A 56,600-nucleotide genomic window follows, 5' to 3' on the forward strand; every position below is an offset into this window, starting at 1 on the left:
CTCCCGCTCGTGGAAACCGAAGCGGTGCACCCGCTCGGGGGCCGGGGCGGACCGCTCGCCCGAGAGCAGGCGGCGCAGTTCCAGCCCGGCCACCCGGGCGACCGGCTGGCGGTCGGACCCGTACAGGGCCAGGTCGAAGAGTCCGTCGGACCGGCGCACGGCGTGCACCCACAGCTCGGTGAGGTCCGAGGGCCGTCCCGGCAGGAGCGAGAGCCGCTCGATGGCGACGGGCACCACGGTGTCCTCGTGCGCGCACAGCGCGAGGGAGAGCTGGAACGCCCCGTCCCACAGGGCCGGGTGCAGGACGAACCGGCGGGCGCCCGGACGGCACCGCTCGGCGAGGACCACCCGGCCGAGGGCCTCCTCGCCGCGCACGCGCAGCTCCCGTACGCCCTGGAAGGCGGGACCGTACCGGAGCCCGCGGTTCGTGCACGCCCGGTAGAACTCGGCGCCGTCGACGGCCGGTTCCCGCAGCAGACCGGCCGGGAAGTCCGGTACGGAGGCCTGTTCGCCGCGGTAGGAGGCGTGCGCGGTCATGTGCCGCGTCCAGCCCTCGGCCCCGTCGGCCAGGGACAGCACCTCCAGGCCGGCGCCCTCGCCGGCGTCCTCCCGCCACACGCCGCCCAATTGCAGCCCGCCGTCCGAGAGCGTCATGTCGCTCAGGAAGGACAGACCGCGCAGCGACTGCGGGACGCCGCCGGTGCGGGCGGCCGCCGTGCCCAGGCACAGTTCGATGGAGGCCGCCGCCGGCACCACGACGGCGTCGTGCACCTGGTGGTCGGCGAGCCACGGGTGGGAGCCGGTGCCGATCTCGACGGTGCCGTGCCAGGTCCCGGCCTCGGTCGGCAGCGGGACCAGCGGGAAGGCGAAGGCCGCCGAACGGCCCGTACCGCGCTGCGCCGCGCCGACCCAGTAGCTCTCGCGCTGCCACGGGTACGCGGGCACTCCCGCGTCGCGCGTCGTCGGGCGCGGGCCGTAGGGGGTCAGGCCCGCCACGTGGCCCTGCGCGAAGCTCTCCGCGAGGTCCTCGGGGGCGCCGCGGTCGCGGTGCAGGGTGCCCAGCACGGCCGGCGGCTCCTTGCGCAGCGCGCCGATCTGCTCCAGCGCCGGCACCAGGACGGGGTGGGCGCTGACCTCGACGACATGGGTGACGCCCTGGTCCAGGAGCGCGTCGACGGCCTCCGCGAACAGCACCGGGCGGCACAGGTTCTCCACCCAGTACGCGCCGTCCATCTCCGGACCCTCCAGTACGGCCGCGCGCACCGTGGACATCAGCGGGATCCCGCCCCGGCCCGGCCGCACCGGGGCCAGTACCTCGTGCAGCTCGTCGGTCAGGTCGAGCATGAGCGGGCTGTGCGACCCGTAGTCCACGTTGATCAGCCGGCAGTACGTGCCGTCCGCCTCCAGGAGCTCCTTCAGCAGCAGCACCGAGTCGCCGTCGCCGGAGAGCACGCAGGAGCTCGGGCCGTTGTGCACGGCGAGCGCCACGCAGTCCTCGAAGCCCTCCAGGGCGGCCCTGGCCGCGTCGACGTCGAGGTCCACGGCGAGCATGCGGCCGGTGCCCGCGGCGGTGCGCAGCAGCACGGCGCTGCGCCGGGCCACGACCAGGGCGGCGTCCTCCAGCGAGAGGACCCCCGCCACGGTGGCGGCGGCGATCTCGCCCTGGCTGTGGCCGACGACCACGTCCGGCTCGACGCCGGCGGCGCGCCAGGCGCCGGCCAGGGCCACGGAGACCGCCCACAGCACCGGCTGGACGATGTCGACGCGTCCCATCCAGGCGTCACCGTCCCGGCCGGTGAGCACATCCGTGAGGGACCACTCGGTGTGCGGGGCGAGCGCCGCGGCGCACCGGTCGATCACGGCGGCGAAGGCGGGGTCCTCGGCGTACAGGCGCGTGCCCATCGCGGCCCACTGCGAGCCCTGGCCGGGGAAGACGAAGGCGGTGCGGCCGCGCTGGCGGGCCCGGCCGGTGACCGTGGTCGAGGAGAGGGCCTCCGGCTCGGCCGCGTACCCCTCGAGCGCCGCGCGCAGCCCGTCGCCGTCCGTGGCGACGAGGCCCGCCCGGAAGGGGAACTGGTCGCGCTGCCAGCCCAGCGTCGCCGCGATCTCGCGCGGTTCGGCGCCGGGCCGGTCCAGGGCCTCGCGCACATCGCGGGCGCGCTGCACCAGCGCCGCCTGGCTGTGGGCGCTCAGCGGCAGGACGAAGGGCGCGTCGCGGCGCCCGGACGCGGTGTCTGGGGCGGCTGTGGTGCCTGTGGTGCATGTGGTGCCTGTGGTGTCCGCGGCGCCGGCAGTGTCCGTGGTGTCGTCGGCGACCGGCGGGGCGGCGGTGATCACGGCGTGCGCGTTGGTGCCGCCCCAGCCGAAGGAGCTGACGCCCAGGTAGACCGGTCCGCCGTCCGTGGGCAGCGGCAGCGGTTCCCGTACGACTTCGAGGCCCAGCTCGTCGAAGGGGATGTCCGGGTTCAGCTCGGCGGAGTGCAGGCTGGGCGGCACGACGCCGTGCTTCAGCGACAGCACCGCCTTGAAGAGGCCGGCCAGCGCGGCCACGGGCTCCAGGTGCCCGATGTTCGTCTTCACCGACCCGATGCCGAGCGGCCGGCCCGCCCGCTCGGGGGCCCGTCCCAGCACCCTGCCGAGGGCCGTCGCCTCGACGGGGTCGCCGGCCCGGGTGCCGGTGCCGTGCGCCTCCACGTACGCGACCCGGTCGACCGGGATGCCGGAGTCCTCGTAGACGTGGCGCAGCAGGTCCTCCTGCCCGGCCTGACTGGGCGTCACCAGGCTGGTGCCGCCGCCGTCGTTGTTCGAGGCGGTGCGCACGATCACGGCGTGCACCCGGTCGCCGTCCCGGCGGGCCTGCGCCAGCGTCTTCAGGTAGACGGCGGCGACGCCCTCGCCGCGTACGAACCCGTCTGCGCCGGCTCCGAAGGCACTGCACCGGCCCTTCGGCGAGAGACCGCCGAAGTGCGTGAGTCCGATGGTCACGTCCGGGGTCAGCATCAGATTGGCCGCGCCGACCAGCGCGCCGTCCACGTCGCCCGAGCGGATCGCCTGGCAGGCCAGGTGCAGGGCGACCAGGGAGGAGGAGCAGCCGGTCTCCAGCGTCAGGCTGGGACCCGTCAGGCCGAGGAAGTACGAGATCCGGGCGGACAGCATGTCGAGCGCGTTGCCGGAGATCGAGTGCTGGGTCGGGCGGGCGCCGCGGTCCTCGCGCAGCCGCTCGTAGTCCTGCCACAGACCGCCGAAGTACACGCCGGTCCGGGTGCCGCTCAGGCTCGCGGTGGGCACGCCCGCGTCCTCCAGCGCCAGCCAGCTGGTCTCCAGCATCAGCCGCTGCTGGGGGTCGAGGACCTCCGCCTCGCGCGGCGAGACCCCGAAGAACGCGGCGTCGAACTCGTCGACGCCCTCCAGGAATCCGCCGTGGCCCTGGATCTCCTTCTCCGGGTCCAGTGGCTGCTCGGTGCTCCAGCGGGCCGCCGGGACGGGGCGGATCGCATCGCCGCGGTTCATGAGCAGTTCCCAGAACCGGTCCGTGTCGGGAGCGTCAGGGAATCGCCCTGCCATCCCCACGATGGCGATCAGCTCAGCCGGGTCGTGATCCACTTCCTACCTCCGTACGGCAGGGGTCCGGGGGTCCGGTTCTCCCTGGTTCGTTCATGGCTTCTGGTACGCGGGCCGGGCGGCCCTCGGGTCTGGTGAGTCCAACGGTGAGCCCTATGGGGAGCCCTACGGCGAGCCCTGGGCGGTGCGGACGACCACGGCTGCGGCCTGCCCGTTCTCGTCGGTCGTCAGGACCAGCGCGGGTCCGCTCCCCAGGTCCCGCCCGGTGCCGGTGGCGGCGAGCTCGGGCAGCTCCGGGTCCCAGCCGTCGAGCCCGGCCGTGGGCGGGGTGCGGCCGTCGGCCAGGGCCCGCGCGGTCAGCGCGACCTGGAGCAGGGTGCCGGCGCCCGCGCAGTCCCCGAGGGCGCCGAAGGGGCTGTAGACGGCGGCGCCCGGCCCGACGCGCTCGTGCACGGCGAAGGCCTCCGACCGGTCCGTCCCCGGGGCGCCGGCGGCGGAGGAGCAGACGAGGGAGAGCTCCCCGGCCCGCACGCCGGCCGCGGCCAGGGCCGCGGCGATCGCGGGACCGGCGGCGCTCCCGCCGCCCGTGCCGCCGCGCAGGGTGCTCAGCCCCGCGATCTCCGCGTGCACCCGGGCGCCGCGGGCCCGGGCCCGCGCGCCGTCCTCGACGACGAGCACCACCGCGGCCTCACCGGGCGGCGCGCCGGCCCGGCCCGCGGCGAACGGCCGGGGCGGCCGCGCGGGGCGGGCGTCGGCGAGCCGCAGCGGATCCAGGACGTCCACGGCCGCCACGAGCACGGCCTCGGCCTGCCCCGTACGGACGTAGTCGGCCGCGACGGTCAGGGCGTGGGCCCCCGAGCAGCGGCCGGCGGTGACCGTGACGATGCTGCCCTGGGCCCCGGCGGCGATGGACAGGTCCGAGGCCGCGGCGTTCAGGCTGCCCTGCGGGCCGGCGTACGGGCTGACCAGTTCGGGGCCGATGGTCAGACCGTCCCGCATCACCCGCAGGTACCCCGACAGGCCGCCGGCGGCGGTGCCGAGGACGACGGCCGTCTCCTCCGGGTCCGGCGTGCCGGCCGGCTCGAATCCGGCGTCCTGCCAGGCGAGCATCCCGACCCGGGAGACGAGCAGGGACTCGCGGCTCAGCGCGCGCAGCCTGCGGCGGCCGAAGGCCGGTACGTCGGGGAGGTCGTCGGCCAGCGCGCCGGCCAGGGCCTCCACCGTGCCCGGGTACAGGCCGTCGGTGGCGGCCGTCCGCGTGAAGCCGGTCCGGCCGGCCAGCAGCGCCTCCCAGGTCGCGTCGAGGCTGCCGCCGAGCGGACTGGCCAGGGCGATGCCGGTGACGGCGGCCGTGGTGCTCGCTGTGGTGCCCGCCGTGGTGCTCATCGTGCGCTCCCTGCTGTGCTCATGCGGGTGAAGACTGTGCACGCGGTGTTGCCCCCGAAGCCGAAGGCGTTGTTGACCGCCACGCGCACCGGGGTCTCGCGCGCCGCCCCGCGTACGACGTCCACGTCGCACTCCGGGTCGAGGTCGACCAGGTTGGCGGTCGGCGGGACCACGCCGTCGCGCAGCGCCAGCACGCACGCCACGGCCTCGATCGCGCTCGCCGCGCCCTGGGTGTGCCCGAGGGCCCCCTTCAGCGAGGTCACGGCGGGCGTCCGCGGGCCGAAGACCTCCCGCAGGGCCTGCGCCTCGACCCGGTCGTTGGAGGGGGTGCCGGTGCCGTGCGCGCTGACGTGGTCGACGCGGTCGGGGGAGATCCCGGCCCGCTTCAGCGCCCGCAGCATCGAACGGCGGGCGCCGCTGCCCTGCGGGTGCGGAGCCGTCATGTGGTGGGCGTCGGACGCCGAGGCCCAGCCCGCCAGTTCGGCGTAGACGTGCGCGCCGCGGCGGCGGGCGTGCTCGTACGACTCCAGGACCAGGGCCGCGGCGCCCTCGGAGACCACGAGTCCGGCGCGGTCGCGGTCGAAGGGCCGCAGGACGTCGGGGGCCAGCGAGCGGAGGCTGGAGAACATCATCATGATGCCGCTGGACAGCTCGTCGACACCGCCGGCGATCATCACGTCGGCCCGGCCGGCCCGGATGGTGTCCGCCGCGTGGGCCAGCGCGCTGTTGCCCGAGGCGCAGGCCGTGGCGACGGCCAGGCCCGGTCCCAGGAAGCCGCGTTCGCGGGCCACCGCGTCCGCGAGGTCCACCACCGGCCGTTCCGCGAAGGGCTCCGCGAAGGGCTCCGCGAAGGGCTCCGCGAGGGACTCCGTACCGCGGTGGAAGCCGGTGACGGCCGGTTCCAGCCCGGCGCGGCTGCCCAGGAGCGTGCCCAGGCAGACGCCGGCCCGGTACGGGTCGCCGGTCCACCGCGGGATCCCGGCGTCGGCCGCCGCCGCCGCGGCCGCCGCGGTGGCGAGCCGCAGGCTGCGCTCGCCGCCGGCGCGCGGCGCGTCGAAGCCGGCGACCTCGCCGGCCCGCGCGGCCGGGAAGTCGGCCGCGTCGGGGCGGCGCAGCGGCCCCGTGCCGACCACGCCGCGGACCGCCGCGTCCCAGAAGCCCTCCACGGTCGTGCCGATCGGCGTGAGCACACCGAGCCCGGTCACGACGACCGATGTGGACCTGTCCATCAACCCGCTCCCTCAGTTGCTGATGCCGCCATCGACCCGGATCACCTGTCCCGTGATGTAGGCGGCGCGCTCCGACGCGAGGAACGCCACGGTGTCGGCCACCTCCCGCGCGGTGCCGATCCGGCGGAGCGGGATCTGGGCGAGGACGCCCTTGCGGGCCTTCTCCGTCATCCCGTCGGTCATGTCCGTCGCGATCAGCCCGGGCGCCACGACGTTGGCGCGGATGCCGAACCGGGCCACCTCCTTGGCCAGCGACTTGGTGAAGCCGATGATCCCGGCCTTGGACGCGGCGTAGTTGGCCTGCGTCGCGCTGCCGTGCACCCCCGCCACGGACGACACGGTGACGATGCTGCCCCGGCCCTGCTTCATGAGGGCGAAGACCGCGGCCCGGCACACGTGGTAGGTGCCGGTCAGGTTGGTGTCGATGACGCTGTCCCAGTCCTCCTGGCCCATCGTCACCAGCGGGCCGTCGCGGACGATGCCCGCACTGGTGACGAGCGCGTCGATCTCCCCGAGCCGCTCCTGCGTCCGCTCCAGGAAGCCGCGTACGGCCGACGCGTCCGTCACGTCCACGGACGCGTCGAGGACCCGGCCGCCGTGCTCGGCGGCGAGGCGCTCGATCGCGTCGGCGTCGTCGGGCCGGGAGCGGTAGCAGTAGGCCACGTCGTGGCCGTCGGTGAGGAAGCGCTCCACGACGGCCCGGCCGATGCCGCGCGATCCGCCGGTGACCACCGCGACCCTGCGGCTTTCGTGCGGCATCACGCGGTCTCGAGCTTTTCGGCGAGCAGGTCGTGCACGACCTTGAGGGAGCGCATGAGCTGGAGGTTCGACTCCTCCATCTTCACGTGGTACTTGCGCTCCAGGGTGACGAGGATCTCCAGCGCCAGCAGGGAGTCGACGTCGAGGTCCTCCTTGAAGTCGGCGGTGTCGGTCACCTCGGAGGCTTCGACGTCCAGGATCTCCGCGATGGTGGAGCGCAGGTCCTCGATGTCCAGGGGGGTGGTGGTCTGCTCGGGCATGATCGTTCTCTCCTGATGTCGGGTGCGGGTGCGGGTGCGGGTGCGGTGCGTGTGCGGTGCCGTGCGGTGCCGTGCGGTGCCGTGCGGAACGAGAGCTCAGACGAGGCCTTCGCCGCCGTCGACGTCGATGACGTTGCCGGTCATCCACGAGGAGTCGGTGGCCGAGAGCATGACGACGGCCTCGGCGACGTCCTCGGGGAGGGTGAGGCGGCCGTGCGGGTTCGACTGCGAGGCGTGCCGGGCCAGTGCGTCGCTCCCGGGGATGCGCAGCAGCGCCGGCGTGAGGGTCAGGCCGGCGCGCAGCGCGTTCACCGAGACACCGGAGGGGGCCAGTTCGACGGCCAGCTGGCGCACGTGCGAGGCCAGGGCGGACTTGGCGGCCGACACCGCGCCGTAGCTCGGCATCACCCGGCCGTCGCCGCGGCTGGTGAGCGCGAACACCTTGGCGCCGCGCGGCAGCAGCCCGGCCACGTACAGGTCGCGCACCCAGTACACGAGGCTGTGGCCCATGACGTCGACGGTCATGTCCATCTGCCGCGGAGTGATGACGTCGTCCTGGCCCTCTTGGCCCTCCTGGCCCTCCTGCGGGAGGAAGGGCAGCAGGCTGCCGAACGCGAGGGAGTGCAGCAGCACCCGTACGCCGGCGGGCCCGGCCAGCTCGGCGAGGACCGGCACCAGCTCGGCGCGGGTCTGCTTGGCGGCGGCGTTGCGGTTGTGGAAGGACACCTGTACGCCCGTGGCGCGCAGCTCCTCCACCAGCTCGTCGACTTCCTCCTGCTGGGCCGCCGTGCCGAAGTGGACGCCGAAGATGTTCGCGCCCTCCTTGGCCATGGCCAGGGCGGTGGCCCGGCCCATGCCGCTGGAGGCGCCCAGGATCAGGCACCAGGAGCCCTTGACGGAAGTCAGCATGTGAACCTCTCAGTTGGTGTGTTCGGGGGAGTGGGTCGAGGCGAGCGCCACGTTGCCGGCGCGGGAGGCGACGACGACCAGCCGTGTGCCACCGCCTGCCGGGAGGGGGCGTGCGGCCAGCCGGACCACCGGCGCGAGTGCGCCGGCCCGGGCCCCGGACCGCGCGGTGGACACCGGTACGCGGCCGGCGCACCAGGCGCGCACGGCGCGGGCGACCGCGTCGCCGACGGGCGAGGGATCGGTCAGCAGCTCGATCTCGTACGGGGCGGGACCGGCCGCGCAGAGCACGTCCAGCGCTTCCCGTACGGACTCCCGCGCCAGAGCGCGGCCCGCCGCGTCGGCCAGCGCCGGCGGCGGCAGGAAGCGCAGTACGGTCCGCAGCACCGCGCCGCCCACCGGTACGGGTCCGCCGCCCGGGCGCAGCACCAGCAGCGCGGCGCCCGACTCGGGTAGGGCGTCGCCGGCCCGGGGGTCGGGTGCCTCGGCGGCTCCGGCCAGCACCACGGAGGTGCGGCCCGCGGCCAGTTCGAGGGCGGCCAGGTGCAGGGCCTCGACGCCGGCCACCCGCGGTGAGGTCACCGTCAGGTTGAAGCCCTTGAGCACGTGCTCGGTCGACAGGCGCGCGGCGACGAGGTTGACGGAGAAGTAGGGCACGCTCATGGGGCTCAGCGCGCCGGCCCCCTCGCGCCGGACCGTCTCCTCGATGCCGTCGTGCAGGGCCGCGACGGCGCTGTTGGTCCCCACGACGGCGCCGCGGCGCTCCGGGGCGTGCGGCTCCGTCTCCTGACCGGATGCGGCCAGTGCCGTCCTGGCTGCCGCGAGCAGGTACTGGCAGGCGGGCGGTAGGTACTTGTAGCCCCGGCCCAGCCGCGTGCGGTGGTCGAACCAGGGCGCGTCCGGAGCGGTCCCGTCCGGCGGTACGACCAGCGCCGCCCCGTGGACGACGGACTCGGCCGCCATGGCCCTCACGGTCACCGTCGCCGTAGCCGTCACCGTGCCTCGCCCCCGAACACCATCGTGAAGTTGCTCCCGCCGAACGCGTACGCGTTGACCAGCACGTTCGGCTGGGCGAGCGCGGTCGGACCGCCGTGCGGCAGCCGGACCGGGCACTCGGGGTCCGGGCGCTCCAGCGGGATGTTCCCCGGGATCTCGCCGTGCCGGGCCATCAGCGCGGCGGACACGGCGGCGAACGCCGCCGCGGCGCCGGCGGTGTGCCCGATGAAGGCCTTCAGGCTGAACAGCGGCGTGTGCGGGGCGTGGCCGCCGAGCACCTCCCGCAGGACCTGGTACTCGATCACGTCGTTCTGCCGGGTGCCGGTGCCGTGCGGGATGACGCAGCCGATGTCGCCGGGCCCGAGCGCCGCCTCGTCTAGGGCCGCGCGGGCCACCCGTACGAGTTGTTCGCCGCCCGGATCCGGCGCGGTGGGGTGGTGGGCGTCGCAGCTCCACGCGGTCCCCAGCACGCGGCCGTACGTCCGGCGGCCGGCCGCGGCCCGCGCCGACTGCAGGACCAGCATGGCGGCCCCTTCGCCGAAGACGGTTCCGCTGCGTTCGGCGTCGAAGGGACGGCAGGTCTCGGGATCCGCCGCGCCGAGCCGGCTGAAACTGGCCAGCGGCACCCAGGCGATGCCCTCCGCGCCTCCCAGCAGCACGGTGTCGGCCTCGCCGCGGCGGATCAGGTCCACGGCGACGGACAGCGCGTAACCGCTCGCGGCGCAGGCGTTGCTCACGCTGATGTTCGAGCCGAACGCGCCGAGTTCGCCGCCCACCGCGGCGGCGACGGAGAACATCGGCTCCCACGCACCGGCCGGCGGCCGGTCCTCGCCCTCGCGCCTGCCGCCCTCGCGCCCGCCGCTCTCGCCGACGGCCGTACCGATCACCACGGCCGCCTCCGCGATCTCGCGCGGCCCCAGGCCCGCGTCCGCCACCGCCTCGCGGGCGGCGCCGAGCGCGAACCGCGCGGCGCGGCCCAGCGCTCCCCGCGGAGCGGCGGCCGCGGGGGCCTCGTCGGGCACCTGATAGGCGAGGACGTCCGGCACGCGCTCGGTGAGGCCCGGTACGGCGGTGGGGCGGCCGGCGGCCGCCTTCAGCCCGGTCCAGAACGCGTCCGCGCTGCCGCCGAGGCAGCTGACCGCGCCGATGCCGGTCACGAAGACGTCGGGGGTGGCAGAGGGGTCCAAGGGTTCAACTCACTCTCGTGGCGGCTGCGGACGGCTCCACGACGCGCTCGGCGAGCAGCCGCTCGACCGCGTCCGCGAACCGCTGGGGCTGCTCGGTCATCGGGAAGTGCCCGCAGTCCCGCAGCAGTTCCAGGCGCCCCTGCGGCAGGGCGGCCGCCAGCAGGGCGGCGTCCTGCGGTGCGGCGAAGCGGTCGTTCTCGCCCGCCACGACGAGCACCGGGAAGTCGAGGCCGCCGGTGTCGACGAAGGGGCTGCGCAGGTAGCTTTCCCAGAAGCGCAGCCAGCCGTACGGACCGACGCGGTCGCGCACGAGCACGGCCATGTCCCGGCGTGTTTCGGCGGCCAGTTCCCGTACCGAGCTGATCCGCAGCGCCTCCTCGAACACCTCCTGGAAGATGCCGAGGTAGTGCCCGGCGGTGTCCCAGTGGAAGTCGGCCGGGTCCCTGCGGTGGAAGGGCGAGACGACGACCAGGGCGCGCGGCTGCTCGACCCGCGGGGCGCCGGCGAGGTACTCCACGGCGAGGACGGCGGAGAAGGAGTGCGCGATGACGGCATCGGCTCCGCCGGGGACCGAGCCCAGTGCGGCGCCGATCCACTCGGCGGGGTCCCCGCGGTGGCTCCACGCGGACTCGCCGGCCGTTCCCCAGGGCAGCTCCGCGGTCCACAATTCGGTGCGGGGCGACGCCACTTCACCGAAGGCCCGCCACGTGTTCCCGCTCGCGGCCAGCCCGTGCAGGGCCAGTACGCGCACCGGGTCGGCGTCGCTGCGGGCGGCCCGGTCCAGGCGGACCGCGACGCGACTCCCGTTCATCCGCACCCCACGTTCCCAGGTAGTTCGAAAGAGCGACGACCTGGAAATTGCGATTTCGATCGACGCGGCCGGTGTTCTCTTCCCACGTGATCTGCGGGATTCTGCCAAGCCGACGGCGAGCGTACCCGGGGGACGCTAAAACGACACTAAAAAAATTCTGTCGAACTGCGCGTTATCGAAAGGAAGGCGGCAGTTAAGGCGGGCTTTAGCGGGCCTTTTAGGGAGGGTGTTTAGGCTCTTGCGGAAGTCGAAACAAGGAGAGAGCGATGCTCGATAAGGTCATAGACCGGCTGCACGATCCAGCGGTCTACGCCCTACCCGCCATGGCGTTGCTGATCGTGATCGAGATGCTCGCGATCAAGTTCGGCGACGACCACGACGAGCGCCCCGGCTACGACCTTCGGGACCACCGGGCGAGCATCCTCACGGGCTTCGGCGCGCTGCTCTCGTCCACCCTGCTGCGGACCGTGGCGCTCGCGCTCTACCTGCTCGTCTACGAGTACGTCGCGCCCTGGCACCTGTCGTCCACGTCGTGGACCACGTGGGTCGTCCTCTTCTTCGGCGTGGAGTTCCTCCTCTACTGGTACCACCGCGCCGCGCACGGCATCCGGCTCATCTGGGCCGGCCACCAGGTGCACCACTCCAGCCAGTACTTCAACCTCTCCACCGCCCTGCGCCGCAAGTGGGCCCAGTGGTTCGAGAAGATGATCTGGCTCCCGCTGCCGCTCCTGGGCGTCCACCCCGCCCTGGTCTTCACCATGCACTCGGCGCACCTGGTGTACGGGCTGTTCGCGCACACCGAGAAGATCGGCAAGCTGCCGCGCCCCATCGAGTACATCTTCGTGACGCCCTCGCACCACCGCGTCCACCACGGCAACGACCCGGAGTACCTGGACAAGAACTTCGGCAGCATCCTCATCGTCTGGGACCGGATCTTCGGCACCTTCCAGCCGGAGGTGCAGCGCCCCACGTACGGCCTGACCAAGCAGATCGAGACCTTCTCCATCTGGAAGATCCAGGTGCACGAGTTCGCCAACATGTTCCGCGACGTACGCCAGGCGCGCACGCTGCGCCACAAGCTCGGCTACGTCTTCGGGCCGCCCGGCTGGAAGCCCGCCGAGGACGGCGACGGCAAGCGCGACGACCAGCGCGGCGCCAAGCGCGGCGGCGCCGGCGAGGCGCCCGGCCTGACGGCCGCGGGACAGCCGGGTGAGCTCCTTACATGAGCAAGGCGACCGGACACGCCGCGGCCGCGCAGGGGCAGGGCGGCCCGCCCTCCCCGCCGCGCCGCGGGGTACGGGGCCACCCCTGGCTGACGCTGCTCACCCTGTCGGTCGGGGCCATGATGGTCTCGCTCGACGGGACCATCGTCACCGTCGCCCAGCCGGCCATGCAGGCCGACCTCGGCGCGAGCCTGACCGGCATCCAGTGGGTGACGAACGGCTACCTGCTCGCGGTCGCCGCCCTGCTCATCGCCGCGGGCAGGCTCGGTGACCGCTACGGTCACCGCACCGTCTTCCTCATCGGCGCCGCCGGCTTCACGGCCACCTCGGTGGCCATCGGCGCGTCCGACAGCCTCGGCTGGGTCATCGGCCTGCGCGTCCTGCAAGGGGTGTTCGGCGCGCTGATGCAGCCGGCCACCCTCGGACTGCTGCGCACCGCCTTCCCGGCCGACCGGCTCAACATGCCGATCGCCGTGCGCAGCGCGGTCATCGCGGCGTCCACCGCGGCCGGCCCCGTCGTGGGCGGCCTGCTGGTCGAACACGCCGCGTGGAGCTGGGTGTTCTTCCTCAACGTGCCCCTGGGGGCGGTGGCCCTGGTGCTGGGCGTCGTCGTCCTGCGCGACACGCGGGGCGAGGCGGCGTCGCCCGGCCGGCTGGATCTACTGGGCATGGCAGTCCTGGGCGGTGCGCTGTGCCTGTTCGTCGGCGGCCTCGCCACGGTCGCAGACCAGGGCCGGCCCGACGCCCGCAGCCTGGCCCTGCTGACGGCGGCGCTGCTGCTCGGCGCCTTCTTCGCCTGGTGGGAGCGGCGCGCCGGCGATCCGCTGGTGCCGCCGCGCCTCTTCCGCTCGGTCCGGTTCACCGTCGGCGTCCTGACCATGCTCGCCATGTCCTTCGTGATGTTCGGCGCCCCCTTCGTCCTGATCTTCTACCTGCAGAACGTGCTCGGGCTGACCCCGGCCGAATCGGGCATCCGGGTCCTGGGCCTGACCCTGCTGATGATCGTGGGCGCACCGCCCGCGGCCGTGTGGATCAGCAGGTCCGGACCCCGGGCCCCGGTGGTCGCGGGACTGCTCGTCACGGCCACCGCCATGTGCGCCCTCTCCCGCCTCGACGCGCAGTCCGGGACGCTGCAGACGACCCTGTGCTTCTTCCTGCTCGGGCTCGGCTTCAGCCCCGTGATGGTCGGCGCCACCAAGCTCGTCATCAGCAGCGCACCGGTGGAGCTGTCCGGCGTGGCCGGCGGAATGCAGCAGACGGCCATGCAGGTGGGCGGCAGCCTGGGCACCGCCACGGCGGGCGCCCTGGTCGCGGCGCACACCGCTGCCGCCCTGCCCGGACGCCTGGCCGCCGAGGGCATCGAGGTCGCGCCCGGCGTCCTGGACCAGGCGGTCCGTACGGTGGCGGTCGGCCTCACCCCGGACCTGGGCCCGGTGGACGCGGCGCGGGCCACCCTGACCCGGATCGGCCAGTCGGTGTTCCTGGAGGGCATGCAGCACGCCCTCCTGGCCACCGCCGCCGTGGCGGCCCTGGGCGCGGTCGCCGGCCTCTTCGCGGGGCGCGGGCGCGCGACCGGAGGGCACGGCACGTGATCGAGCGGATCCTGCCCGCCGGGGTGGCCAGTTCGGCGGAGTACGCGGACGTCCTCCCCTGTCCCCTCTACCCGGAGGAACGGGCGGCGGTGGCGGCGGCCTCCGAGCGGCGCAGGCGGACCTTCGCCACCGGACGGCACTGCGCGCGCCGCGCGCTGGACCGCCTGGGCGTGCCCGCCGGGCCGCTGCTCGTGGGCGGCTCGGGGGAACCGCTGTGGCCCGCGGGGGTGGCCGGCGCCATCACCCACTGCGAGGGCTACCGGGCGGCGGCCGCCGCCCTGTCCACGGAAGTGACCGGACTCGGCATCGACGCCGAACCGCACGTCCCGCTGCCCGCGGGAGTCCTGGAGGCGGTGGCGCTCCCGCACGAGCGCGTCCGGCTGCGGGCACTGGCCCGGTCCCGGCCGGGGCTGCACTGGGACAAGGTCCTGTTCAGCGCCAAGGAGTCGGTGTACAAGGCGTGGTTCCCGCTCACCGGGCGCTGGCTCGATTTCACCCAGGCCGATATCCGGTTCCATCCGGAACCGGGCCCGGCCACCAGCGAAGGCGAGTTCCATGCCCGCCTGCTGGTCGAGGGCCCGGTGGCGGCGGGCCGCACCATAAGACATTTCACCGGCCGCTGGCTGGTGGCCGACGGCCTGGTGATCACGGCCGTCACGGTATGAGCCCCGACCCCGACCATTTGAAATTCCGGCAATTGCATGATGTGGGCCGCCCCCCATTGATGCTGCGCCCCCCTCACGCACGAATGCGGACAACAGGAGAATCGGCATGACCACTGGGACGACAGAGGCACGCGGGGACCACAGGACGTCCGGAGCCCGGCAGCTCCGGGACCTGTTCGCCCGCCCCGGCACGGTACGCATCATCGGCGCGCACAACCCGCTCGGTGCGCGCCTCGCCGAGCGCGCCGGCTTCGACGGCGTCTGGTCGAGCGGCCTGGAGGTCTCGGCCTCCCAGGGCGTGCCCGACACCGACATCCTGACCATGAGCGAACTGCTCGCCACGGCCACCTCGTTGGCGGCCGCCGTCGACGTCCCCGTCGTGGCCGACTGCGACGCCGGCTACGGCAACGCCCACAACGTCATGAACATGATCCGCCGGTACGAGGCGGCCGGGATCGCCGGCGTCTCCATCGAGGACAAGCGCTTCCCGAAGGTCAACAGTTTCATCCCGGGCCGTCAGGAACTGGCGCCCATCGCCGAGTTCTGCGGAAAGCTGCGCGCCGCCAAGGCCGCCCAGAGCACCCCCGACCTCATGGTCATCGCCCGGATCGAGGCCCTCATCGCGGGCTGGGGCATGGAGGAGGCGCTGCGCCGCGGCGAGGCCTACGCCGCGGCCGGCGCGGACGCGGTACTGATCCACGCCAAGGGCAGCTCCCCGGAGCCGGTGCTGCGCTTCCTGGAGCGCTGGACCCTGCCGACCCCGGTCGTCGTGGTCCCCACGACCTACCACACCATCACGGCCACCGAACTGTCCGAGGCCGGCGCCAAGATGGTGATCTACGCCAACCACGGCCTGCGCGCGGGCATCGCCGCCGTCACCGAGACCTTCGCGTCGATCCTCCGCGACGACCGCACGACCGGCATCGAGGACCGGATCGCCCCCCTGGCCACCGTGTTCGACCTCCAGGGCATGCCCCTGCAGAAGCAGCACGAGGCCGAGTACATCACCCCGTACGCGAGCCGGGCCCGCGCCGTCATCGTCCCCGGCCTGCCCACCGCACCCGCCGGCGGCCTGCTGGAGGAGCAGAGCACCGCGCTGCGCCGGGCGGACATCGAATCGGTGTCGGTCGCCGCGGCCGAGGACCTCGCGCGGGCCCCGCAGGACGTGACGCTGCTGCCCGCGCAGCCGGACGCCGCCGGCGCCGTGCTGGCGCTGGACGAGGGCTACCTGAACAGCACCGTGCTGCTCAGCGGCGACGTCCTCGTCGAGGGCGAGCCGCTGCGCCGGCTCGTCGCCGCGGGCGGCGACATCGCCGTCCTCGTCGACGTGTCCGCCGGGCCCGGCGCCGAGCGCCGCGCCGACGCGCTGCCGCTCGCCCTCGACTCCGTCGCCCGGGACGGCCGCCGGATCGGCGGGGCCTCGGGCAGCGTGGTCCTGGCGGCCGCCGGCGCCGGCGCGGACGGCGAGTTCGCCGGCGCCGCCGCCTTCTCCGCCGACGGCTTCACCGCACTGCGCCAGGTCGCGGAGAAGCGCCGCGCCAACGGCGCCCGGGCCACCCTGGCCGACCTGCTCACCGACCTGCTCGCCGCCGGACACCGGATCCACGCGGTCGAGATCGCCTCAGGCTGGCTGGAACTGCGAACCCCGCAGGACGTCACCCGCGCCACCGAACTGCTCGCCACCCGGGAGACCGCCCAGTGACCGCGGCCACCACAGCGACCCCGGCCGACACGACGAAGCCGGCGAGCCCGTCCGACACGTCGAGTACGGCGGCGCGTACGCCGGGAGTGCTGCAGGCGGGCACCCTGGTCGACGTACTCCAAGAGCACGGGCACGGGCCGTTCACCGGTGTGCCCTGTTCCTTCCTCGGCCCCGTCATCTCCTGCCTGGAGGCCGAGCACCCGCAGGAGTACGTCATCGCGGCCAACGAGGGCGAAGCCGTCGCCCTGGCCGCCGGCGCCCACCTCGCCGGCCGCCGGCCCGTGGTCATCCTCCAGAACTCCGGACTGGGCAACGCGGTCAACCCGCTGACCTCCCTCTGCCACACCCTGCGCCTTCCGGTCCTGCTCCTCGTCACCTGGCGCGGCCGCCCCGGCCGCCCCGACGAGCCGCAGCACGAGCTGATGGGCCGGATCACCCCCGACATGCTGACGTCCATGGGCGTCCGCCACGAGGTGCTCCCCGACGACCCCGCGCTGCTCGCGCAGCGGCTCGACGCGGCCGCCGCGCACATGGCCGCCACGGGACTGCCCTTCGCCTTCATCGTGCCCAAGGGCGCCATCGCCCCGTACGAGGCGCCCGGCGCGGCCGCCGCCCCGACCGCCCCCGCCGCCCCGGCCGCCCCGCGGCTGATGCAGCGGGCCGAGGCGATCGGCCACATCGTCTCCGCCATGGACCCGCGCACCCTGCTCGTCGCCACCACGGGCAAGACCGCGCGGGAACTGGAGCGGGACTTCGACCGCCCCGAGAACCTCTACGTCGTGGGCTCCATGGGCTGCGCCTCCAGCGTGGCCCTCGGCGTGGCCATGCACGCCCCGGACCGCAGGGTCGCCGTCCTCGACGGCGACGGCGCCGCGCTGATGCGGCTCGAGGCGATGGCGACCATCGGCCGCCGGACGGACACGGACCTGTGCCACGTCCTGCTGGACAACGAGTCCTACGAGTCCACCGGCGGCCAGCCCACGGCCTCCGCCGGGGTGGACTTCGGGGCGATCGCCGCGGCCTGCGGCTACCGCGCCACCCACGACGTCTCGGACGCGGACGCCCTGCGCGCCGCGGTACTGCGCACGCAGGCGGACGGGGGGCCCCAGCTCGTCCGCGTACGCATCGCCCCGGGATCGGACCCGAACCTCGGCCGCCCGGCCCTCGCCCCGCCCGCCTCGGCCGCCCGATTCAAGGAAGCGATCGCCCGATGAACGACAGCACGCCGGCCCGCCCGCAGCGGCTGGTCCTCATGAACCCCGGCCCCGTCATCACGGACGACCGGGTGCGCGCGGCACTCGCCGGACCCGACATGTGCCACCGCGAGCCGGAGTTCTCCGACCTGCTCACCCGCGTACGGCACAAGACCACCCTGGTCGCCGGGGGCGACGAGAGGCACACCTCCGTCGTCCTCACCGGCTCCGGCACCGCCGCCGTCGAGGCCGCCGTCAGCTCGGCGGTGCCCCGCGACGGCGCCCTGCTGGTCATCGACAACGGCCACTACGGCGAACGCTTCCGGCACATCGCGGACGCCCACGGCATCCGCGGCCACCGGCTCGAACTGGGCTGGGCCACCCCCGTGGACCTCACGGCCGTGGACCGGGCGCTGGCCGCCGACCCCGGCCTGACCCACGTCGGCGTCGTCCACCACGAGACCAGCAGCGGCATGCTCAACGACGTGGCGGCGGTGACCCGGATCGCGCACGCCCACGGCCGCGAGGTCATCGTGGACGCCGTCAGCAGCATCGGCGCGGAGCGCCTCGCACTGGCCGCGGACGGCATCGACTGGCTGGCGGGCTCCGCCAACAAGTGCCTGGAGGGCGCACCCGGCCTCGGGTTCGTCAGCGCGGCGCGCACGGCCTTCGAAGGGCTCGCCGGCGCCCCGCGCCGCAGCTACTACCTCGACCTGCACCGGCACTACACGGCTCAGGAGAAGGCCCAGGCCCCGGCGTTCACCCCCGGCATCCCCGCGTTCTACGCCTTCGACGCCGCCCTCGACCTCGCCCTGGCCGAGGGCTGGGAGGCCCGCCACGCGCGCTACTCGGCCCTGGCGCGGCGACTGCGCGACGGCCTGGAGGCGCTCGGCCTGGAGATCCTGCTCCCGCCGCAGCAGCGGGCCGTCGCGCTCACGGCCGTCCGCATCCCGGCCGGCTGCGGCTACCCCGAACTGCACCGCGGCCTGCGGGCGGAGGGGTTCGTCATCTACAGCGCCCAGGAACAGCTGGCGGCGGACTTCTTCCGGCTCTCGACGATGGGCCGGATGACGGAGCGGGACATCGACCGCTTCCTCGCCACGCTCGCCCGCACCCTGCCGGACCGCGGCTGACCCGCGCCCCGGCCGATCCGTTCCGACCATTGAACGACCGTTGAACGACCATTGATTGAGGTGCCCGTGACCACGCCCCGAGCTGACGCATCCGGCCGACCCGCGGCGACGGCAGAGCCCTACCGGCTCGCCGTGGTGGGGGGCGGACCCAGGGCCACGTACGCCCTGGAGAGGCTCTCGGCGACGATCGACCGGCTCGGGCAGGGGCGCCGCCTGGAGGTCCACCTCTTCGAGCGCACCGGGGCGTTCGGCGCGGGCCAGGCGCACAGCCCCGACCAGGCGCGGACGAGCTACCTCAACCGCATCGGCGCCCAGGTGGGCTTCGCCGCCGACGAGACGGTGACCGGCGCCGGCCCGCTGCGCCCGCCGGCCGAGCGGCCCACCCTGCACGAGTGGTGCCGGCGCCGCTTCGAGGAGACCGGGGACCCGGACCTCGACCTGAGCCCGGAGGACTGGCCCAAGCGCTACGTCCACGGACTGGCCCTGCGCGACATGTTCCAGGCCTTCGCCGCGGACCTGCGCCGCCACCCGGGGGCCGCTCTGCACCTGCACCACGCGGAGGTCGTGGACATCGTCCCCGCCGCGGAACACCGGCTGGAGGTCGTCACCGCCGACGGCGAACGCCGCGTCGCGGACGAGGTCCTGCTGCTGACGGGCCACTCGTACCACGATCCGCAGCGCTCCGCCGCGGGCCGCCGGACGGCCGGCCTCGCCGCCGGCGGCGGGACCCGCCACGTACCGCACCCGTACCCGCTGGAGGACCGGCTCGACGCCGACGGCTGCGGACCGGACGCGGTCGTCGGCTGCGCCGGCATGGGGCTCACCGCCATCGACACGATCCTGCACCTGACCGAGGGGCGCGGCGGCTCCTTCCACGAGGACGGGTCCGGCCTGGTCTACCGGCCCGGCGGCCGGGAGCCGGCGGCCATCGTCGCGTTCAGCGGCTCCGGCCTCTTCACCTTCGCCCGGCCCGACAACCACAAGCCCAGCGACGGCTCCGGTGACCACCCCGGCACCTTCCTGACGCGCGAGGCGGTGGACCAGCTGCGGGCCCACGTCGGCCGGCCCCCGGCCGCCGGGTCCGGGCGGGCGCAGCTGGACTTCGAGCGCGACCTCCTGCCGCTGGTCGTCCTGGAGATGGCCCACCTGCACTACGTCACCCTCTTCGGCCCCTCCGCCGCCCTGCTGCTGACCCAGCGCGCGCTACCCGGCTACCTGGCGTTCGTGACCGGCGCCCCCGCCGACGGCCCCGGCCACCTCCTCGCACCGCTGGAGCGCGCGGTGGACGAGATCGCCGACGTGCTGGAGGCCGTACTGCGCGGCAAATGCGCGCTGTTCACGGCTCAGAACACGGTCTCCTGGCAGGTCCGGGAGGTCCTGCTGCACTGGACCCGGACCGTGTACGGCCCCTCGGCCGAGGCCGGGGTCCGCCGCTGCGTGGACCGGGCCCTGCCGCCCAGCTCGGTGACCGACGCCCTCGACTCGGCGTGGGGGCTGGAGACGTACCTCCACGGCAACCGCTTCGACTGGCACCGCGCCGTCTCCCCGGTCCCGCCCGCCGGCTCCCCGGAGGAGTTCCGCAGGTCCGTCCGCGCGTTCATGGCGCAGGACCAGCTGTGGGCCCGTCAGGGCAACCTCTGGAACCCGCACAAGGCGGCCTCGGACGGCGTCTGGCGCGACCTGCGCCAGGTCATCTCGTACGCGGTGGACCACGCGGGACTGACCGCCGCCTCCCAGCGCCACTTCCTCCAGCGCTACGTGCGCCACCACAACCGGCTGGCCAACGGCGCCGCCCCCGAGATCATGGCGAAGATGGCCGCCCTGATCGACCGCGGGCTGCTCGACGTCGGCGCCGGACCGGACGCCCGGGTCCGGCTCGACGAGGCCACCGGCAAGGCCGTGGTGGAGGGCCCGCACACCGGCTTCTCGCGCCCCGTGGACGTCCTGGTCGAGGCCCGGATGCACGGCTTCGACCCGCGGCTCGACGCCCTGCCGCTCTACCGCAACCTGCTGGACCGGGGCCTGGTGCGGCTGTGGCGCAACGAGTCGGCGGACGGGGAGGTCTTCCAGCCGGGCGGGCTCGACCTGACCCCCGAGTTCCACCCCGTCGGCTCCGACGGTGCGGCGGACCCGCGGATCACCGTGCTGGGCGTGCCCTCCGAGGGCGCCCGCTCCTTCCTGCTGTCCGCGCTGCGCCCGAACGCCGACCACTACGTCATGCGGGACACGCTGGTGTGGCTGGACCGCTTCTGGCCCAGGGCCACGGGCCGCTGACCCCTCCCCCGGGGCGGGCCGCTACGGCCGGACGATCCGGACCTGGTAGCTGCCGTTGCGCAGTTCGCCCACCACCGAGACGGTGATGCCCGACTTATCGTCGGTGAAGGTCTCGCCCGGCCGGAACGGGGCGTCCGACAGCTCCGCGTGCACATTGGGCCGCCGGGTGCAGCCGCCGCTCGCGTCCGCGCTGTCCGACACCGTGATCGGGCCGTGCCCGGTGTCCACGTCGGAGTCCACCTTGTAGATGAGGACGCCGGGTTCGCAGACGGCCTCGTCGTTGCCGGCCAGGGTCCGCACCTCCACCGCGTATCCGGCGCTCTCCGAGAGCGGGACGAAGGCCAGCTTCGTGCCGCCCCGCACCGCCAGCGGGGACAGGACGTGGTCGCTGATGCCCGGCTTCGACGCGCAGCTGATCTGGGTGCTGTCCAGCCAGCCCAGCTTCCACTTGTGCCAGCCCAGCAGGTCGTTGTTGGCGCCCCAGTCCTCGCTCATGATGTCCCAGTGCCCGACCGTGCTCCCGCCGTCGGAGGTGTAGAGGTCGGGCAGCCCGAAGACGTGCCCGTTCTCGTGCGGGAGCACCCGGTAGCCGGTCTCCCGGTAGGTGCCGGAGCCGTCGTCCTGCCGGCTGTAGACGAAGGACGCGTTGGCCAGCGGCACCCCGTCGGCGATCGGCGCCTCGCCGTTGCCCGAGAAGGTCACCGACAGGACGGTGTCCAGGGCGGACGGGCCGGCGTTCGGGGTGACCAGGATGTTGATCAGGTCGTACCGGCTGAAGTCCACCTCGGGGTCGGCGGCCTTCGCGATGTGCTCGACGAGCTGGCGGTAGCCGGGCTCGTACGGGGACCCGCGCTCTATCCCGTACGCCGCGAAGGGCATCGGCATCCGCAGCCAGTTCCTTATCGGTGCCTCGGCCCGGTAGGTGAGCCGGCCATAGGAGCTGGTGCGGAACCACTCGGAGGTCTGGGGGAAGAACTCCGCCAGCCGGTCCGCGGCCGTGCCCTCGCCCTTGGCGTCGGGGAAGTCGATCATCAGGTTCAGGGCCCGGACCTCGCCGGTGGAGCGGGAGTACCCGGGCGGCGTCGGCAGGCCCTCGGACATCTGCACGCCCATCGTGCCGGCGATCCGGCAGGGCGCGAGGGCCGATTCGACGCTCGTGGCCACGGGCCCGGCCGCCGAGTTGCCGCGGCTGGATATGCCGGCGCTCGCGGTGGCCGTGACGCCGAGGGCCAACGCGGTGAGGCCGATGTACACGCTCGTGCGGCGTGGACTGCGTATCCGGTGGCGGGTCTGCGGCATGGAGATCGCCTTCGGGTCCGCGGCAGCCGGCCCTGCCCGGTCTGCGCTCTGTCCGCTCACCCTCCGACGGGTGCGGCGCGGCCGCGCGCCGGAAGAGGCCGAACGTGGACAGAGGCTCGGCGGTGGTGTGACTCGGCTCACTCGGGAGGGTGAAATAACCGGGGACTGGTTCCCCGTTTGTACGGGAGTCCCGCCAAGCGGGGACCGGTTCCCCGTTTCGGCGGGGATTCGGGTTGTCCGTCCGCCGTGCTGTCCGTACTGCGTGTCACCGTGCCAGGGAGGCCCCGGAATGAAGCGCCCCACCGCCACCGCCCCGGCGGCCCCGACCGCCCTCGGGGCGGCCGTGCGCCGGGCGCCGGCCTCGGCGCCCGCGGGTGCGGGCGCGACCGGGTCCGAGCCCGCGAGCCCGGCGCCGCCGGGGGGCGCCCGCCCGTCCGGCGCGCCCCGCGCGAGCGGCGTCCCGCGCCCGCGCGCCGACGCCGTCCGCAACCGCGAGCGGATCTTGACGGCGGCCCGCGAGGTCTTCGTCGAATTCGGCTCCGCGGCCCCCTTCGACGAGGTGGCCCGCCGGGCCGGCATCGGCAACGCCACCCTCTACCGGCACTTCCCCGACCGCCCCACCCTCGTCCGCCACGTCGTGCTCTTCGTGATGGACCGGGTCACGGCCTCGGCCGAGGCCTCCCTCGCCGAGGAGCCCGACGCCTTCGCCGCACTGTGCCGTTTCACGCACACCGCGGCCGACGAGCGGATCGGCGCCCTGTGCCCCATGCTCGCCGACGACTTCGACCGCGACCACCCCGAACTCCTCGCCGCCAGCACCGCGTTGGAAGCGGCCGTCGAGACCCTGCTGGCCGCCGGCCAGCACGCCGGAGTGATCCGTACGGACATCGGCATCGGCGACCTGATGGTCGCCCTGTCCCAGCTCAGCCGCCCCCTCCCCGGCACCGCCTGCCTCGACGTCCAGGGCTTCGCCCACCGTCACCTCCAGCTCTTCCTCGACGGGCTGCGGGCCCCGGCCCGCTCCCAACTGCCGGGCTCCGCAGCCACGTTGGAAGACCTCAGGCAGAAAACCATGTGACACACCCAAAGCTTCCGAACTAGCCTCTTTCAGTCATTCCGCACAGTGAAGTGGGTACCCCCATGTCAAAAACAGCCGCGACACCGCCGCTGGCTGCCGACCCCAGCCGCTGGAAGGCACTCGTCTTCATAGCCCTGGCCCAGCTGATGGTCGTGCTCGACGCGACCATCGTGAACATCGCCCTGCCCTCCGCCCAGACCGACCTCGACATCTCGGACGGCAACCGCCAGTGGGTCATCACCGCGTACGCGCTGGCCTTCGGCGGACTGCTCCTCTTCGGCGGCCGCATCGCCGACAAGTGGGGCCGTAAGAACGCCTTCGTCATCGGCCTCATCGGCTTCGCCCTGGCCTCCGCGCTCGGCGGCGCCGCGAACGGCGAGGCCATGATGCTCGGCGCGCGCGCCCTCCAGGGTGCCTTCGGCGCACTGCTCGCACCGGCGGCCCTCTCGCTGCTCGCGGTCATGTTCACCGACGCCAAGGAGCGCGCCAAGGCCTTCGGCATCTACGGCGCGATCGCCGGCGGTGGCGGCGCCGTCGGCCTGATCCTCGGCGGCTTCCTCACCGAGTACCTCAACTGGCGCTGGACCTTCTTCGTCAACATCCCCTTCGCGATCGTCGCGGCCGTGGGTGCCTGGCTGGTCATCCGCGAGCCCGCCGGCTCCCGCAACCGCGCCCCGCTGGACATCCCCGGCGTGGTCCTGTCCACCCTGGGCCTCGTCGCCCTGGTGTACGGCTTCACCCGCGCCGAGTCGGCGGGCTGGTCGGACGGCCTGACCGTGGGCATGTTCATCGCCTCGGCGGTGCTGCTGGCGGCCTTCGTCGGCGTCGAGTCCGTGGTGAAGTCCCCGCTGCTGCCGCTGCGCGTCCTGGTGGAGCGCAACCGCGGCGGTGTCTACCTCTCGCTCGGCCTGGCCGTCATCTCCATGTTCGGCCTCTTCCTCTTCCTCACCTACTACCTCCAGATCGTGAAGGGCTTCTCGCCCGTCAAGACCGGCTTCGCCTTCCTGCCGATGATCGCGGGAATGATCCTGGGCTCCACGCAGATCGGTGCCCGCCTGATGACCCGCGTCGCGCCGCGCCTGCTGATGGGCCCGGGCTTCCTGGTCGCGGCGGTCGGCATGCTGATGCTGACCCAGCTGGAGGTCGGGTCCTCGTACCCGGCGCTGATCCTGCCGGCGCAGCTGCTGCTCGGTCTCGGCATGGGCACGGCGTTCATGCCGGCCATGTCCCTGTCCACGCACGGGGTGAACCCGGCCGACGCCGGTGTCGCCTCCGCCATGGTCAACACCTCGCAGCAGGTCGGCGGCGCCATCGGCACCGCGCTGCTGAACACCATCGCGGCCTCGGCGACCACGGCGTACCTGACGGACCACGCGGCCGAGGCCGCGGCGGGCGGCCCGGCCGGCCGGCTGGTCCAGGCGCAGGCCATGGTCGAGGGCTACGCCTCCGCCATCTGGTGGGCGGTCGGCATCCTGGTCGCCAGCGCGGTCATCGCCGTCACGCTGATCAACACCGGCCGACCGGGTGCGGGCGGCCCGACGGCATCCGGTTCCCGTTCCGGTTCCGGTTCCGGTTCCGGTTCCGCCGAGGACGCGGACCTCAAGGTCCCGGTGATCGCCCACTGACGAGGTGCCCGCCCGGGAATGACTGACCACCCCGCTTGGTTCAAATTTGAACCAAGCGGGGTTAGTCTTTTCGGGTGACCCCGCATCGACGACGGAGGAGCGCCCCATGACCCTCGACTCGGCGGGTGCGACCCCGCACGGGACCCGTATGCCCGCGCTGTACCTCAGCCACGGGGCGCCGCCCCTCGCGGACGACCCGGTCTGGCCGGGCGAACTGGCCGCCTGGTCCGCCGCCCTGCCCCGCCCCACGGCGATCCTGATGGTCTCCGCCCACTGGGAGGAGGCCCCGCTCGCCCTCGGCGCCACGGACCCGGTCCCGCTCGTACACGACTTCTGGGGCTTCCCCGAGCACTACTACCGGGTCCGCTACGACGCCCCGGGCGCCCCGCGGCTCGCCGCCTCGGTCCGCGCCCTCCTCCGGGCCCCCGGCGCCCCGGTCCAGGACGTACCGGACCGCGGCCTGGACCACGGGGCGTACGTCCCGCTGGTGGAGATGTTCCCGGAGGCCGACATCCCGGTGCTCCAGATCTCCATGCCCACGCTGGACCCCCGCCGCCTGATGGACATCGGCCGCAAGCTGGCGCCCCTGCGCGACGAAGGGGTCCTGATCGTCGGCAGCGGCTTCTTCACGCACAACCTGGCCGCGCTGCGGCACACGGGACCGGGCGTCCCCTCCTGGTCCGCCGAATTCGACGCCTGGGGCCACGAGGCGCTGGCCTCGGGCGACCTGGACGCGCTGCTCGACTTCGAGGCCAAGTCCCCGTCGGGCCGCCTGGCCCACCCCCGTACGGAACACTTCGCCCCGCTCTTCGTCACCCTGGGCGCGGCGGACGCGGCCGGTGACCTCACCGCCCGCCGCGACACGGTGGACGGCTTCTGGATGGGCCTCTCGAAGCGCTCCCTCCAGTTCGGCTAGGCAACCAGAAGCCGGCGGGCACCGTCTTCAGGGGTGGGAGTGCGGCTGTGCCGCATGTGACGGCTGGCGGTCGTCTCGCGGGCGGCGCAGGGTACTGCAAGATCTCGAAAAAGACCGACCGGTGTGGGAATTCTGTCCTGATTCCAGTCGTTGTTTCCTTCGGATGCGGGCACTCGGGAGAGTGTCCGGGGACGCACCACCGCACCACGGGTGGCCGTCCGGCAGCCGCACCGCGACCGAACTCATCGCAAGGGAGCACGCATGGCAACCCGCGCCGTCGCCCGTCGTCAGTCCGCGAGCAGCGCTCGCGCTGTGGGCGGGGAGATCGCAGACCGCGACCTGGTCGGCATGTACCTGGACGAGATCGCGCGTACCCCGCTCCTCGACGCGGCCAAGGAAGTGGAGCTGTCCCAGATCATCGAAGCGGGCGTCTACGCCCAGCAGATCCTCGACGGCGCGATAGAGCGCGACGGGGACAACCTGGCGCGTGAGGAGCTGGAGGCACTGGCCGCCGAGGGCGAGCGCGCCAAGGAAGTCTTCATCCGTTCCAACCTGCGCCTCGTCGTGGCCGTCGCCCGCCGCTACCCGCGCAGCGGCCTCCCCCTCCTCGACCTGATCCAGGAGGGAAACGCCGGCCTGGTCCGCGCGGTCGAGAAGTTCGACTACGCCAAGGGATTCAAGTTCTCCACGTACGCCACGTGGTGGATCCGCCAGGCGATCACGCGCTCCATCGCGGACCAGTCCCGCACGATCCGCCTCCCCGTCCACCTGGTCGAGGAGCTCGGCCGGATCCGCCGCGTCCAGCGCGAGTTCAACCGCGAGAACGGCCGCGAGCCGGAGCACGCCGAGATCGCCGCCGAGCTGGATTCGACGGAGAAGCGCGTGGGCGACGTACTGGACTGGGCGCGCGACCCGGTCAGCCTCAACATGTCGGTGGACGACGAGGGGGACACGCAGTTCGGTGACCTCCTGGAGGACACCTCGGCGATCTCGCCCGAGCAGTCCGTGCTCTCGCTGCTGCGCAGTGAGGAGCTGGAGGACCTGCTCGGCAAGCTCGACCAGCGCACCGCGTCGATCATCAAGATGCGGTACGGCATCGACGACGGCCGCGAGCGGACCCTGACGGAGGTCGGCAAGCAGCACGGCCTGACCCGCGAGCGGATCCGCCAGATCGAGAAGTACGCCCTGCTGGAACTGAAGCGCATGGCGCGCGACACCGGCTTCGACGCCGTGGCCTAGCGCGGCCGGCAGCCAAGCCCCCAGACGAGCCCCGGTACCTACCCCCCCCAGGTGCCGGGGCTCCCCCTCTTTCAGCCCCGCCGGCGTTTGAGGCGCGGCGTCCGGGGCGGAGCCCCGGCTAGCTCGGTCCCGCCGCGGCCGCCAGACGCGCGGCCAGTGCCCGCGCACTGTCCGCGAGGAACCCCGGCCCTCGCACGGTGAACGGCACACCCGTCAACGCCAGCCGCGCCACCAGCCACTCCGGCGCGTCCCCGCTCTCGAACCGGACCGAGGTCTCCGTCCCCCCACCCGGCAGGGCCGCGCTCCGCAACCACTCCGGCAGCTCCGCCGCCCCCACCGCGAAGGTGACCTCCACCGCGTACGTCTCCCCGCCGCGCAGCCCCCTGCGTACGAACTCCTGCGCCCCCATCGCCAGCTCCCGCGGCTCGAACCGGGCCCCCGTCGCGTACGGCTCGTCCACCCGGTCCACCCGGAAGGTCCGCCAGTCCTCCCGCTCCAGGTCATAGGCGACCAGGTACCACCGGCTCCCCGTGCTCACCAGCCGGTACGGCTCCACCAGCCGCCGCGACCGCGCCCCGTCCCGGGCCCGGTACGCGAACCGCAGCCGCTCCGGCCCCGCCACCGCCGCCGCCATCGTGGTCAGCGTCCGGGGGTCCACGCTCGCCCCGTCCCCCCGGGTCAGCGCGATCGTGGCCGACTGCAGCGCGCTCACCCGCCGCCGCAGCCGCGAGGGCAGCACCTGTTCCAGCTTCGCCAGGGCCCGTACGGAGGCCTCCTCCACCCCCTCGATCGCATGCCCGGCCCCCGCCCGCAGCCCCACCGCGATCGCCACGGCCTCCTCGTCGTCGAGGACCAGCGGCGGCATCGCCGCCCCCGCCACCAGCCGGTAGCCGCCCTCCGCACCCAGCGTGGCCTCCACGGGGTAGCCGAGGTCCCGCAGCCGTTCGATGTCACGCCGGATGGTCCGCGCGCTCACCCGCAGCCGCTGCGCCAGCTCGCTGCCGGGCCATTCGCGCGGGGTCTGGAGCAGGGACAGCAGGGAGAGCAGCCGTGCCGGGGTGTCGGTCATGCCTTCAGGTTGCCAGCGAAATAGGACACCGCCTGACCTACATGCCGTCTAGGTTTCTCTCCATGACCACCGAGACGTCCAAGACATCGCCCGAAAGAAAGAACGGGCCCGCACGAGAAGAGCGGATCTCACTCGCAGAAACACGCGGCGACGCCGGCACGTCGCACGAAGCCCCCGACCGGCGCCGCTGGCTGGCGCTCGCCATCGTGATGACCGCGGCCTTCATGGACCTGGTCGACGTCACGATCGTCAACATCGCGATACCCAGCATGCGCGAGAACCTGGGCGCGTCCACCAGCGCGATCCAGTGGATCACCGCCGGCTACGCCCTCGCCTTCGCCGCGGGCCTGATCACCGGCGGCCGTCTCGGTGACATCTACGGCCGCAAGCGCCTCTTCCTCCTCGGCATAGCCGGCTTCACCGCCGCCTCGCTGCTCTGCGGCATCGCCGCCAACCCGGGCATGCTCGTCGCCTCCCGCCTCCTCCAGGGAGCCATGGCCGCCCTGATGGTCCCGCAGGTCCTGGCGATCATCCACGTCACGTTCCCGCCCCAGGAGCGCGGCAAGGTCTTCGGCATGTTCGGCGCGATCGTGGGCCTCGGTGCCGTCTCGGGCCCGATGCTCGGCGCGCTGCTCACCGAGTGGAACCTCTTCGGTCTCGAATGGCGCCCGATCTTCCTGATCAACCTGCCCGTCGGCATCGCGGGCGTGATCCTGGGCCGCAAGTTCATCACCGAGTCCAAGGCCCCGCAGGCCCTGCGCCTGGACCTGATCGGTGTCGTCCTCGCCACCCTCGCCCTGGTCATGCTGATCTTCCCGCTGACCCAGGGCCGCGAGAACGACTGGCCACTGTGGGGCTTCATCTGCATGATCGCGGCGCCGTTCGTCTTCGCCGGCTTCATCGCCTACGAGAAGTACAAGATCAAGAAGGACGGCTCCCCGCTCGTCGAGCTCTCCCTCTTCAAGGTCAAGAGCTTCGCCGGCGGCATCGCCGTTCAGCTGACCTTCGGCATCGCGACCGGCATCTTCTTCCTGGTCTGGACGATGTACATGCAGATGGGCCTCGGCTGGACCCCGCTGCGCGCCGGCACCACCGGCATCCCGTTCTCGATCGCCGTCTCGGTCGCCGCGGGCATCTCGGTCCAGAAGCTCGTCCCGCGCTTCGGCCGCAAGGTGCTCCAGGCCGGCGCGCTGGTCATGGCCGCGGGCCTGCTCCTCTACATCTGGGAGTCGCACCACTACGGCATGGGGATCGCCTCCTGGCAGATGGCCGCCCCGCTGATCGTCATGGGCATCGGCATGGGCCTGATCGTGGCCCCGCTCACCGACACCGTGCTGTCCGAGGTGCCGCGCGAGCACGCCGGCTCCGCCTCCGGCCTGATCAACACCACCGGCCAGATGGGCAACGCGCTGGGCCTCGGCCTGACCTCCGTGGTCTTCTTCGGTCTGATCGACGACGACCTGGCCTTCGGCCCGCCGTACGTCGAGGCCTTCCGCGGCGCGCTGTGGTGGGTCGTGGCCGTACTGGTCGTGATCTTCGCGGTGATGTTCATGCTGCCGCGCAAGGCGATCCCGACGCAGGAGCGCGAGGGCGCCGCCGACCACACCGGCCCCGCCGCCGAGCAGACCGGCCAGGCCGAAAAGGTCCCGGTCGCCTAGACCTCCCGGCTCCGCCACCCGGACATGCCCGCCCCTCAGGGGCGGGCATGTCCGTTTCGTCACCCACCCGGACGTCGCCATGGAGCGCAGCGGCCGGATGTTCGCCCCGGCCGTGTCCTCCCCCGCCGCGGCGGTGTCACCGCACGCGGGCGCGGACCTCCATCGCCCCGCGCGCGGCGGCCTCGCTCTCGTACACCTCGCACATGTGCCGCCCGTCGGGTGTCGACGTGTGCTCGACCTCCCACAGGCTGACCTCGGTCCCGTCCAGCAGCACGAAGGCGTGCTCGTACAGGCTGAAGCCGGCGTCCCGGCCGTCCGACAGGCACTGCCGCGCACCGAACGCCTGCGTGATCTGGTGTGCGTACGCCGACCGCAGCAGCGCCGCCACCGGCTCGCCGGGCCGGTCCGCGTTCTCCGCGCGCCGCAACACCCGCCGGGCGTGGTCGGCCGACTGCTCCACCGCGTAGTCCCGGTGCCGCCGCACCGGCGGCGAGGCCGCGAACAGCGCGCTCAGCGCCGCCACGTCGTTCTCAGGCTCCTCGTCGCCCGGCAGCAGCACCGGATCGGGGGACGCGCCGGGGGAGGTCTCTCCGAACAGCCGGGTCACGGCCAGGCAGGTCTCCGCCGTGCTCGCGAAGATCTCGTGCCGGACCGTGCGGTCGCCCTCCAGCCGGTACGCCAGCTCCCACAGCGAGACCGAACCGCCGTCGGACAGCAGATAGGTGTGCCGGTGGGTCTCCCGCCAGATCCCCGTCGCCGGACTGTGGTGGGTGGTGTAGAGCGAAGAGCTGTGGGCGAGCGCCGTGCCGAGGCGCTCGACCAACCTGTCCGGCAGGTCGAAGGAGTTGAGGGCGCGGCCGAGGAGTCGGTCGAGGTGCGCCTCGGTTGTCTCGTACGGATCGCTCAAGGTGGGTCTCCAGGCCGTCGCAGCTTGTCACTTCGCGGAAGCTCAACGTAACCCCTGGTTCTGACATCACGTCCGGGGTTCGGTAAAACGTCCGGGAAGCATCGGAGGTTCCCGCCACCCCTTCAGGTCAACTTCCGTACGAATGGGCATGGTTAGGCCCGCTCTGTGGGGGAGCAGGGGACTATGGGCCACATGGCAACGAACACCATGGGCGTCCCCCGCCAACAGGGACGGCCCCGCAGTGGACACGAGGGCGAACGGGAAGCGGCGCCAAGGGGGTTGGCCTGGTTGCTGGCCCTCACCGGGGCGGCCGGGCTGCTGGCCTCCTGGGTGATCACCCTCGACAAGTTCCTCCTGCTGGAGGACCCGGACTTCAAACCCGCCTGCAGCCTCAACCCGGTCGTCTCCTGCGGCAGCGTGATGCAGAGCGACCAGGCGGCGGCCTTCGGCTTCCCCAACCCCATGCTGGGGCTGGTCGCGTACGCCGTCGTGGTCTGCGTCGGCGCGGGCCTGCTGGCCGGCGCCCGCTACAGCGGCTGGTTCTGGCTCGGACTGAACGCCGGCACGGTCTTCGGCGTCGGCTTCTGCAGCTGGCTGATGGTCCAGTCGCTGTACGAGATCAACGCGCTCTGCCTGTGGTGCTGCCTGGCCTGGGTGGCGACCCTGCTGATGTTCTGGGCGGTCACGGCGCACAACGTCCGTACGGGCGTCCTGCCCGCCCCCGGCCCGCTGCGCACCTTCTTCACCGAGTTCGGCTGGGCACCGCCCGCCCTGCACGTCGGAGTGATCGGCATGCTGATCCTCACCCGGTGGTGGGACTTCTGGACCGGCTGACCCCGACGGCGGAACGCGTACGAGGGCCCCGGAGGCTGGACGCCGCCGGGGCCCTCGTCAGCTCGCTCCCCGCGGGGGAGCGGACATCAGCTGCCGGCGGAGAGGTTGCCCGACAGGACCGGGATGTTGCTGAGGATGTGCGAGAGCGTCTCGTCACCCTTGGCCTGGGTGGAGTTCTCGGTGCACTGCTGGGTCTGCGGGTTGGACGCGATGGGGATGTCCTGGACGCCGACGTTGACCAGGGCAAGGATCGACTGGACGTTGACCTTCGCCGGCAGGCCGATGCAGGGCTTGTTCAGGGTGCCCTGGACCAGGCTGAGCTGCGGGCTCAGGTCGCCGTTGGTCTTCTGGTTGCCGTAGATCTGGTAGGCGCCATTGCCGTTGACGGTGTTGACCCCGTTGTCATTGCCGATGGCCATGGCCGGGGCCGCGGCGGCAGCGCCCGCGCCGATCGCAACGGCGGAGACCGCGGCGGCGGTCATGAACTTCTTGAACATCTTGATCCTTCTGTCGCACGAGTGCCCGCTGATGGAGCGCCCTGGTCAACTGCCCCGCCAGGGGGTTGGTTCCGGTGCTTCACTCAAACGGCCCGTGTGGCGCGAGGTTTTCCCCGCCCCGGGTGAGAGGCCTCCGGACGCTTGCGCGAAGCCCGTACGAAGCGTGCGGCCCCCGCCTCTCCGGTTGCGCTCCGTGAAAGGTGTTCGCACGGTGGGTGAGGGAGCGGATCGCTCAGGTCCGTATCCGGCAGGTCCGTATCCGCGCGACCACGAGAAGGAACATCCATGCACCCCACGAAGCCGTCCCGCGCCCGCCGCGCCCGTCTCCTCGTCCCGTCGGCCCTCGCCGTCGTCATACTGTCCGTCGCGGCGGCCCCCGCGGGCGCCGCGGAAGGCGACCGGGCAGCCGCGCCCGCGCAGCGAGCGGCGGCCGGCCCCATCGACGACCTGGTGAACGGCCTCCTCGAATCCATCAAGGCCCTCCTGCCGCCGGGTATCAGCCTGCCGGACATCAAGATCCCGGAGATCAAGCTCCCCGAGATCAAGCTGCCGGAGATCCCGGGGGTGGTGCTCCCCGAGATCCCGGGTGTCGAGCTCCCGGAGCTGCCGCCGCTCACCCCGCCGACGCTGCCGGATCCGGCGGCGCCCGTGGAGATCGTGCCGGAGATCCCCGACGTCGAGATCCCGGAGATCCCGGAGATCCCGGAGGTCGCCGACCCGCTGGGCGGCCTTCCGTAACCGTCCCGACCGACCCACGGTTACGGCGATTGAGCCGAACAGGTCTGATCGTGCGCGTAGCCGTGTCGCCATGGGAGGCTGGACCGTTTCGCTCGGTGTGAGCCCCTGATCGGGGCAGAACATCGAACAGAAGGTGCACCTCCCATGAACTCTGCCAAGAAGGCCGCCCTGGTCCTGGCCACCGCCGGTCTCGCTGCGGCCGGTGCCGCCGGCTCCGCCGCCGCCGACTCGCACTCCGAGGGCGCGGCCGTGGGTTCCCCCGGCGTCCTCTCCGGCAACCTGCTCCAGGTCCCGGTCCACGTCCCGGTCAACGTCTGCGGTAACTCCGTGAACATCATCGGCCTGCTGAACCCGGCTTTCGGCAACCCCTGCGTCAACGACTGACGTCGGCTGCACATCCGACTGTGGGCGCCCCGGCCTCGCCGGTGGCGCCCACAGTCGTGTTCGGCGTGCGGTCAGCCGGGGCGGTTCAGCCCTGGCCGCCGTTGAGCTTCACGCCGCCGAGCAGGGGGGACGCCTGGGTGGCGCCGTTCGCGAGACCGAGCACCGAGCCGGGCACGTCGTTGCGGACCTTGTTGACCTTCTGGGCCGTGCGCACGACCTTGTCGACGGTCTCACCCTGCTCGGCCAGCCCGTTGCCCACGGTCTGCGGCAGCGACTCGGAGAAGGGTCCGACGGCGTTCAGCGTCTCCGTCACCCCACCGGTCAGGCTCATGGGAGGCATCGCGGCCGGGGGCTCGGCGGCGAAGGCGGGGGCGGAGGCGCCGAGGGCGGCGACGGAGCCGGCGACGACAGCGGCGACCTTCGTGAGCTTCATTATCGAAATCCTCTTCTTTTCGTGGGCAGAGGCGTCAGCGGCGACCGTCGCGCCGCTTTCGCCCTGGCTAACGATTCCCCGCCGCTGCGGAAACGCGGAGGCAGGCGCGGTTACCGGCGGGGTCATGACAGCGGCCGGAGAATCCGATTGGGGATTCTCCGGCCGATATTTCTTCTGATTACCGGTATTGCGGCTCAGGCGATGCGCGAGCGCCGGTACAGAATGGCGCCGCCCAGGATCAGGGCGGTGGCGAGGGCCGCCGCGGCCGCGGGCTGACCCGCGCCGGTCTCGGCCAGCATGGGCGCGGTCACGTGCGCGGGAGCCGGCGCCTGGGCGGGGGCGGGGGCGGGCGCCGCGGGGGAAGCCGGAGCCGGCGCCGGGGGCAGGTGGACGGGGGTGTCACCGGCGGGGGCCGCCGGCGGCTGGTCCGCCGGGCGTACGGGCGCGGGAGCCGGGCGCTCCACGGGCTGGCTCCCGCGCGGCGGCTGGGGCGCGGGGGCCTCCTCCGCGACGGGCGCCGGGCCGGGCGCGGGAGCCGGCAGCGTGTGCGGCGCCTCCTCGACCGGGGCCTGCGGGGCGGGTGCCGGGGCGGGGAGCGTGTGCGGCGCCTCCTCGACCGGGGCCTGCGGGGCGGGTGCCGGGGCGGGGAGCGTGTGCGGCGCCTCCTCGACCGGGGGCAGCGGAGCGGGCAGCGGGGCCGGGTGCTCCTCCACGGGCTCCGGCATTGGGTGCGGCCGGTCGGGCGACGGGGGCACGTGGTGCACCGGCGGGCGCGGCGCGGACTCGGGGTGATCGTCGCACTCCTCCTCCTTGCCCTCCTTGCCCCGCTCCCCGGCCGGACCGTCGTAGCCGTCCCCGTGGCGCGGCTCCTCGTGGCGCGGCTGCCCGTGGCGCGGCTCCTCATGGCGCGGCTTCGCGTGCCGCGGCCCGTCGTGCCGTGGCTCCTCGTGCCGGGCCTTCTCCTCGTGGCCCGCCTCCTGACGCTGCGCCGGCACCGCGTGCCGGCCCTGGCGCTCGTCGAGGTAGCGCTCGAGGGCCTCGGCGTTCTCGGGGCTGAGGTAGCGCCGGTACGCGTCGTCGGCGTGGCCGTCCCGGGCGTGCGAGCCGGTCGTGGTGGCGCACGTGTTCCCCATCGCGGGGTTGAGCGCCGCACCGCCGTCCACGCTGTTGCCGCACACGTTCGGTGTGAAGGTGATCGGTACCGAGACGCTGTTCCCGGCCAGCACGCCCGGCGAATGCGAGGCCTCGGCCGTCGCTCCGGTGTGCGCGTAGGCCGCACCGGTCGCGATCGACAGCAGACTCGACGCGGCCGCCGCCGTGAGCATCCCCTTGCCCAGTACCTGTCGGCTCAGTACCTGTCGCATGGGTCCTTCCCTGTCTACCGGCGCTGGGGCCGGTGCTGAATCGAAGGTGGCCTCGGAGTGCACCGCCGTGCACTCCGAGGCCACCCCGAGGAGGTTTGCCCTTGCGGGCACGAGCTTCGTCAGGCGTTGACGCAGGTGTTGCCGAACGCCGGGTTGAGCAGCGCGATGATGTTCACGGTGTTGCCGCAGACGTTGACCGGGACGTGCACCGGGACCTGGAGCAGGTTGCCGGAGAGGACGCCGGGGGAGCCCACGGCCGCACCCTCGGAGTGCGAGTCGGCCATGGCGGGGGAGGCTGCACCGGCTGCCATCAGAGCGCCGGCGGCCAGCACCACTGCCTTCTTGTACGTCATTTTGTTTTCGATCCTTCCCGCAGAGGCGTATCCACTGCAGAATTAACAACGAGTGGCCGGGGAAAAAGAAACCGCACATTTTCTGCGACCCTTCGGCAATTCACCCCGATGCCCGGCTTGAATTCGGGTTGCCGACGGATTCGCGCGGCTATTCGTGGGGCCGGGGAGCCGGCCCCACGCGCCGCGAGGCCGCCGCGACCCGAAGGTGCGACGGCCTCGCTGGCGCGGGCCTTGATCAGCTGCCGGCGGAGACGTTGCCGGAGAGGATCGGGATGTTGTCGAGGATGTGCGAGAGCGCCTCGTCGCCCTTGGCCTGGGTGGAGTTCTCGGTGCACTGCTGGGTCTGCGGGTTGGACAGGATGGGGATGTCCTGGACCCCGACGTTGACCAGAGCCAGGATGGACTGCACGTTGGCCTTCGCGGGCAGGGCGATGCAGGGCTTGTTGAAGGAGCCCTGGATCAGCGCCATCTGGGGGCTCATGTTGCCGTAGGTGGCCTGGTTGCCGTAGATCTGCGCGGCGCCGTTGCCGTTGACGGTGTTGATGCCGTTGTCGTTCCCGATGGCCATCGCCTGCGGTGCCATGGAGGCACCAATGCCCACGACCGAGGCGGCAACCGCGGCCGAGGCCATCATCTTCTTGATCATTGTCGTCCCTTTTTTGCAGGATTGCCCGGTACTGGAGCACCCGGATCAACGCCCCGGCCCCGCTCCGGGTTGCGTGGCTTCACTCGGATGCAGGCGTTTCGCCCGCCGCGGTTGACGCTCGGACGCTATTCGGTTCGAACAATGGTGCAACCCATAACGACTCGCCCGTTCCAGGGGTGCGTGCTATCGCCCAAAAGGCCGTACGGGCGAGTCCGACGTGATTTCTAGCCCGATTTCTGACAAAGTTCACTCCTGTTTTGTTCCGTTGATCGAAAATGGAGACAGGGTCATGGGTTCCTCCCGCAGAATCCTCGGCACGCTCGGTCTGCTGTCCTGCCTCACCCTTTCCGTGAACGCCCCCGCGGCGGGGGCGGCGGCCCCCGCTCCCAAGGAGTCGCCCCGGGTCCCGTTCACCCAGCGTTACCAGGCCGTCCAGCACGGCGGGCTGGTACGGGCCTCCAACTCCGGCATCAGCTGCCGCAAGGAGGAGTCCCCGCAGGCCGAGCCCTGCGCCGAGGTCAAGCGGGGCGCTGCCGGGGTCAACAGCGACTTCGAGATGTTCTACAGCGAGGTCGACCAGGACCCGGACACCTACAACTCCACCCGGGCCGAGCTCAAGGTCCCGAAGGGCGCGAAGGTTTCGTACGCCCGCCTCTACTGGGGCGGGAACCTGCGGGTGGGCGAGCAGAAGCCGCCGGAGGACAACGGCCGGGTGCTGGTCGCCGAGCCGGGCGGCGCGTACAGGGAGGTCCTCGCCGACACGGTGATGGGCCACCGCACGGACGCGGGGAGCGATGCCTACCAGGCCTCGGCCGATGTGACCCCGCTGGTCCGCAAGGGCGGCGCCGGGATGTGGACGGTCGCCCAGCTCAACATCGCCATGGGTCACTCCGAGGTGGGTGCCTGGGGCGGCTGGACGCTGGTCGTCGCCTACGAGCACCCGCAGGAGCCGGTACGCCGGATCTCGCTGTGGGACGGCTTCGAGGGGCTCGCCGCCCGCGGCGGCGACGGAACGGTCGAGATCACCGGGCTGGACGCGCCGGCCGGGTCCGCGGGCCGGGCGGGGGTGGTCGCGTACGACGGGGACCGGGGCTCCCTCGGGGATTCACTCACCGTGACGGCCGACAGCGGGCGCCGCGTGAGCCTCAACGATGGAGAAAATCCTTTTAATGATGTTATGAATTCTACGATCACAGAATTCGGTGATCAGTCGTTCGTGCGACAGCCCGAACATGTGAACAATCTCGGATATGACGCGGACGTGTTCGATCTGAGCCCCGCCCTGTCCGGGGGCGCCCGCAGCCTGAGCTTCAAGTTCACGGGCGAAAATCAGGGTCATTTCCTCGGTGTGCTCTTCGTTCAGACAGACGCGCGCCGCTGAACGTAGGAGACCACTCCACGTGCCCACACAGTCTCGGGCGGCACAGCCCACGACCGTCCTCCATCTCGTACAGCCCGTCGACGGCGGTGTGGCGAGGGTCGTCACCGACCTCGTCCGCGCACAGACCGCCGTAGGCCTGCGCACCGTCGTCGGCTGCCCGCCCGGCGGCACGCTCGGCGACACCGCCCGGGCAGCCGGGGCCGAGGTCCTGACCTGGCGTGCCGGGCGGGCCCCCGGACCCGGGCTGCCCGCCGAGCTCATCGGCGCCCGGCGGCTGCTCCGCCGCGTCCGGCCCGACCTCCTGCACGCCCACAGCGCCAAGGCCGGGCTGGCCGGGCGGCTCGCCGCACGCGGGACGGTACCCACCGTCTTCCAGCCCCACGCCTGGTCCTTCGACGCGGTCGGCGGGGCCACCGCCGCGCTCGCCCTGCGCTGGGAGCGGTACGGGGCCCGCTGGGCCGACCGGGTCCTCTGCGTCAGCGAGGCCGAACGCCGCGCGGGCCAGAGCGAGGGGATCGCCGCCCGCTGGTCGGTGATCCGCAACGGCGTGGACCTGGAGCACTTCCGCCCCGGCGGACCGGACCCCGACCAGGACAAGGCCCGCGCCCGCGCCGAACTGCCGCTGCCCGCCACCTTCCTGGGCAGCCTGGCAGACGGGGGACCGCTCGCCGTCTGCGTGGGCCGGATCTGCCACCAGAAGGGACAGGACATCCTGCTGCGGGCCTGGCCGGAGCTGCTGGGAACGGTCCCCGGAGCCCGCCTCGCCCTCGTCGGCGACGGCCCCGACACCGAACGGCTGCGCCGCACGGCAGCGCAGTCCGGCGGCACGAGCGTGCTCTTCGCCGGGACCGCCGCCGACATCCGACCGTGGCTTCGGGCCGCCGATCTCGTTGTACTGCCGTCGCGGTGGGAAGGCATGGCGCTCGCCCCGCTCGAAGCCATGGCCTGTGGCCGCCCGGTCCTGGTCTCCGACGTCAGCGGCGCCCGGGAGAGCCTGCCGCCCGGCCAGGGACGCCTGTGCCTGGTGCCGCCGGAGGACCCGACGGCGCTGGCCAAGGCCCTGGGACGGCTGCTCGCCGAGCCGCGGCTCCTCGCCGAACTCGGGGAGCAGGCCCGGCAGCACGCCCGGACCGACTTCGACGTGCGGCGGACCACGGACGCGGTCACCGGCCTGTACCACGAACTGCTGGGCAGGCCCCGGCCCTTGAACCAGGAGCGCATCAGCCGATGACGATGGACAGCGCACCCGCCCGGCACACCGGGCAGGGCGGCACGGGGCCCGCCGGCGGCAACGCCTTCGCGCCTGCGCCACACGCAGCAGCGCGCCGTTCCGCGACCGCCATCCACCCCCCGCGCGGGCCCCGGACGGACCAGGCCAGGGCCGCCGTGCGCCCGCAGCGGATCCGTCGCCGCGGCCGGGTGTTCCCGCTGCTCACCGCCGACGCGCTGGCCGCCGTACTCACCGTGATGTCCCTGCCCGGACCGGCGCTGCCCGCCCTCGCGGCCGTGCCGGTCGTCGCCGTGCTCCCCGTCCTGCTCGCCGGGCTGCACGCGCAGGCGGGGCTGTACCGGCCGAGGCTCGCACCCTCCGCGCTCCTCGAACTGCCCGCGCTGGCCGGCCGGTCCGCCGTCCTGTGGTGCGGGGCGGCAGCCGTCGTGGCCGCCGTGGACCCGGTCCGGGCCCTCGGCTGGAGCACGCTGTTCACCGCCGTCTGCCTCCAGGCCGTACTGGCCTGCGCGGGACGCGGCCTCGTCAACCAGCTCCGGCGCCGCGCGGCCGTGCGCCGGCCCGCCTCCAGCCTGGTCGTCGGCCCCGGCGCCGGGGCGAGCGCGGTGGCCGCCGCCCTGCACGGCCACCCCGAATTCGGCCTGCGCCCCGTCGGACTCGCCGACACCGCGGCCGCGGCCGAGGGCGACAGCGGCGCCCTGCCGTTGCTCGCCACCCACGAGGACATCCGGCGCGCGGTCATCCAGAACTCCGTCCGGCACGCGGTCTTCACCCGCCCGCCGGAGGCCGACGAGCGCACCGCCTCCCTGGTCCGGCTCCTCCACGACCACGGCTGCCGGCTGTGGCTCGCCGACCCGGCCGGCACCGCCAAGATCACCGGCATGCGGGTGGCGTACCCCACCGACCAGCTGTGGGGATACGCCGTCCAGCCGCTGCTGCCGCGCCCGGCCCGGCCGCTGGAGCGCTGGGCCAAGCGGGTCATCGACTCCGTGATCGCGCTGATCGCGCTGATCGCCGCCGCGCCCGTGATGGCGCTCTGCGCGCTGGCCGTACGGCTCTGGGACGGACCGGGGGTGATCTTCCGCCAGGAGCGGGTCGGCCTGTACGGGCGCCCCTTCACCCTGCTGAAGTTCCGTACGCTGCGGGCCGACGAGCACGAGGCCGCCACCCGCTGGACGGTCGCGGGGGACTGCGGGATGAGCCCGGTGGGCTCCTTCCTGCGCAAGTCCTCGCTCGACGAGCTGCCGCAGCTGTGGAACGTCGTGCGGGGTGACATGAGCCTGGTCGGTCCGCGCCCCGAACGGCCCTTCTTCGTCGCCAAGTTCTCCACCGTCCACCCCGGCTACGAGGCCCGCCACCGAATGCCCGTCGGCATCACCGGCCTCGCCCAGATCAACGGCCTGCGCGGGGACACCTCCATCGAGGACCGGGCCCGCTTCGACAACCACTACATCGACACCTGGTCGCTGTGGCAGGACCTGTGGATCCTCGCCCGCACCGCGGCCTCCTTCTTCCGCTTCCGGCTGGGGGGCAGCTGATGAGCCTCGTCGTCTCCGGTCACCGGGTCCTCCCCGCTCACCGCCCCGGCGGTCCGGGCCTGCTGCGCCGGCACTGGCCGCTGCTGCCGCTCGCCGCGACCGTGCTGTTCCTTCTCGCCCCGCTCCCGGCGGGGGACGCGACCGCCTCCGGGAAGGTCGGCCCGGCCGACGCCGCCTCGCTGCTGCTGGTGTTCGTCTGCGCGGTGCAGGCGCTGCGCGGCCGGGTGCGGGCGCTGACCCCGCTGGGTGTGCTCGTCCTCGGCGCGCCGGCCGTCGGGCTCGCGGTCGCGACGATGACCGCGGGGGACCCGTACGCGGCCCTGCCGGGCTTCGTGCGCTATCTCCAGGTCTTCGTGCTGGTCCCGGCGGCCGTGGTGCTGCTGGTGCGCGACGCGAGGGAGTTCCGGCTGGCCGCCGGGTGCTTCGTGGTCCTGGCGCTGGTGCAGGGCGCGGTGGGGGTCGTGCAGTACGCGACCCACACCGGCGCCTCCTACCAGGGCGAGGACATCCGGGCCGTGGGCACCTTCGGCCCCGGTGACGTCATGGGCATGGCCACGGTCGTGTCGTACGGCCTGGTCGTGGCGACCGCCGCCGCGCTGGCCCCGGGGCTGCCGCGGCGGGTCCGGCGGATCGCGGGGGCCGCCGCGCTGCTGCTGGTGCTGCCGCTGATGCTGTCGTTCAGCCGTGGCGCCTGGATCGCCACCTTCGGGGCGGCGGTGCTGGTGATGGGGCTGGCCGGGATCCGGCGGGCGCTGAAGGTGCTCGCCGCGCTGGCCGCCGCCGGGGTGGTCCTGGTGGGCGGGCTCGGGGTCGGCTCCGAGATGGTCGCCGAACGGCTCACCTCGATCACCCAGGTCTCCAGCGCCCCCGACCAGTCGGTGACCGACCGCTACACGATGTGGGCCGCGGCCGGGTCGATGTGGCGCGAGCGGCCGGCGTTGGGAGTGGGGCTGAAGGGCTTCCCCGCCCACCGTGACGGGCACGCCTCGCTGGGGCTCTCCTCCGGCAGCGACACCGCCGGCGCCGGGCAGGCGTACCTCCGCCAGCCGCTGCTCTCCCCGCACAACATGTACCTGCTGATCCTGAGCGAGCAGGGCCTGATCGGGCTGACCGCGCTGGCGGGCGGCTGGGCGGCCCTGCTGGTCGCGGGGGCGCGGCGGCTCGCCTCCGGCGGGGGGACGCGGGATTGCGGGCGGCTCGCCTCCGGCGCGGGGATTCGGGACTGCGGGTTGATCGCGATCGGACTGTTCGTGTGGCAGCTGACCGACTTCCTCTACGCGGACATCGGCGGGCCGTCCACCGTCCTGACCGGAGTGATCATCGGCCTGGCGGCCTGGTGGGCCCTGCCGGTTCCGGGTGACCCCGTCGACCCGTCGGCATTGACCGCATCCGGCTCGGGTGCGCGCGGTAGTGCCCGCGGGGTCGGCGGGGCCGCCTCCGGCGCGGGCGTGCGGGGCCGTTTCGCCTCCGGTGCGGATATGCGGGGCGCAGGCCCCGAGGGTGCCGTCGCCTCCGGGGCGGCTTCGCGGGGTAGGGCCCCCGGGGTTGCGGCTCGCCGGTGACGGACACCACGCCTTGGCGACCCACCCCCGGCCCTCCGGCGGGGGCGGGTCCCGCCCGTGTGCCGGGCGCCCCGGACCCCGGTGTCCCGCGTTCGCCCGCAGGGACGGACCCCGGCGCCGCCGGGTATCCCTGGAGTGTGCCCGTGGCAGCGCGCCGCGGCGGCGGGCCGGATCCGGCCGGTGGTCCTGCGGGTCCGGGTGCGGCGGGTGTTCCCGCCTCCGGTTCCCTGGCGGGGACGGGTCCCGACCGTGTGCCGCGTGGCCCGGGCCCCGGCGCCGCAGGGCGTCCGCGGGGTGGCGGTGTGGCCGCGCGCCGCGGGGGCGGGGCGGGGTCGGCCGCAGGCCCTGCGGGCGCGGGGGCCGGGGCGGTGGATCCTGGGTTCGTCGCCGGGGCGTTGCCGCGCGGCGGTTCCGCGGCGGGGGGCCGGCCGGCCGCCGTGCGGGAGCCCGTGTTCGGCTCCGCCGGGTATCCGGGCGGGGCGTCGGGGCAGCGCAGTGTGCGGGTGCCCGCACGGGCCGGGAGCGACCGCGCCGAGTACCGGCTGCCGGAGCCCGGCGCCCCGGTCGCGACCGCCTGCGATCCGGCGGGCGAGCGGCCGCAGGGCGACGGCTCCGGCCCCGCACCGCTGGGGCGGTTCCTGGCCAAGGCCGCCGCCGTCACCGCCGGACTGACCGCAGCCGGGGCGGTGTTCGGGCTGGTGCGTGACCAGACCATCGCGCACCTCTTCGGGGCCGGGCACGACAGCGACGCCTTCCTGATCGCCTGGACCGTCCCCGAGATGGCCTCGACGCTGCTCATCGAGGACGCCATGGCGCTGCTGATGGTGCCCGCCTTCAGCCACGCCCTGGCCCGGCGGGCCGCCAGCCGGGCCGGCCTCACCCGCAGGGAGGCCCGCGCGCAGGATCCCGTACGGCTGCTGGTGGGGGCGACCCTGCCGCGGCTCACGGTGTTCCTGGCCGCCGTCGCCTCCGTGCTGATCGTGGCCGCGCCGGCCGTCGTCGCGGGGCTCGCGCCCGGTCTGCCCGACCCCGAACTGGCCGTCGAGTGCACCCGGCTGACGGCCCTGACCATGCTTTCCTTCGGGGTCGCCGGCTACTTCAGCGCGGCGCTGCGGGCACACCGGTCCTTCCTTCCGCCCGCCGCGATCTACGTCTCGTACAACATCGGCATCATCGGGACGATGGTGGCCCTCCACGCCCTGTGGGGCGTGCGGGCCGCCGCCGCCGGCGTCGCCGTCGGCGGACTGCTGATGGTGCTCGTCCAACTGCCCGCCTTCATCCGCAACGTGGGCTTCGGCCCGCCCCGCGCCAAGCGCGCCCCGCGCAGCCAGCGCGATCGCGACCGCCCCACCCTCATCGCCTTCGGGCTCATCGCCCCGGTGATCTTCTTCGCCGTGTTCCGGCAGTCGCAGGTGCTCGTCGAGAGGTTCCTGGCGGCCTCGCTTCCGCCCGGGGCGATCTCCCATCTCAACTACGCGCAGAAGGTCGCGCAGATGCCGATGGTGCTCTCCCTGATGATCTGCACCGTCACCTTCCCCGTCGTCGCCCAGGCCATGGCCGGCGGGGAACGGGAGAAGGCCCGGCGGCGCGTGGAGCGGGACCTCGCGCTGGCCTCGCTGGCCGTCCTGATGGGCTCCGCGCTCGTCATCGGCTACGCGCCCCAGATCATCCAGGTCCTCTTCGAGCGCGGCGCCTTCACCCACGGGGACACCCTCGCCACCGCCTCCGCCATGCGGGTCTACGGAATCGGCCTCCTCGGCCACTGCCTCGTCGGGGCACTGTCCCGGCCCTTCTTCTCGACCGCCCGGCCCATCTGGTTCCCGGCGTTCGCGATGGGCGCCGGACTGCTCGTCAACATCGTGGCCGGAGCCTTCGCCGTCGGCTGGTGGGGCACCTACGGGATCGCCGCCGCCAACGCCGCCGGCATCTCCACCACCGCCGCCCTGCTGCTCACCGGCCTCGGCTCCCGGATCGTCGCCATCCACGTCCGCCGGGTCGCCGTCAGCATCGGACGGCTCACCGTCGCCGCCGTCGCCGCCTGCGGCACCGGCTGGATCGCCGGGCCCATGATCCCCGACCCGATGCTCAGCGCCGCCCTCGGCTGCCTGCTGGTCCCCGCCATGTTCGCAGCCACCGGCATGGCCATATGCGCGCTCGAAGTCACCGCCCTGCCCGGTCAGATCTCCCAGTTCACGCAGAGGTTCCGCAATGTCCGCTGACACCGACACGGCCCCCGCCGCCGTGGGGGTCCCCACCCGCCGGACCGCTTTGCCGTGGGTCCTGATGTACCACTCGGTCGCCGAGTTCACCGACCCCGCCGAGGACCCGTACGGGATCACCGTCACCCCGCGCGTCCTGGAGGCCCAGCTGCTGTGGCTGCGCTCCCGCGGCCTGCGCGGGGTGTCGGTCGGCGAACTGCTCCGGGCCCGCGCGGCCGGGCGCGGCGCCGGGCTCGTCGGGCTCACCTTCGACGACGGCTACACCGACTTCCTCACCCATGTGCTGCCGCTGCTGGCCCGCCACGACTGCACCTCCACCCTCTTCGTCCTGCCCGGGCGGCTCGGCGTGGACAACGTGTGGGACCCGCTGGGGCCGCGCAAGTCCCTGCTCACCGCCGAGGGCATCCGTGAGGTCGCCGACGCCGGACAGGAGATCGGCTCGCACGGGCTGCTCCACCAGGACCTGACCGTGGCCGCCGACGACGTGCTCCAGCAGGAACTGCGGGGCAGCCGCGACCTGCTGCGCGAGCTGACCGGCACCCTGCCCGAGGGGTTCTGCTACCCGTACGGCCACCTCGACGCCCGGGTCGTCGACGCCACGCGGGCCGCCGGTTACGGCTACGCCTGCGCCATCGACCCCGGGCGGCTCGCGGGCCCGCACGCCCTGCCCCGTACGCACGTCAGCCAGGCCGACGGCGGGGCCCGGCTGCGGATCAAGCAGCTGCGCCACCAGGCGCGGCAGCTGCGGCGGGCGGTGTACCGGTGAAGAAGATCCAGCCGTTCAAGGCACTGCACGTCATCACCGGGCTCGGGGTCGGCGGCGCCGAACAGCAACTGCGGCTGCTGCTGCGGCACATGCCGATGCGGTGCGACGTGCTGACGCTGACCAACCCCGGGCCGGTGGCCGACGGGCTGCGCGCCGACGGGGTCCGGGTCGTGCACCTGGGGATGCGGGGCAACCGGGACCTGGGGGCCCTGCCGCGGCTGGTGAAGTTCATCCGGCGCGGCAAGTACGACCTCGTGCACACGCACCTGTACCGGGCCTGCGTGTACGGGCGCCTCGCGGCCCGGCTCGCGGGCACCGGGGCGACCGTGGCCACCGAACACTCGCTCGGCGAGGGCGAGATCGAGGGCCGCCCGCTGTCGGGCGGGGTGCGGGCGCTGTACCTGGCCAGTGAACGTCTGGGTGCGGCGACGGTGGCCGTGTCGGACACCGTGGCCGCCCGGCTGGAGGGGTGGGGGGTGCCGGCCGCGCGGGTGCACGTCGTACCGAACGGGATCGAGGCCGTCCGCTTCCGCTTCGAGGAGGGCGTCCGGCGGGCCACCCGGGCCCGGACCGGGCTGCCCGAGCGGGCCTTCGTGGTCGGCGGCGTCGGGCGGCTGGTCCCGGGCAAGCGGTTCGACGTCCTGGTGCGGGCCGTGGCCGCGCTGCCGGGGGCGCACCTGCTGCTGGTCGGGGACGGGCCGGAGCGGGCCGGGCTGCGCCGGCTGGCCGGTGAACTCGGTGCGCAGAGCCGGATCCACCTGCTGGGGGAGCGGGACCCGCTGGGCGATAGTACGGACGGCCGCACGCCCGGGATCCCGGCGCTGCTGGCTGCCATGGACGTCTTCGTCTCCCCGTCGCGGGAGGAGGCCTTCGGGCTGGCGGTCGTGGAGGCCCTGGCCGCCGGACTTCCCGTCCTGCACGTGACCTGCCCCGCCATCGACGACCTGCCCGCCGCGCAGGCTCCCGGGGCCCGCCGCATCGGCACCGGCACGGAGGAGCTGGTCGCGGCGCTGCGCGGGCACATGGAGGCGGGCGCCCGTCGGCTGCCGCCGCCGCCGGTGGTGCGCCGCTACGACATCGCCCGCAGCGCGCGGCAGCTGCTGGACGTGTACGACCTCGCCTTGGCCGGGTCCGCCCCCCGGGTCTCCGCCCCGCGCCCCGCGCCAGGAACGCCGGCGGGGCTCAAAGACCGGGGCTCCGCCCCAGACCCCGCGCCTCAAACGCCGGCGGGGCTGGGGGGTGCGGCGGGGCCGCCGGGTGCCGGTGGCTGATCCGTACCCCTCGAAGGAATCCCCCTCCACCCAGGAAGCGAGCACAGTCATGGCCGATGAAGCCGACCAGAAGAAGTCCGACAACAAGGTTGAGAAGAAGGCCGAGCACAGGGCCGAGAAGAGGCCCCGGCGGCGGTTGATGCCGCTGCCCGCGTGGTGGCCCCTGCCCGCCTGCGCCCTGCTGGGGCTGGCCGCGGGCGGGGCGTACGGGGTGCTCAAGGCCCCCGAGTACGCCGCCACCAGCTATGTCGTCGCCGTGCCCGACGACACCACCGAGCCGGCCACCGCGCTCGGCTTCGCGCAGGCGTACGCCCGTATCGCCACCAGCAGTTCGACCCTCGCCTACGCCCAGCCCCGTGCGGGCATCGGCGCCCGGCAGCTGCGGACCCAGGTACGGGCCGAGACCTCGCCCGAGTCACCGATGATCGCCATCACGGGCACGTCCAAGAGCCCTGCCGAGGCCGCCGACATCGCGAACGCCGTCGCCGACGCCCTCTCGCTGAGCAGCAATCAGGCCGCCAAGAACACCGGCGTCCAGCTGCTCCTCTTCAACCAGGCCGTGGCCCCGTCCGACCCCGCCTCCGCGTCCGCGTCCCTGACCGGAGCCGTCGGGACGTGCGCCGGCGGGCTGGTGGGCGGCCTGTGGCTGCTCGTGCGGCCGGGCCGCGCCCGGCGCCCGGAGGAGGGCGCGGCCGAGCCCGCCGGGTCCGAGCCCGCCGGGTCCGAGCCCGCCGGGTCCGAGCCCGCCGGGTCCGAGCCCGCCGGGTCCGAGCCCGCCGGGTCCGAGCCCGCCGGGTCCGTGGCCGCGCCCGAGGCCGAGTCGGTGGCCGGGTCCGCAGTCGAGCCCGTGGTCGAGGAGTACGCCTCACTCCCGGCCCAGGGTGAGCACTCCGAGACCAAGGAGAAGGAGTCCGTGCGATGAGTTCGGGCGACGCCGGGGCCCTGTCCGTCACGCTGTGCCGCGACCCCCGGCAGTTCGCCGCGATGGAGGAGCCGTGGAACCGGCTCGTCCGCGGCTGTCCCACCGCCACCCCCTTCCAGAGCCACGCCTGGCTGCACTCCTGGTGGCTGTCGTACGGGAAGGACGGCCGACTCCGGCTCGTCCTGGTCCGGCGCGGCGAGGAGCTGGTCGGCGCGGCCGCGCTGATGCTCGTACACCGGCCGATGCCGCTGCTGGTGCCGCTTGGCGGTCCCATCACCGACTACTTCGACGTGCTCGTGGCCGCGGAGCACGCCCATCAGGTCGTCCCGGCGCTGGCCCGCGGGCTGCACCGGGCCGCCCGCGGCGCGGTCGTCGACCTGCGGGAGGTACGTCCCGGAGCCGCCGCCGAGGAGCTGTACCGGCAGTGGCCTGGGGCCCGCAGCAGGCTCGCCGACTCCACGTGCATGGAGCTGCCCACGCTGCCGTTCGACGAGCTGGTCAAGCGGATGCCGGCCTCCGGCGCCCAGCGCGTGCGGGCCAAGCTGCGCAAGACCGACGCGGCCGGCATCGAGGAGCACGAGGTCACCGAGCAGGAGGTGCCGCGTGCCGTACGGACCCTGCTGCGGCTGCACGAGAAGCAGTGGCGCGGCCGCGGGGTGACCCCCGAGCACCTGAGGCCCCGCTTCGCCGAGCACCTGACCCGGGCCACCCGGCGGATGGTGCGGGCCGGGGAGGGCCGGCTGACGGAGTTCCGGCTGGACGGGAAGGTGGTGGCGGCCAACGTCACGCTGCTGTCGGCCGGACTCAGCGGCGGCTACCTGTACGGGGCCGACCCGGGCCTGCGGACGCTGAAGGTGGACGTGGCGACGCTGCTGCTGCGCTACGAGGCCGGGCGGGCGCTCGCCGAGGGCCGGCCGGTCGTGAGCTTCCTGCGCGGCAACGAGCCGTACAAGAACCACTGGCGGCCCCGGACGGTCGTCAACCAGCGGTTCCTGCTGGCCACGACGGCGCTCGCGCCCCTGCTGCGGCTGCACGAGTCGCAGGTGACGGGGCGCGAGCGGGCGGTGGACGCCTTGCGGGAGGCACTGCCGGCCGCCCGGGACTGGCGGGCGCGGCTCAACGAACTGCGGGTGCGATGACCCGTCTAGAAGGGCCAGTAGTCGGAGGGCTTGGCCCAGTCGAGCTTGACGCAGACCGACTGCTTGCCGACCAGCTTGGAGAGCCACTCGCCGAAGCTGAGCGGTACGCACCACTGCGAGCTGTTGACCGGCGGCTTCTCCGGCAGGGGCTTCGGCGGTGTGGGCTGGGGCTTCGGCACGGCGGGCGAGGGCACGGCGGGCGAGGGCAACGGGACCGGCACCGGGACCTCGGGAGAGGGAACCGCCGGCGAGGGCACGGGCACGGGGACGTCGGGGGTGGGGACCAGCGGGCTCGGCGTGACGGGGGCCGGCACCTCCGGGCTCGGGCTGACCGGCGTCGGGACGAGCGGGCTCGGGGTGACCGGGCTCGGGGTGACCGGCGTCGGGACCAGCGGGCTCGGGGTCACCGGCAGCGGGATCTCCGGACTCGGCTCCACGGGCGAGGGCTTGGGGATCTCGGGCGTCGGGACCTGCGGGCTCGGGACCTGCGGGCTCGGGACCTGAGGAGTCGGGACCTCGGGTGTCGGGAGCGGGGTCGGGACCGCCGGCGAGGGCACGACCGGGGTGGGCACGACGGGGGTCGGTACCACGGGCGTGGGCACCACCGGGGTCGGGATCACCGGGCCCGGCTGCTCGGGCCACAGCGCCTCGCGGAAGACCTTCGAGGACTCCGGGTTCTGCTTGCACTGCCACACGCCGTGCGGGCAGTAGTCGGTGATGGTGTGGTAGAGCGGCTTGTGCTGCTCGATCCACTTCAGCATGCGCCGCACGTACTCCGGATTGTCCCCGCGCCGGAACAGCCCCCACTCCGGGTACGAGATCTCCTTGCCGTGTGCCTTCGCGAAGTCGACGTGGAGCTGGAGCCCGTACGGCTGGGTGATCTGGTCGTCGAAGGTCCGGCCGGGACTCTGGTCGTAGGAGTCCATGCCGATGATGTCGACCACGTCGTCGCCGGGGTAGCAGCGCGTCCAGCCGATCGCGTCCTCACCCCTGTTCGGGGCGAAGTCGAACTTGAACTCCTGGCCGGGCACCGAGCGCATCGTGTGGACGATGCGCCTCCAGTACGCCTTCCAGTTCTCCGGGTCCGGCCCGCAGCGGTGGGTGTAGGTGACGCCGTTCATCTCCCAGCCGAGCACGATCACCGTGTCCGGTACGCCCAGCGACACCAGCCGCTCGGCGAGCTCACTGAAGTGCCGGTCGTAGTGCCCGTCCGCGCCCGCCCTGATCAGCCGGGCGACCTCGTCGTCGGGCACGCGCTCCTCGTTCCGTTCCTGCATGGGCACGTTGAGGACGAACATCCGGTCCTCCCTGGCCCGGCGCCACCTCGCCCAGTCCGCCAGGAAGGAGACCCGGCCCTCGATGCCGGCCCACTGGTCACCGGGCAGATAGGTGTGGCCGACCCGGATCTCCCTGCCGCCCAGCCAGCGCGACAGGCGCGGGATCCGGGCCACCCCGGGAGGCCCGTAGTCGAGATAGGCGCCCATGGCGATGTCGGAGTCCTCGGGCCGGTCCTCCCCGGGGGCCGCGAGTGCGACCCCGGTGGCAAGCAGTCCGGCCGTGACCGTACCGACGCAGGTGCTCGCCAGTCGGCGACGTGGTCTGGGCATGGCGTCTCCCGAGCTTTCCTGAATCGGTGTGCTTTCCCAAGACGTTAGGCATCAGATCCGACGAATGGCCTGTCCGGTGACTGCCGCGTAGGCCATTAGCAGGCGCACACCACCCCCGCTTGGTCCGACTAGGTGAAAGACGCCGTTTCCATGCACGCGTATCCCGACCATGTGCCCGCCGTTGTGCTCAGACTCGATCGGAATCCGTTCCACCACGGAACCCTCGGCGCCGTCAGATCCCTTGGCCGCGAGGGTGTGGAGGTCCACGCCGTCGTCGAGGCCGGGGGAGGTCCCATGGGACGTTCGCGCTATCTGCGCGCCGTGCATCCCGGGCCGGCCGGCGGGCTGGACCCCGAGGCGCCCGAGGCGTTGCTGGAATGCCTGACCGGGGTGTCGGAGCGGATCGGCCGCCCGGCCGTGCTCGTCGCCATGGACGACCTGAGCGCCATCGCCGTGTCCCGGGTCGCGCCGATGCTCCGCGACCGTTTCCGGATCCCCCATCAGCCCGACGACCTGCCGGCACGGGTGGCCGACAAGGCCGAGCTGTCGCGGCTCTGTTCGCGGTGGGACGTCCCGCACCCGGAGACCGTGATCCCGGCGAGCGGGGCCGAGGCGGCGGAGGCCACCTGGCGGCTCGGCCTGCCGGTGGTCGCCAAGTGGAGCCGGCCCTGGCTGCTGCCCACCGGGGCCGACGGGCTGCGGAGCACCACGCTGGTGCACACCAGCGCCGAGGCGCGCCGGCTGTACGGGCGCTGCGCCGAGGCCGGGAGCCGGCTGCTGCTCCAGCGCTTCCTGCCGGCCGGGCCGGACACCGACTGGTTCTTCCACGGCGCCTTCGCGCGGGGCGGGCGTCCGCTGCTCACGGGATCGGGCCGCAAGGAGCTGTCCTGGCCGGTGCGGACGGGCCTGACGGCGGTGGGGCGCTGGCTGCCGGACCCGGAGGTCGAGGAGGCGGGGCTGCGGCTCGCCGAACGGCTCGGCTACCAGGGGATCATGGACCTGGACTTCCGCCGGGACGAGCGGGGCTGCTTGCGGCTGGTGGACTTCAACCCCCGGCCGGGCGCGCAGTTCCGGCTCTTCGCGGACGCGGCCGGGCTGGACGTCGTCCGGGCGATGTACCTGGATCTGACGGGCCAGCGGGTTCCGCGGCCCTCGGGCGGTCCGGGCCGGGTGTTCGTCGCCGAGAACTACGCGCTGCTGGCGGCGGTCCGGGGCCGGTCGCTGCCGCGTCGCCCGGCGGCGAGCCCTGCGGATCCGTCGGTGGCTGCGGCGGCCGTCCTGCGGACCGGCTGGGGCACGGCGACCGCGCCGACCGGCGCGGGCCAGGCGCCGGCTGCCGGCGATCCGGCGGGACCGGTACGGGTGAGGCCGCCCCGCAGTGGCCGCCCCGCTGAGGACTCCCTGGCCGCCGACCGGGCTGGTGCGGCCGTGGCCGATCCGGAGTCTGCGACGCCGCCGGGCGGCCCCGCCGGTCCCGTGCGGGTATTGCCGAAGGGGAAGCGGGGGCGGGTCGAGACGGCCTGGTTCGCCGCCGACGACCTGATGCCGTTCCTGGCCATGCTCTTCGCCTTCCTGGGGCGTGGCGCGGCCAAGGGCGTGCGGGCGCTGCGCGGGGTTGCGGGGCAGAGCCGCCGCACGGGGCGCGCGGTCGTCCGCGCGCCCCGGCAGCGCGACAGCCGGGACCGGGACCAGCCGTCCACCGCCACCGCCACGGCCGCGGCTACCGCCACCGCCTCCGCCGGGTCGTCCTCCCGCGCCGTTCCGCCGGAGGCACCGGCCGAGCCGGACGAGCTGGTGACCCGTTGACCACACCCGGCGCGGCGGACGTGCCGCGTCGGTGACCATCGAGCTGGAGGAACGGCCTTGACGCGGATCGACGATCTCGTGGTCATCGGCGCGGGCCCGTACGGGCTGTCGATCGCCGCCCACGCGGCCGCCGCGGGGCTCGGCGTACGGCTGCTGGGGCGGCCCATGGCCTCGTGGCGCGACCACATGCCCGACGGCATGTACCTGAAGTCGGAGCCCTGGTCCTCCAATCTGTCGGCGCCGGACGGGCGGCACACGCTGGCCGAGTACTGCGCCACCCGCGGAATGACCGCGGAACACGGCACTCCGCTGCCGATCGGCACGTTCAGCGCGTACGGGATGTGGTTCGCCCGGCACGCCGGGCCCGAGGTGGAGGAGGTGACCGTCACGGAAGTGACCCCGCAGGGCGACGGTTTCCGCGTCCGCACCGCCGAGGGACCGCCCCTGCTCGCCCGTACGGTCGCCCTCGCGGTCGGGGTGATGCCCTTCGTCCGCCACCCCGAGGCGCTGCGCGACCTCCCGCCCGCCCACTACTCGCACAGCAGCGCCCACCGCGACCTGACCCGCTTCTCCGGCCAGGAGGTCGCCGTGCTCGGGGCCGGGCAGGCGGCCCTGGAGACCGCCGCCCTGCTGGCCGAGCACGGGGCCAGGCCGTGCCTGGTCGCCCGGCGCTCACGGCTGAACTGGAACACCGTTCCGCAGCCCCTGGGCCGGCCCCTGCTGCGCTCCCTGCGCGATCCGCACAGCGGCCTGGGCACCGGCTGGCGCAGCTGGGTGTGGTCGGAGCTGCCCTGGGCCGTGCGCCGGCTGCCCGCGCGCACCCGGGAGCGGATCGCGGCGACCGCGCTGGGCCCGGCGGGCGCCTGGTGGCTGCGGGACCGCTTCGAGCGGCGGGTCCCCGTCCTGCTCGGGCACCAGTTGCACCGGGCGGTGGCGGTGGGCGAGCGGACCCGGCTCGGGCTGACCACCCGGGCGGGGGAGTCCGTGGTCCTCGACACCGCGCACGTCATCGCGGCCACCGGCTTCGCCCCGGACCTGGCCCGGCTGGAGCTGCTCGACGCGGGGCTGCGGGCCGCGTTGAGGACCGTGGGGGAGAGCCGGGCGCCGGAGCTGAGCCCCGGCTTCGAGTCCTCGTGGCCCGGGCTGTTCTTCGCCGGGCTGTTGACGGCTCCCTCATTCGGCCCTTCCATGCGATTCGTGCACGGTGCGGGCTTCACGGCGGGGAGACTGGTGAGAGGAGTTCGCAAGCGCCTCGGTGCCCGGGGTCCGCGGCCGGGCTCCACCGGCGTCGCCCGGCTCGACCGGGCCGCTTCCCCCGGGCTCCTTCCCCAGCTCACCCTGGGAGGGGAGCCCTGGGAGCATCCCGAGGGCATCCGACGACGTATCTGCGGCGAGATCCGCGGTGAGAGGGGTCCGTGATGAGCGCGGAGCGAGCACAGGGCCGCGGCTGGGTACGCATTCCCGCCAGCCGCACGGAACAGCCCGCACAGCCCGCACAGCCCGCCCCGGCCAGATCCGGCTTCGAGCGGGCCCCGTACGCGGCTCCGTACGCGGGCCCGTACGCCGGCTCGTACGCCGGTCCGTACGCGACGGCCTCCCCGAGCGACCAGCCCACGATCTACCTCTCCGTGGTCAAGCGCTGGCGGGAGGCCGGACGCACCCTTCCGGGGCATCCTGACGAGGAGTGGGAGCGGCTGATCGCCCAGCCGTGCTGGCCCGGCCGTTAGGGGGTGTGGAAGGTGGCAGCGGCGGAGCGAGACGGACCCGAACGGGGCCGGCAGTCCCCCGTGACCGCGCCCGGGGAGCGGCTCGCGCTGAACGGCATGGGCAGTTTCGAGTGGGACCTCGACGCCGGGACGGTGGTGCTGGACGAGGCCGCCACGGACGTCTTCGACCTGGTGCCGGAGGAGTTCGACGGCACCCCGGAGGGCGTCGGGCTGCGCATCCGGCCCGAGGACGCCGCCCGGCTGCGCGAGACGATCATGGGGGTCCTGGAGAGCGGCGGGGACACGTACGGCGCGTACTTCACGGTGCACCGGCGGGACGGCCGCGACCTGTGGACGCACACCTCGGGCCGGGTGCTGCGGGACGGGGAGGGGCGAGCGCGGCGCATCGTCGGGATCGTCCGGGACGCGACGGCGGAGCTGGCCCACGCGACGCTGCTGCGCAAGCTGGAAGCGGCGCGCGCCCAGCAGACGACGATCGTGCAGCGGACCACGGAGGCCCTGTCGCGGGCGGTGACGGTGGACGACGTCACGGCCGCGCTGACCGGGGCGGGCGCGCTGGAGCGGCTCGGGGCGGACGGGCTGGCCCTGGGGCTGGTCGAAGGCGGCACCATGAAGATCATCGCGCTGAGCGGGGAATCGCTGGAGATCCTCAGCGAGCTGCGGTTCACCCGGCTCGACGGTTCGCTGCCGCTGTCGCACGTGGTGCTCACCCGGCAGGCACGTTTCGTCACCTCGCTCGCCGAGCTGGGAGAGGAGTTCCCGCTCCTCGCGGAGTACCTGAACCGGATCCAGTTCGACGCCGCCGCCTACCTGCCGCTGATCGCCCAGGCCAAGGCCATCGGCGGGCTGGTCCTCTTCTACCGGCGGCGCAGCGAGTTCAGCCCGGAGGAGCGCAACCTGTGCCTTGGCCTTGCGGGCATCGTGGCCCAGTCCCTCCAGCGGGCGCTCCTCTTCGACCAGGAGCGGGAGTTCGCGACGGGCCTGCAGGCCGCCATGCTGCCGCGCCGGATCCCGGAGATCACGGGCGGGGAGATCGCGGTCCGCTACCACGCCGCCTGGAGCGGGCGGGAGGTGGGCGGGGACTGGTACGACGTGATCTCGCTGCCCCGCGACCGCGTCGGCATCGTGGTGGGCGACGTCCAGGGCCACGACACGCACGCGGCGGCCATCATGGGCCAGTTGCGGATCGCGCTGCGGGCGTACGCGGGGGAGGGACATCCGCCGTCCACCGTGCTGGCCCGGGCCTCGCGCTTCCTCGCCGAACTGGACACCGAGCGCTTCGCCACCTGCATGTACGCGCAGGTGGACCTGGAGACCGGAGGCGTACGGGCGGTCCGCGCGGGCCACCTCGGCCCGCTGATCCGGCACACCGACGGGCGTACGGGCTGGCCCAACGTCCGCGGCGGCCTGCCGCTGGGCCTGGCTTCGGTCTTCGAGCAGGAGGAGTTCCCCGAGACCCGGCTCGACCTGGTCCCCGGCGAGACGCTGGTGCTGTGCACGGACGGTCTGGTGGAGGAGCCGGGTACGACCATCACCCAGGGCATGGAGGCCCTCGCCCACGCGGTGCGCAGCGGCCCGCAGGAGGCCGGGGCGCTCGCCGACCACCTCTCGGACCGGCTCTGGGAGCGCTGGGGCTCCGGGGACGACGTGGCGCTGCTGGTGCTGCGCCGGGCCCCCGACCCGGGGACGCACCGCGCGCCGCGCATCCACCAGTACATCCACCAGGCCGACCCGGAAGGCCTCTCGGAGGCCCGCTACGCCCTGCGGCAGGCCCTGCGCGACTGGGGTGTGCCGGAGCTCGCCGACGACGTGGAGCTGGCGGCCGGGGAGCTGCTCGTCAACGCCCTGCTGCACACCGACGGCGGGGCGGTGCTGACGATGGAGGTGCTGCCGGAACCGGTCCGCCGGATCCGGCTGTGGGTCAAGGACCGCTCCAGCGTGTGGCCGCGCCGGCGCACCCCGGGCGAGGCGGCCACCACCGGGCGCGGGCTGCTCCTGGTGGACGCGGTGGCCACGCACTGGGGCGTGGAGTCCCGGGGTGAGGGCAAGGCGGTGTGGTGCGAGTTCGACGCCGGGGGCAGTCCGCGGGGCGTGGGGTGAGCGGCCGGGTCACCCGGGTTGTGGGGCGCCGGGGGCGGGGTGATGATGCGGACCATGGAACGGATCGTGCTGTGCGCGGGCTGAGCAAGGCCGCCGTGACGGGCATCCTGGCCCTGCTCCTGCTGGCGGCCGGGGTACCGACCGTCGTGGACTGGACGACGGGGCGACCGCACGCGGACCCGGGGTGCCAGTCGGTGGCCTTCATGTCGATGACGGACGTCGCACCCGAGTGCCGGTAGCGGCGGCCACCGGACAGGGTGCGCCCCGGGATCCGGGCCCCGCCTAGCTGTGGCCGATCAGCTCGATCTCCTGCCGGTGCTCCGCGACCGTGTCGATGGAGCGCGGCATCAGGCCGGAGAAGTGGACCTCGTTGAGCTGGACCTCGGCCAGCGCCCGGCCCGGGTGGACGTTCCCCGTGAGCCGGAGCGAGCCGGTGGCCTCCCACACGTGCTCCTCGCCGTCGCAGTCCGCATCGCCGCCGCCGAAGCCGAGCCGGGTGCCGTCCTGGAGGACGGCCGCCGCGATCTGGAGCTTCGCTCCCAGGGGTGACGGGTTGGAGCAGTGGTAGGTGCCGGAAAGGGTGATCCTGCCGTCCTCGGAAATATGACCGTACGGCTGTACGGAAATTCCCTGCTCGAAAACAGTGGCGCCGGCAGGGGCGGTGAATACCGCCGTGGCGGCCAGTGCCGAGAGCGCTGCCAGGGCCATGCGGGAACCGTGAATACCCATCGTTCCTCCGAGTGGTTGTAGGCGGCGGGAATCCGCCGGAACGAATTGTGCTGGCAGGCGGGCGTACACATGCACTCCGCGCACTCGTGTCGGTGTGTGCAATTGCCCGCTCGGGCGCGTGAAACTGGCCGAAATACATCCCCGAAGGGATCCCGCATGCGCCAGTCCGCCGCCCCCGGTCTCGTCACCGGCCTCGTTCCCGCCTTCGTTCCCGCCCTCGCCACCGCCCTCCTGCCGCTCCTCCTGTTCGGTGCCACGGCCTGTCAGAGCGCCTCCGAGGGCACCGCGCCCGCCCCGGCGGTCCCGGCCGCGGCGCCCGCCGTCCCGGTGGACGACGGGGTGCCGGGAGCGGAGGGCGCCCCCGGAGGGGCCACCGTGAAGGCCGCCCATGTGGGTGACGCCGTACGGGTACACGGCACGCAGGTCGGCCGGCACCTCCAGGTCGTGCTCGGCGCGTACGTGGACCCCGCGATCAGCGTGGAGAAGAACTTCGTCCCCCCGGCCGGCAAGCGCTGGGTGGCCGCCTCGATGTCCTTCGTCAACGTCGGCGGGGCCTCGTACGGGGCGCTCGGACGCATGTGGGCGCACGACAGCGCGGGGCAGCGCCACCCGGTGGTGCCCACCGGGGAGCTGACGACCGGCAAACCGCTCGTCTTCGATTCCCTGGAGGTCGGTGAGCGGGCCGAGG

Annotated in this window: 49 protein-coding genes (2 of these 49 running past the window's edge); 30 read left to right on the forward strand and 19 right to left on the reverse strand. The window is 73.7% G+C overall.

Annotation, left to right across the window (positions count from 1 at the left end):
- From ACZ4TV_RS08465 to ACZ4TV_RS08505, 9 genes are all read right to left on the reverse strand, one after another.
- A protein-coding gene (locus tag ACZ4TV_RS08465; RefSeq protein WP_468132059.1) for a type I polyketide synthase crosses the window boundary here: on the reverse strand, window positions 1-3,603 show its 5' portion. 2,697 nt of this gene lie to the left of the window's left edge; the window shows 3,603 of its 6,300 coding nt (coding positions 1-3,603); its start codon is at window positions 3,601-3,603; its stop codon lies beyond the left edge, outside the window.
- A gap of 123 nt (window positions 3,604-3,726) precedes the next feature.
- A complete protein-coding gene (locus tag ACZ4TV_RS08470) occupies window positions 3,727-4,947 on the reverse strand; it encodes a beta-ketoacyl synthase N-terminal-like domain-containing protein (RefSeq protein WP_468132061.1) in 1,221 nt (406 codons plus the stop codon).
- On the reverse strand, window positions 4,944-6,176 hold the full coding sequence (locus ACZ4TV_RS08475) for a beta-ketoacyl-[acyl-carrier-protein] synthase family protein (protein ID WP_468132063.1): 1,233 nt from the start codon (window positions 6,174-6,176) through the stop codon (window positions 4,944-4,946). Before ACZ4TV_RS08475 ends, ACZ4TV_RS08470 begins: the two co-directional genes overlap by 4 nt.
- Before the next feature lie 12 nt (window positions 6,177-6,188).
- The gene (gene fabG, locus ACZ4TV_RS08480; protein ID WP_468132065.1) at window positions 6,189-6,935 is read right to left on the reverse strand and encodes a 3-oxoacyl-[acyl-carrier-protein] reductase; all 747 of its coding nucleotides are present in this window, start codon (window positions 6,933-6,935) and stop codon (window positions 6,189-6,191) included.
- On the reverse strand, window positions 6,935-7,195 hold the full coding sequence (locus ACZ4TV_RS08485) for an acyl carrier protein (RefSeq protein ID WP_468132066.1): 261 nt from the start codon (window positions 7,193-7,195) through the stop codon (window positions 6,935-6,937). The genes fabG and ACZ4TV_RS08485 overlap by 1 nt, the downstream gene beginning before the upstream one ends.
- Window positions 7,196-7,291: 96 nt before the next feature.
- A complete protein-coding gene (locus tag ACZ4TV_RS08490; RefSeq protein WP_468132068.1) occupies window positions 7,292-8,104 on the reverse strand; it encodes an SDR family oxidoreductase in 813 nt (270 codons plus the stop codon).
- 9 nt (window positions 8,105-8,113) lie between these two features.
- Window positions 8,114-9,064 (reverse strand): beta-ketoacyl synthase N-terminal-like domain-containing protein, encoded by a 951-nt coding sequence (locus ACZ4TV_RS08495; RefSeq protein ID WP_468132070.1) that lies wholly within the window; start codon window positions 9,062-9,064, stop codon window positions 8,114-8,116.
- A gap of 29 nt (window positions 9,065-9,093) precedes the next feature.
- The gene (locus tag ACZ4TV_RS08500; RefSeq protein ID WP_468132072.1) at window positions 9,094-10,284 is read right to left on the reverse strand and encodes a beta-ketoacyl-[acyl-carrier-protein] synthase family protein; all 1,191 of its coding nucleotides are present in this window, start codon (window positions 10,282-10,284) and stop codon (window positions 9,094-9,096) included.
- Between the two features lie 4 nt (window positions 10,285-10,288).
- Window positions 10,289-11,095, reverse strand: a complete 807-nt coding sequence (locus ACZ4TV_RS08505; RefSeq protein WP_468132074.1) for an alpha/beta fold hydrolase — start codon at window positions 11,093-11,095, stop codon at window positions 10,289-10,291.
- Between the two features lie 266 nt (window positions 11,096-11,361).
- Here ACZ4TV_RS08505 and ACZ4TV_RS08510 point away from each other — a divergent pair, with 266 nt between their 5' ends.
- The 7 genes from ACZ4TV_RS08510 (at window position 11,362) to ACZ4TV_RS08540 (ending at window position 20,877) form a co-directional block, all read left to right on the forward strand.
- Window positions 11,362-12,321 carry a sterol desaturase family protein gene (locus ACZ4TV_RS08510; RefSeq protein ID WP_468132076.1) on the forward strand — a complete coding sequence of 320 codons (960 nt, stop codon included), beginning with the start codon at window positions 11,362-11,364 and terminating at the stop codon, window positions 12,319-12,321.
- The gene (locus ACZ4TV_RS08515; RefSeq protein WP_468132078.1) at window positions 12,318-13,910 is read left to right on the forward strand and encodes an MFS transporter; all 1,593 of its coding nucleotides are present in this window, start codon (window positions 12,318-12,320) and stop codon (window positions 13,908-13,910) included. Before ACZ4TV_RS08510 ends, ACZ4TV_RS08515 begins: the two co-directional genes overlap by 4 nt.
- A complete protein-coding gene (locus ACZ4TV_RS08520) occupies window positions 13,907-14,575 on the forward strand; it encodes a 4'-phosphopantetheinyl transferase family protein (protein WP_468132080.1) in 669 nt (222 codons plus the stop codon). The genes ACZ4TV_RS08515 and ACZ4TV_RS08520 overlap by 4 nt, the downstream gene beginning before the upstream one ends.
- A 106-nt stretch (window positions 14,576-14,681) precedes the next feature.
- A complete protein-coding gene (locus ACZ4TV_RS08525; RefSeq protein WP_468132082.1) occupies window positions 14,682-16,277 on the forward strand; it encodes an isocitrate lyase/phosphoenolpyruvate mutase family protein in 1,596 nt (531 codons plus the stop codon).
- Window positions 16,274-17,491, forward strand: a complete 1,218-nt coding sequence (gene aepY, locus ACZ4TV_RS08530) for a phosphonopyruvate decarboxylase (protein ID WP_468132084.1) — start codon at window positions 16,274-16,276, stop codon at window positions 17,489-17,491. The genes ACZ4TV_RS08525 and aepY overlap by 4 nt, the downstream gene beginning before the upstream one ends.
- A complete protein-coding gene (locus ACZ4TV_RS08535) occupies window positions 17,488-18,603 on the forward strand; it encodes a 2-aminoethylphosphonate aminotransferase (RefSeq protein ID WP_468132086.1) in 1,116 nt (371 codons plus the stop codon). The genes aepY and ACZ4TV_RS08535 overlap by 4 nt, the downstream gene beginning before the upstream one ends.
- 66 nt (window positions 18,604-18,669) lie before the next feature.
- Window positions 18,670-20,877 (forward strand): FAD/NAD(P)-binding protein, encoded by a 2,208-nt coding sequence (locus tag ACZ4TV_RS08540; RefSeq protein WP_468132088.1) that lies wholly within the window; start codon window positions 18,670-18,672, stop codon window positions 20,875-20,877.
- A 21-nt stretch (window positions 20,878-20,898) separates the two neighbouring features.
- Here the strand turns inward: ACZ4TV_RS08540 and ACZ4TV_RS08545 are convergent, their stop codons facing one another.
- Window positions 20,899-22,176, reverse strand: coding sequence for a M6 family metalloprotease domain-containing protein (locus ACZ4TV_RS08545; protein WP_468132090.1), 1,278 nt, complete (start codon window positions 22,174-22,176; stop codon window positions 20,899-20,901).
- Window positions 22,177-22,465: 289 nt separating this feature from the next.
- On the opposite strand from ACZ4TV_RS08545, the gene ACZ4TV_RS08550 reads away from it, so the two are divergent.
- The 4 genes from ACZ4TV_RS08550 (at window position 22,466) to ACZ4TV_RS08565 (ending at window position 27,034) form a co-directional block, all read left to right on the forward strand.
- Window positions 22,466-23,254 (forward strand): TetR/AcrR family transcriptional regulator, encoded by a 789-nt coding sequence (locus tag ACZ4TV_RS08550; protein ID WP_468132092.1) that lies wholly within the window; start codon window positions 22,466-22,468, stop codon window positions 23,252-23,254.
- 62 nt (window positions 23,255-23,316) lie between these two features.
- A complete protein-coding gene (locus ACZ4TV_RS08555) occupies window positions 23,317-24,879 on the forward strand; it encodes an MFS transporter (protein ID WP_468132094.1) in 1,563 nt (520 codons plus the stop codon).
- A gap of 106 nt (window positions 24,880-24,985) precedes the next feature.
- Window positions 24,986-25,795, forward strand: coding sequence for a dioxygenase family protein (locus ACZ4TV_RS08560; RefSeq protein WP_468132096.1), 810 nt, complete (start codon window positions 24,986-24,988; stop codon window positions 25,793-25,795).
- Window positions 25,796-26,056: 261 nt separating this feature from the next.
- Window positions 26,057-27,034: a sigma-70 family RNA polymerase sigma factor gene (locus ACZ4TV_RS08565; protein ID WP_468132098.1), complete on the forward strand. Its 978-nt coding sequence runs from the start codon at window positions 26,057-26,059 to the stop codon at window positions 27,032-27,034.
- 118 nt (window positions 27,035-27,152) lie between these two features.
- On the opposite strand, the gene ACZ4TV_RS08570 is transcribed toward ACZ4TV_RS08565, so the two are convergent.
- A complete protein-coding gene (locus tag ACZ4TV_RS08570) occupies window positions 27,153-28,103 on the reverse strand; it encodes a helix-turn-helix transcriptional regulator (protein ID WP_468132100.1) in 951 nt (316 codons plus the stop codon).
- Between the two features lie 62 nt (window positions 28,104-28,165).
- Here ACZ4TV_RS08570 and ACZ4TV_RS08575 point away from each other — a divergent pair, with 62 nt between their 5' ends.
- Window positions 28,166-29,761, forward strand: a complete 1,596-nt coding sequence (locus tag ACZ4TV_RS08575) for an MFS transporter (protein WP_468132102.1) — start codon at window positions 28,166-28,168, stop codon at window positions 29,759-29,761.
- Between the two features lie 136 nt (window positions 29,762-29,897).
- Here the strand turns inward: ACZ4TV_RS08575 and ACZ4TV_RS08580 are convergent, their stop codons facing one another.
- Window positions 29,898-30,668 (reverse strand): DUF6227 family protein, encoded by a 771-nt coding sequence (locus ACZ4TV_RS08580; RefSeq protein WP_468132104.1) that lies wholly within the window; start codon window positions 30,666-30,668, stop codon window positions 29,898-29,900.
- Window positions 30,669-30,851: 183 nt separating this feature from the next.
- On the opposite strand from ACZ4TV_RS08580, the gene ACZ4TV_RS08585 reads away from it, so the two are divergent.
- Window positions 30,852-31,502: a vitamin K epoxide reductase family protein gene (locus tag ACZ4TV_RS08585; protein ID WP_468132106.1), complete on the forward strand. Its 651-nt coding sequence runs from the start codon at window positions 30,852-30,854 to the stop codon at window positions 31,500-31,502.
- Between the two features lie 86 nt (window positions 31,503-31,588).
- Here ACZ4TV_RS08585 and ACZ4TV_RS08590 read toward each other — a convergent pair whose 3' ends face one another.
- Window positions 31,589-31,999, reverse strand: coding sequence for a rodlin (locus tag ACZ4TV_RS08590; protein WP_468132108.1), 411 nt, complete (start codon window positions 31,997-31,999; stop codon window positions 31,589-31,591).
- 285 nt (window positions 32,000-32,284) lie between these two features.
- On the opposite strand from ACZ4TV_RS08590, the gene ACZ4TV_RS08595 reads away from it, so the two are divergent.
- Together ACZ4TV_RS08595 and ACZ4TV_RS08600 are read left to right on the forward strand one after the other, a co-directional pair.
- The gene (locus tag ACZ4TV_RS08595; RefSeq protein ID WP_468132110.1) at window positions 32,285-32,737 is read left to right on the forward strand and encodes a hypothetical protein; all 453 of its coding nucleotides are present in this window, start codon (window positions 32,285-32,287) and stop codon (window positions 32,735-32,737) included.
- 144 nt (window positions 32,738-32,881) lie between these two features.
- Window positions 32,882-33,121, forward strand: a complete 240-nt coding sequence (locus ACZ4TV_RS08600; protein WP_468132112.1) for a chaplin — start codon at window positions 32,882-32,884, stop codon at window positions 33,119-33,121.
- Between the two features lie 85 nt (window positions 33,122-33,206).
- On the opposite strand, the gene ACZ4TV_RS08605 is transcribed toward ACZ4TV_RS08600, so the two are convergent.
- From ACZ4TV_RS08605 to ACZ4TV_RS08620, 4 genes are all read right to left on the reverse strand, one after another.
- Window positions 33,207-33,554 (reverse strand): hypothetical protein, encoded by a 348-nt coding sequence (locus ACZ4TV_RS08605; RefSeq protein WP_468132114.1) that lies wholly within the window; start codon window positions 33,552-33,554, stop codon window positions 33,207-33,209.
- Window positions 33,555-33,748: 194 nt separating this feature from the next.
- A complete protein-coding gene (locus ACZ4TV_RS08610) occupies window positions 33,749-34,918 on the reverse strand; it encodes a chaplin (protein WP_468132116.1) in 1,170 nt (389 codons plus the stop codon).
- A gap of 119 nt (window positions 34,919-35,037) precedes the next feature.
- The gene (locus tag ACZ4TV_RS08615; protein ID WP_468132118.1) at window positions 35,038-35,271 is read right to left on the reverse strand and encodes a chaplin; all 234 of its coding nucleotides are present in this window, start codon (window positions 35,269-35,271) and stop codon (window positions 35,038-35,040) included.
- A 235-nt stretch (window positions 35,272-35,506) separates the two neighbouring features.
- Entirely contained in the window at window positions 35,507-35,917 is a 411-nt protein-coding gene (locus tag ACZ4TV_RS08620; protein ID WP_468132120.1) for a rodlin, read from the reverse strand.
- A gap of 217 nt (window positions 35,918-36,134) precedes the next feature.
- Here ACZ4TV_RS08620 and ACZ4TV_RS08625 point away from each other — a divergent pair, with 217 nt between their 5' ends.
- The 9 genes from ACZ4TV_RS08625 (at window position 36,135) to ACZ4TV_RS08665 (ending at window position 47,943) form a co-directional block, all read left to right on the forward strand.
- The gene (locus ACZ4TV_RS08625) at window positions 36,135-37,298 is read left to right on the forward strand and encodes a DUF3344 domain-containing protein (RefSeq protein ID WP_468132122.1); all 1,164 of its coding nucleotides are present in this window, start codon (window positions 36,135-36,137) and stop codon (window positions 37,296-37,298) included.
- 19 nt (window positions 37,299-37,317) lie between these two features.
- The gene (locus ACZ4TV_RS08630) at window positions 37,318-38,529 is read left to right on the forward strand and encodes a glycosyltransferase (RefSeq protein WP_468132124.1); all 1,212 of its coding nucleotides are present in this window, start codon (window positions 37,318-37,320) and stop codon (window positions 38,527-38,529) included.
- On the forward strand, window positions 38,526-40,064 hold the full coding sequence (locus ACZ4TV_RS08635; protein WP_468132126.1) for an exopolysaccharide biosynthesis polyprenyl glycosylphosphotransferase: 1,539 nt from the start codon (window positions 38,526-38,528) through the stop codon (window positions 40,062-40,064). Before ACZ4TV_RS08630 ends, ACZ4TV_RS08635 begins: the two co-directional genes overlap by 4 nt.
- Complete coding sequence (locus tag ACZ4TV_RS08640; protein ID WP_468132128.1) at window positions 40,064-41,626, forward strand: O-antigen ligase family protein; 1,563 nt, start codon at window positions 40,064-40,066, stop codon at window positions 41,624-41,626. Before ACZ4TV_RS08635 ends, ACZ4TV_RS08640 begins: the two co-directional genes overlap by 1 nt.
- Window positions 41,627-42,129: 503 nt before the next feature.
- On the forward strand, window positions 42,130-43,845 hold the full coding sequence (gene murJ / locus ACZ4TV_RS08645; RefSeq protein WP_468132130.1) for a murein biosynthesis integral membrane protein MurJ: 1,716 nt from the start codon (window positions 42,130-42,132) through the stop codon (window positions 43,843-43,845).
- On the forward strand, window positions 43,835-44,611 hold the full coding sequence (locus ACZ4TV_RS08650; protein WP_468132132.1) for a polysaccharide deacetylase family protein: 777 nt from the start codon (window positions 43,835-43,837) through the stop codon (window positions 44,609-44,611). The genes murJ and ACZ4TV_RS08650 overlap by 11 nt, the downstream gene beginning before the upstream one ends.
- Window positions 44,608-45,882, forward strand: coding sequence for a glycosyltransferase (locus ACZ4TV_RS08655; RefSeq protein WP_468132134.1), 1,275 nt, complete (start codon window positions 44,608-44,610; stop codon window positions 45,880-45,882). The genes ACZ4TV_RS08650 and ACZ4TV_RS08655 overlap by 4 nt, the downstream gene beginning before the upstream one ends.
- 49 nt (window positions 45,883-45,931) lie before the next feature.
- Window positions 45,932-46,804: a YveK family protein gene (locus tag ACZ4TV_RS08660; protein ID WP_468132136.1), complete on the forward strand. Its 873-nt coding sequence runs from the start codon at window positions 45,932-45,934 to the stop codon at window positions 46,802-46,804.
- Window positions 46,801-47,943, forward strand: a complete 1,143-nt coding sequence (locus tag ACZ4TV_RS08665) for a GNAT family N-acetyltransferase (protein WP_468132138.1) — start codon at window positions 46,801-46,803, stop codon at window positions 47,941-47,943. The genes ACZ4TV_RS08660 and ACZ4TV_RS08665 overlap by 4 nt, the downstream gene beginning before the upstream one ends.
- A 5-nt stretch (window positions 47,944-47,948) precedes the next feature.
- Here ACZ4TV_RS08665 and ACZ4TV_RS08670 read toward each other — a convergent pair whose 3' ends face one another.
- A complete protein-coding gene (locus ACZ4TV_RS08670) occupies window positions 47,949-49,550 on the reverse strand; it encodes a glycoside hydrolase family 26 protein (protein WP_468132140.1) in 1,602 nt (533 codons plus the stop codon).
- A 294-nt stretch (window positions 49,551-49,844) separates the two neighbouring features.
- On the opposite strand from ACZ4TV_RS08670, the gene ACZ4TV_RS08675 reads away from it, so the two are divergent.
- The 5 genes from ACZ4TV_RS08675 (at window position 49,845) to ACZ4TV_RS08695 (ending at window position 55,422) form a co-directional block, all read left to right on the forward strand.
- On the forward strand, window positions 49,845-51,356 hold the full coding sequence (locus tag ACZ4TV_RS08675; RefSeq protein WP_468132142.1) for a carboxylate--amine ligase: 1,512 nt from the start codon (window positions 49,845-49,847) through the stop codon (window positions 51,354-51,356).
- Window positions 51,357-51,422: 66 nt separating this feature from the next.
- Entirely contained in the window at window positions 51,423-52,775 is a 1,353-nt protein-coding gene (locus ACZ4TV_RS08680; RefSeq protein ID WP_468132274.1) for an NAD(P)-binding domain-containing protein, read from the forward strand.
- A complete protein-coding gene (locus ACZ4TV_RS08685) occupies window positions 52,775-53,083 on the forward strand; it encodes a hypothetical protein (protein WP_468132144.1) in 309 nt (102 codons plus the stop codon). Before ACZ4TV_RS08680 ends, ACZ4TV_RS08685 begins: the two co-directional genes overlap by 1 nt.
- 96 nt (window positions 53,084-53,179) lie before the next feature.
- Entirely contained in the window at window positions 53,180-55,183 is a 2,004-nt protein-coding gene (locus ACZ4TV_RS08690; protein WP_468132276.1) for a SpoIIE family protein phosphatase, read from the forward strand.
- A gap of 71 nt (window positions 55,184-55,254) precedes the next feature.
- Complete coding sequence (locus ACZ4TV_RS08695) at window positions 55,255-55,422, forward strand: hypothetical protein (protein WP_468132146.1); 168 nt, start codon at window positions 55,255-55,257, stop codon at window positions 55,420-55,422.
- Between the two features lie 43 nt (window positions 55,423-55,465).
- Here ACZ4TV_RS08695 and ACZ4TV_RS08700 read toward each other — a convergent pair whose 3' ends face one another.
- Entirely contained in the window at window positions 55,466-55,891 is a 426-nt protein-coding gene (locus ACZ4TV_RS08700; RefSeq protein ID WP_468132148.1) for a DUF6299 family protein, read from the reverse strand.
- A gap of 177 nt (window positions 55,892-56,068) precedes the next feature.
- Here ACZ4TV_RS08700 and ACZ4TV_RS08705 point away from each other — a divergent pair, with 177 nt between their 5' ends.
- On the forward strand, window positions 56,069-56,600 hold the 5' portion of the coding sequence (locus ACZ4TV_RS08705; RefSeq protein WP_468132150.1) for a DUF4352 domain-containing protein. The gene runs 104 nt beyond the window's last position; the window shows 532 of its 636 coding nt (coding positions 1-532); the start codon lies at window positions 56,069-56,071; the stop codon falls past the right edge of the window.

Source organism: Streptomyces sp. NPDC028910, assembly GCF_055564955.1.

Coding starts and splice junctions, on each gene's coding strand:
- ACZ4TV_RS08470 (WP_468132061.1), bottom strand. CDS start 4,947: ATGAGCACCACGGCGGGCACCACAGCGAGCACCACGGCCGCCGTCACC.
- ACZ4TV_RS08475 (WP_468132063.1), bottom strand. CDS start 6,176: ATGGACAGGTCCACATCGGTCGTCGTGACCGGGCTCGGTGTGCTCACG.
- fabG (WP_468132065.1), bottom strand. CDS start 6,935: ATGCCGCACGAAAGCCGCAGGGTCGCGGTGGTCACCGGCGGATCGCGC.
- ACZ4TV_RS08485 (WP_468132066.1), bottom strand. CDS start 7,195: ATGCCCGAGCAGACCACCACCCCCCTGGACATCGAGGACCTGCGCTCC.
- ACZ4TV_RS08490 (WP_468132068.1), bottom strand. CDS start 8,104: ATGCTGACTTCCGTCAAGGGCTCCTGGTGCCTGATCCTGGGCGCCTCC.
- ACZ4TV_RS08495 (WP_468132070.1), bottom strand. CDS start 9,064: ATGGCGGCCGAGTCCGTCGTCCACGGGGCGGCGCTGGTCGTACCGCCG.
- ACZ4TV_RS08505 (WP_468132074.1), bottom strand. CDS start 11,095: ATGAACGGGAGTCGCGTCGCGGTCCGCCTGGACCGGGCCGCCCGCAGC.
- ACZ4TV_RS08510 (WP_468132076.1), top strand. CDS start 11,362: ATGCTCGATAAGGTCATAGACCGGCTGCACGATCCAGCGGTCTACGCC.
- ACZ4TV_RS08515 (WP_468132078.1), top strand. CDS start 12,318: ATGAGCAAGGCGACCGGACACGCCGCGGCCGCGCAGGGGCAGGGCGGC.
- ACZ4TV_RS08525 (WP_468132082.1), top strand. CDS start 14,682: ATGACCACTGGGACGACAGAGGCACGCGGGGACCACAGGACGTCCGGA.
- ACZ4TV_RS08535 (WP_468132086.1), top strand. CDS start 17,488: ATGAACGACAGCACGCCGGCCCGCCCGCAGCGGCTGGTCCTCATGAAC.
- ACZ4TV_RS08545 (WP_468132090.1), bottom strand. CDS start 22,176: ATGCCGCAGACCCGCCACCGGATACGCAGTCCACGCCGCACGAGCGTG.
- ACZ4TV_RS08550 (WP_468132092.1), top strand. CDS start 22,466: ATGAAGCGCCCCACCGCCACCGCCCCGGCGGCCCCGACCGCCCTCGGG.
- ACZ4TV_RS08555 (WP_468132094.1), top strand. CDS start 23,317: ATGTCAAAAACAGCCGCGACACCGCCGCTGGCTGCCGACCCCAGCCGC.
- ACZ4TV_RS08560 (WP_468132096.1), top strand. CDS start 24,986: ATGACCCTCGACTCGGCGGGTGCGACCCCGCACGGGACCCGTATGCCC.
- ACZ4TV_RS08565 (WP_468132098.1), top strand. CDS start 26,057: ATGGCAACCCGCGCCGTCGCCCGTCGTCAGTCCGCGAGCAGCGCTCGC.
- ACZ4TV_RS08570 (WP_468132100.1), bottom strand. CDS start 28,103: ATGACCGACACCCCGGCACGGCTGCTCTCCCTGCTGTCCCTGCTCCAG.
- ACZ4TV_RS08575 (WP_468132102.1), top strand. CDS start 28,166: ATGACCACCGAGACGTCCAAGACATCGCCCGAAAGAAAGAACGGGCCC.
- ACZ4TV_RS08585 (WP_468132106.1), top strand. CDS start 30,852: ATGGGCCACATGGCAACGAACACCATGGGCGTCCCCCGCCAACAGGGA.
- ACZ4TV_RS08590 (WP_468132108.1), bottom strand. CDS start 31,999: ATGTTCAAGAAGTTCATGACCGCCGCCGCGGTCTCCGCCGTTGCGATC.
- ACZ4TV_RS08595 (WP_468132110.1), top strand. CDS start 32,285: ATGCACCCCACGAAGCCGTCCCGCGCCCGCCGCGCCCGTCTCCTCGTC.
- ACZ4TV_RS08600 (WP_468132112.1), top strand. CDS start 32,882: ATGAACTCTGCCAAGAAGGCCGCCCTGGTCCTGGCCACCGCCGGTCTC.
- ACZ4TV_RS08605 (WP_468132114.1), bottom strand. CDS start 33,554: ATGAAGCTCACGAAGGTCGCCGCTGTCGTCGCCGGCTCCGTCGCCGCC.
- ACZ4TV_RS08610 (WP_468132116.1), bottom strand. CDS start 34,918: ATGCGACAGGTACTGAGCCGACAGGTACTGGGCAAGGGGATGCTCACG.
- ACZ4TV_RS08615 (WP_468132118.1), bottom strand. CDS start 35,271: ATGACGTACAAGAAGGCAGTGGTGCTGGCCGCCGGCGCTCTGATGGCA.
- ACZ4TV_RS08620 (WP_468132120.1), bottom strand. CDS start 35,917: ATGATCAAGAAGATGATGGCCTCGGCCGCGGTTGCCGCCTCGGTCGTG.
- ACZ4TV_RS08635 (WP_468132126.1), top strand. CDS start 38,526: ATGACGATGGACAGCGCACCCGCCCGGCACACCGGGCAGGGCGGCACG.
- ACZ4TV_RS08640 (WP_468132128.1), top strand. CDS start 40,064: ATGAGCCTCGTCGTCTCCGGTCACCGGGTCCTCCCCGCTCACCGCCCC.
- ACZ4TV_RS08650 (WP_468132132.1), top strand. CDS start 43,835: ATGTCCGCTGACACCGACACGGCCCCCGCCGCCGTGGGGGTCCCCACC.
- ACZ4TV_RS08660 (WP_468132136.1), top strand. CDS start 45,932: ATGGCCGATGAAGCCGACCAGAAGAAGTCCGACAACAAGGTTGAGAAG.
- ACZ4TV_RS08665 (WP_468132138.1), top strand. CDS start 46,801: ATGAGTTCGGGCGACGCCGGGGCCCTGTCCGTCACGCTGTGCCGCGAC.
- ACZ4TV_RS08670 (WP_468132140.1), bottom strand. CDS start 49,550: ATGCCCAGACCACGTCGCCGACTGGCGAGCACCTGCGTCGGTACGGTC.
- ACZ4TV_RS08675 (WP_468132142.1), top strand. CDS start 49,845: ATGGGACGTTCGCGCTATCTGCGCGCCGTGCATCCCGGGCCGGCCGGC.
- ACZ4TV_RS08685 (WP_468132144.1), top strand. CDS start 52,775: ATGAGCGCGGAGCGAGCACAGGGCCGCGGCTGGGTACGCATTCCCGCC.
- ACZ4TV_RS08690 (WP_468132276.1), top strand. CDS start 53,180: ATGGGCAGTTTCGAGTGGGACCTCGACGCCGGGACGGTGGTGCTGGAC.
- ACZ4TV_RS08700 (WP_468132148.1), bottom strand. CDS start 55,891: ATGGCCCTGGCAGCGCTCTCGGCACTGGCCGCCACGGCGGTATTCACC.